Below are 57671 nucleotides of genomic sequence, written 5' to 3' on the forward strand. Positions count from 1 at the left end.
TGCGCTCAGTATAGAGGAAGAAGCCGCCGCGGGTTTTCTCGCCAGCGCGACGATTGCAGCCGAAGAACAACGCAGGACCAGCATGGTAAGGCGCGTGGCGGCCGCGATCAGCGACGCGGTGGAAGCCGTTAACGATGCAGAGAAGGCCCGGCTCGTCGAAGAAGAGCGCGCTGCCAGCGAAGAGTCGGCCGAGGGCGAATCTGCCGGTAGCGAAGCCGCCGGTAGCGAAGCCGCCGCGAAAGAGAAAACGAGCAATGACGAGCCTGACAAGGGAGCAGCCTCCTAGTGAGCAGGCTGAGTCATACACCGCAGCGTACCTGCGTAGGTTGCGGCCAGCGCGATGCCCCGGGGCAGATGCTGCGCTTTGGACAAGACGGCGCAGGCGGGCTGGCAATAGTGGTGGAACCGATCAGCGGTCGAACTGCGTACCTGCACCGCACGCTCGAGTGCCGGGCAGGGCTGGTCAAGCGTCGCACGGTGAATCGATCGTTGCGCACTGGTATTGCCGCGGATCAGAAATCCCGTTTCGTACGGGATCTTGAGGCGATGCCGGAAAGCGGCGCGCAAGGGGAGGAGCTTAGCTGATGGCCAAGCAACGCATCAGTCAGTACGCAAAAGAATGGGGCGTAAAGTCGAAAGCCGTGATCGAGCGGCTTGAGAAAATGGGCGTGAAGGGCAAGCGCGCCCAGAGTGGCATCGAAGACTCGGAAGCCGAGCGGGTTCGACATGAAATGGGGCTCGACGCGCAAGATGTCGCCGACGTTACGGGGGAGACCACGGAGCAGGTTGTCGAGGTAAAGGAAGACGGTGGCGGTGGCCGGGTGACCGCGCTCGATACCGTGACCCGCAAGCGCCTCAGGGGTGGGTCGCTACTCAGACGCACACGTCGCAAGCGCCTGGCGGAAGGGGATGCCGAAGCTGCGGCGCCTGCCTTTTCGGTGGCTTCCAATGCTCGCGCTGTGACAGCATCTCTCGACACCGATGCGGGCGCATTGGCGGTTGCTTTCGCGAGTGGACCCTTTGCTGAAGCCCATTCCTCGCTTTCTGTCGTTCCCTCGTTGGAGCAGGAACCCGAAGTAGTGGCCCCGATTGGGTTGCCCTTGCTTGATTCTGAAACAACTCCCGAGTCATCGGAAGACGGCCCAGGGCTGGCTGCGACTGCCGAGTTCGACATCGAGGATGACGGTGGGCTTGTCAGCAAGGACCTGTCCGATGACGGCACCGCCGCTGAAACCGGTAGCGAGACAGCTGCAGTAGAAGCCGAGGAGCACGCAGGCAGGGCCAAGCAGGAAGTAAGTGATGACGATCGTGAAGCGATCGCGGAAGAGCTTCTCAAGGCTGCCGAAAGTAAAGACAAACCCGCCGAAGAATCTCCAGAAGACAGCAAGCGAAAAAGCTCGATAAGCGGTCCCCGGATACTGGGACGTATCGATCTTTCTGCTCTCAAGAAACCGAAGGTCTCCCCGGTCTCGGAAAAAGAGACCACGACCGACAAACCGGCCGACGCGGACGGTAAGACACGCAAACGTAAGAGGCGGGTCGTAAAGAAAGAAGAGCTCTTTGACGCATTCGAGCGGTCATACCAGGCGCGGCCTCGTAAAAAACGGGCTATGCCGGGTCAAAAACTTCAGAAAACAGAGCTGACGATACCCAAGGCGGCCAAGCGTGTTGTGCGGATTCACGACGTAATCAGTCCCGCTGAGCTCGCGAAGGCGATTGGCGTCAAGTCTGGCGAGGTTCTTGGCAAGCTCATGGGCCAGGGAGTGATGACCAGCCTGAACGATTCGCTGGATTTCGACACGGTCAGCCTGATAGCCGAAGAATTTGGCTATACAGTCGAGAATACCTCCCTCGATGTCGCACAGCTGCTCGAGCACGACAGCGCCGAGGAAGGCTCCGAAGAGGAGGGCCTCGCACGACCGCCGGTTGTGACAGTCATGGGCCACGTCGATCACGGAAAGACCTCACTGCTGGACGTAATCCGCGATTCGAGGGTCGTCGAAGGAGAGGCCGGGGGTATTACCCAGCATATCGGAGCGTACACAGTGGGCAGTGGAGCCCAGGCTATCTGTTTTCTCGATACCCCGGGCCACGCGGCATTCACTTCCATGCGGGCGAGGGGGGCGAGTGTTACAGACATCGTGGTCCTGGTCGTAGCCGCCGACGACGGCGTTATGCCCCAGACGATCGAAGCAGTGAACCACGCAAAGGCAGCCGGGATACCGGTGGTCGTAGCGGTCAACAAGATGGACAAGCCTGACGCTAACCCCGACAGGGTAAAGCAGCAGTTGTCCGACCACGGGCTGCAGCCCGAAGACTGGGGCGGCGATACTCTTTTCGTTCCGGTGTCGGCGATCAAGCGCACAGGCATCGACGACCTGCTCGGTGTCCTGCGTCTTCAGGCCGAAATCCTGGAGCTCAAGGCCATCCCAGATGGTCGGGCCCGGGGCGTGGTCATCGAGGCTCGGTTGGACAAAGGCCGTGGTCCGGTGGCAACGGTGCTCGTGCAGCGCGGCGTGCTCAAGCACGGGGACAACTTCGTGAGTGGTGACGTCACCGGTCGCGTGCGAGCTATGACCGACTACGCTGGCGTTAAGTCCAAGAGTGCGGGGCCTTCTACGCCGGTCGAAATTATCGGCCTGGACGGCGTTCCCGAAGCCGGCGACAGCTTTGCCGTGGTGGACGACTCTTCGCGCGCAGACCAGGTAGCCGAACACAGGAAAGACGTCGCGAGAAAGGCTCAACTGGCTTCTTCTACCCGGCTCTCGCTGGAAGATTTCCAGAAGCACGTAGCATCCGGTGAAGTGGCTGAATTCAAGGTAGTGGTTAAGGCCGACGTGAAAGGTTCGGCCGAAGCCCTGTCCGCGGCTCTCGAACAGATCGGAACCGACGAGGTCACCTTGTCAGTCATCCACAACGGGGTTGGAGCCATCAACGAATCAGACGTTCAGTTGGCCCTTGCTTCTGGTGCCGTTGTCATCGGTTTTCATGTGAGACCCGAGGGTAAGGCCCGCACCCTTGCAGAGCGTGAAGGCGTTGACCTGAGACTCCACGAGGTGATTTATGAGGCTCTCGACGAGGTGAAGCTCGCGATGGAAGGCCTCCTTGCGCCCGACGTCAAGGAAATATCGCAGGGCCGCGCCGAGGTGCGAGACACCTTCGGAGTGCCAGGCGGTACGACCATCGCCGGCAGTTATATCAATGAGGGCAAGGTCAAGAGGGGAGCCCATTGCAGGCTCGTCAGGGACGGGGTCGTGACCTACAATGGCACCATCTCAAGCTTGAGGCGGTTCAAGGAGGATGTGCGCGAAGTGCAGTCCAGTTACGAGTGCGGTATCGGGCTCGACAAGTTCAATGACATCAAGGTCGGCGATGTTGTCGAAACCTTCGAACTCGAAGAAGTCCGTCGTACCCTGGAATCGCCTTACGCGGGCAAACCGGCTGGCTCGGCAGGCGCCTGAGCCAGAATGAGCGGATCGCTGGGGTGGTCGTGGGCGTTCTCAGCCTGGTGATGTACCTGCCCGGCAATCGCTCCCTGAAAGGTAAACGTTCGGTGGTTAAAGCAATCAAGGCAAAGGTCTCGAATCGCTACAACGTATCGGTCGCCGAGATCGACCGATTGGACGATGTTGCTTCAATAGGACTCGGGGTCGTGCAAGCCGGTAATGAAAAAGACCACGTGGATCGCTGCCTGAGGACGGTGGCGCGCTTTGTTGAAGGATTACGGTTGGCCCAGTCCGGCGAAGAAGAATACATCTTCGACAATTACTGAATTGAAATTCGATGCCTTCTGTTAGAACACGAAGAATAGCCCGAGAAGTGATATCGGCGCTCGCCGGCATAGTTGACCAGGAACTGCGCGATCCGCGCGTTCAGGGTGTTACGTTTACCGCCGTGGACATGAGCCCGGACCTCAAGCACGCAAGGGTGTTTTATTCGACCCGGGGAAATGAACAGCAGCAGCGGGAGTGCAGTCGCGGCCTCGTCGCGGCCTCTGGCTACTTGCGGCGAGAGCTCGGCCGCAAACTGGCGCTGAGATTTACGCCCGACCTGGCATTCACGCTCGACGGTTCGCTCGAAAGAGCCGAACGAATCCAAAGACTTTTGTCCGGAGCGGACACGGGGGAAGCAAAGCGATGAAAAACCGCAAGGGCATTGACGGCATACTACTCGTAGATAAGCCTGTCGATATGAGTTCCGCTTCTGCGGTCGCTCGGGTCAAGCGGGTACTGGGCGGGGTGAAGGTTGGCCACCTCGGAACTCTCGATCCCCTGGCCTCGGGTTTGTTGCCCCTGTGCCTGGGCCTGGGCACCAAGGCAGCTCCCTGGCTCAACAGCGCCACAAAAACCTACACCGGGGTAATCCGACTTGGTGTTCTCACTGATACTCTGGATCGCGGAGGCGAGGTCGTTGCTACCAGCCCGGTACCAGTACTGGCCGATATTGATCTCGATGAACTGGCCGACAGGTTCACGGGCTCGCTCAGTCAGGTCCCCCCGGTCTACTCGGCTATCAAGAAAGACGGCGTTCCTATGTACAAGCGGGCTCGGCGGGGTGAAGAAGTGGAACTCGAGCCGCGCGAAGTCACTATATTTGCGCTCAAACTCACGGTTCAGGACCCCTCGGCCCTCGAGTTCAGCGTTCACTGCTCAAAGGGCACCTATGTTCGTGCCCTCGCGAGAGACCTGGGCGAGGCCATCGGCTGTGGCGCGCATATGGAATCCCTCGTCAGGACAACTTTCGGGCGTTTTCGCATTGAAGATGCAGCGTCCATGGATAATCTCGAAGATAGCGACGGTAGCGAGCTCGAGGCAGCAGTTTTGCCCTTATCCAAGGCCCTTGCCCACCTTGAATCGTTGGAGGTGGACGACCGGGGAGCCAGCGGCCTGAGGCAGGGACGGCAGGACGTTCTCGGAGTTCTACGGCGCCCTCAGGACGGCGAATCCGCCATGGTAACCCGGGCTGGCTGCCTGGTGGCGGTAATCAGCGAGCAGAGCGGCCTGTGGAAACTCGAGCGGGTTTTTGCGGGCTGACGCTGGTTTGCGCGGGCGAAGGGTAGCTGATAACGATTGGTGGTTGAATCGAACTAAGGAACGTTAAGGAAGAGTTGAATACCCAGTGACGACCACGTTACAAAGCACGCAGAAAGTTATCGGAGATTTCAGGACCCACGAATCGGATACCGGTTCGCCCGAAATCCAGGTCGCTTTGCTGACCAACCGCATCAATTACCTGACCGGCCATTTTAAGACCCACCCCAAGGACAATCACTCCCGGCGTGGCCTTCTTAAAATGGTAAGCCAGAGACGCAAGATGCTCGACTACCTCAAGCGAACGGCTTACGATCGCTACCTGGCACTGATTGAGCGCTTGGGCCTGCGCAAATAACAAAACCGCGCAGCGCTGTGAGCGGCGAGACCAGCGGGTTTGGCAGTATAACGGGGCGGGGGCGCCTCATTTCAACGAAAATCTTTGACTATTGTAATTCCCGGGAGGGGAAAGGAGAGCTCTGTAATGATTAAAAAAGTAGAATTGGAATTGGGTGGCAAGACACTCACACTTGAAACCGGCCGCATAGCCAGACAGGCCGATGGCGCCGTCTTCGTAACCTACGGGGATACCGTGGTCCTCGTGACAGCGGTGTCTGCACACCGGGTTCGAGAGGGAATTGATTTTTTTCCACTGACAGTTGAGTACCAGGAGAAGACCGCTGCCGCCGGCAAGATCCCGGGTGGCTTCTTTAAAAGGGAAGGGCGCCCCAGTCCTGCCGAGATCCTGACCTGTCGCATTATCGACCGTCCCATACGTCCGCTTTTCCCCAAGGGCTATGGTTTTGAAACACAGATCATCGCCACCGTGCTGTCGTACGACCGCACCGCGGGTCCTGATGTGGCCAGTCTCATCGGTGCCTCGGCGGCGTTGACGATATCTGATATTCCATTCGCCGGCCCCCTGGGTGCTGTCAGGCTTGGCCGTATCGACGGTAAAGTCGTGATCAACCCCGGTGTTGACGAAATGGAGAACAGCGACATCGACATCCTGATGGCCGCGAGCCGCGACGCCATAGTGATGGTTGAGGGCGGAGCTGGCGAAGTTGCCGAAGACGAGATTCTCGATGCCCTCTACCAGGGACACGAGGCCATACAGCCGATAATCGATGCCCAGGATAAGTTGGCTTCAGAAGCCGGGCGCGAAAAACGCAGCTACGTTCCGCCGCAGCGCGATGATGAACTCATCGAGAAGGTGCGCAAACTCGCGACCACGGGGCTTGAGAAAGCTTATTCCGTCAAGGAGAAGCTTGAGCGTTACGCCGCCCTCGACGCCTTCAAGGCGGAGTTCATGGAAGGGCTTCCCGAGGACCTGGCCGAGCGCGGTGGCGATGTCAGCGCTGCCCTGGGAGTCGTCAAGCAGGAAATGGTTCGCGGCGCGATCACCAAGGACCACAAGCGCCTCGATGGCCGTGGGCTAGCGGACGTACGTTCCATTTCCGTAGAGACCGGAGTGCTCCCGCGCACGCACGGTAGCTCCCTGTTTACGCGCGGTGAAACCCAGGCCCTCGTCACGGCGACGCTTGGTACAGGCGCCGATGAACAGCGAATCGATTCGCTGGCCGGCGATCACTTCAAGCGTTTCATGATGCACTACAATTTTCCTCCTTACTGTGTTGGCGAAGCCAAGATGCTGCGCAGTGCCGGGCGCAGGGAAATTGGCCACGGTATGTTGGCCGAGCGTGCCCTCACCCCGGTATTGCCCGACGTTGAGGACTTTCCGTACACCTTTCGTGTCGTGTCTGAGATCACCGAGTCGAACGGTTCGTCTTCGATGGCTTCGGTCTGCGGTGGAGCTCTCGCTTTGATGGACTGCGGCGTGCCGATCAAGGCACCTGTAGCTGGCATAGCGATGGGGCTCATTCGCGAGGATGGCGAGCACACTGTGCTTTCCGACATCCTCGGTGACGAAGATCACCTGGGTGACATGGACTTCAAGGTTGCGGGTACCGAGAAGGGTATCACCGCGGTGCAGATGGACATCAAGATCGACGGTATCCCCCGCGACGTAATGCGTGACGCGCTCTACCAGGCGCGGGACGGTCGCCTGCACATCCTTGGCGAGATGGCCAAGGCTCTTGCGGCACCTCGCGAAGAAGTGTCGGAGTACGCGCCGCGAATCGAGACGATGAAAATCGATCCTGATAAGATCCGTAATGTCATCGGCGCCGGCGGCAAGGTGATACGCGGTATCGTCGAGCAGACCGGTTGCAAGATCGACGTGCAGGATGACGGCACGGTGCTGGTAGCTTCGTCGGACAGGGACTCCCTGCTCAAGGCGATGGACATCATCGAGGGGCTGACAGCTTCACCGAAGATCGGCCGCATCTACGATGGTACCGTACGCAAGATCATGGCATTCGGCGCTTTTGTCGAAATCCTGCCGGGCACCGACGGTTTGGTTCACATCTCGCAGCTTGCCGAAGAGCGAGTCGAGAACGTGACCGACATCGTCAAGGAAGGCCAGCAGGTTCGGGTCAAGGTGCTGGAGGTCGACCGCCAGGGCAAGATTCGCCTGAGCCTCAAGGACGCAGTAAGGGATCAAGACGGGGAGGCCGAAGCCAGCGTTGGCGCCTGAAGTTCGCTCTACCCGGCTCGAGAACGGCCTGCGGGTCGTTACCGAGTCGGTGCGCGATGTCCCCTCTGTATCCCTCGGCGTGTGGCTTGAGACTGGTTCGCGCCACGAGGGCCAGTCGACCAACGGCGTATGCCATTTTCTCGAGCACTTGTTTTTCAAGGGCACCGAGAAGAGAACCCCGCGGCAGATAGCCGAAGAGATCGAAGGTGTCGGCGGCACGATCGATGCCTTCACCGACAAGGAGCAGACCTGTTTTTTGACCCGCACTCTTGCGGAACATCTCGAACTATCGGTCGATGTCCTTGCCGACCTCCTGCTCAACTCTACTTTTCTCTCGGAGGATATCGAACTCGAGCGGGAAGTGATCATACATGAGATCCAGGACGCGGAAGCGATCCCCGAGGACTACATCTACGATTTCTACCTCCACTCCTGGTGGCCCGGTCATCCGCTGGGCTTACCGGTGGCGGGTACGGTTGCCAGCGTCGCGGCTATCAACCGCGATGAAATACTTGAGCAGGCACGAAAGGCGGTTCGCTCGGACCACATCGTGGTGTCGGCCGCGGGCGCGGTTGACCACGAGCAACTGGTGGACTGGTGCCGCGAGAAATTTGCAGGGCTCGTTCCCTCCGTCACAGAAAGTGAAACCGACAGACCGGATTACAACCCGGGGGTGTTTGTCTGCGAGCGCGAACTGGACCAGGCCCATCTGCTTCTCGGCTTGCCCGGCATCTCGGTAACCGACCCTCGTTACGCCGCAGCAGAGGTGCTAGTAGCTGCGCTGGGGGGAGGAATGAGTTCGCGGCTCTTCCAGTCAGTGAGGGAGGAACGGGGCAAGGCTTACTCGGTGTACGCGTTTCTCTCGCCTTACCGGGACATAGGCTACACGGGCATCTACGCGGCCACCGGCGGATCCGACGTCGAGGAAGTGCTGGACCTCGTTTTCCAGGAGCTCACGGCGATTAAGCAGCGAGGCCTGGACCCCGGCGAACTCGCCCGCACGCGCGAGCAAATCGCAGGGGCTTGCCTGCTGTCCCTCGAGTCGATGGAGAGTCGGATGGGCCGAATTGCCCGTAACCAGCTCTACTTCGGGCGCGAGATTGCAGTAGACGAGGTCGTGGCCGAAGTCCGTGCGGTGAGCAACCAACAAGTAATGGAGATAGCGTTCGATATACTCAGTACCGACCGGGCCGGGCTGGCCCTGGTGGGCGATGCCGGCGTGGGTACCGTCTCCCTGCCCCTACCCTGAGTGGGACCCTGTATGGGGTTGAAAATTGCTATAACGCGGGTTGGAGACGTGAGCGTCGATTTACCGCAACGCATGACCGAGGGCTCTGTGGGAATGGACCTTCGCGCGGCCCTCAAAGTGGCGCTGGAACTTGTGCCCAGCGAACGCGCAGCAATCCCCTGTGGGTTTGCGATTGCCATACCCCGGGGGTACGAGGGCCAAGTAAGGCCGAGAAGCGGCCTCGCTCTCAAGCAGGGATTATGTGTCCCTAATTCGCCGGGAACGATAGACCCGGATTACAGGGGCGAGGTGGCGGTTATTGTCGCTAACTTCGGCAACGATACGGTCCGTATAGAGCCAGGACAGCGTGTTGCGCAGCTGGTGATTTGTCCGGTTGCGGTGGCGGATTTCGACGAGGTCGAAGAGCTCGAACCCTCGAACAGGGGTTCTGGTGGTTTCGGCCATACCGGGAGCGCCTGACAGCACCTGGCCTGTTTGCACTGGGAGCTAGCCGGCTGATCCGGCCTTACTTGAAATATGATACCTCGTTACACCAGGGATCGAATGGGTTCGACTTGGTCGGACCAGCACCGCTACGACCTCATGCTCGAAGTCGAGATCCGCGTGTGCGAGGCCCTCGCCAAGCGCTCGGTAATACCGGGTGACGCGGCCCGCCGCATCCGAGCGAAAGCCAGTGTAGACGGCTCACGAGTGGCTGAAATCGAGGCCGAGGTACATCACGACGTTATAGCTTTCGTTAGCGCCGCAGCCGAAAGCGTGGGTGAAGACGGCCGCTACCTGCACTATGGAATGACGTCCTCCGATGTTCTTGACACCGCTTTTGCCCTGCAGCTGGTCGAAGCCGCAGACCAACTGCTGGAAGGCGTCTCGACGCTCATGGAGGCCGTGCGATCAAGAGCGAGGGAGCATAGAGACACCCCCACAGCCGGGCGCTCTCACGGTATACACGCGCAACCCACTACCTTCGGTCTCAAGTTGGCCGGTTGGTACGCCGAGCTACAACGGGACCGGTTCCGGCTGCTGACCGCGCGAGAGACCATAGCGAGCGGTAAACTTTCGGGTGCCGTCGGCACTTACGGTGTAAATGGGCCTGACATCGAGGCCGAAGTTCTCGAGGGGCTTGCCCTGGCGGTCGAGCCGGTGGCCACGCAGGTAGTCCCCCGGGACCGGCACGCTGAATTCTTCTGCACGCTGGCTGTATTGGCCGGTGGGCTGGAGCGTTTCGCGACCGAAATACGTCACCTGCAGAGAACCGAGGTGGGCGAAGTCCTCGAATCCTTCAGTAAGGGGCAGAAGGGCTCGTCTGCCATGCCGCACAAGCGCAATCCCATTCTGACCGAGAACATAAGCGGACTGGCGCGCCTCGTCCGTGCCAATTCACTGGCCGCACTTGAGAACATAGCCCTGTGGCACGAACGCGATATTTCGCATTCCTCGGTGGAACGGGTGATAGCACCCGATTCGACGATTGCGCTTGATTTCATGCTCGCGCGCATGACCTCTGTGGTTAGCGGCATGGAGGTTCGGCCCGAAGCAATGGCGGCTAACCTGGAGCGTACCGGCGGCAGGATGTTCTCGGAGAAAATTCTCCTCGCCCTGGTCGAGAACGGGATCTCCCGCGACGAAGCCTACCGCTGGGTTCAGCGTTGCGCACTGGCGGAGGGCGATTTCCGCACCAACGCGGAGAAAGATGCCGATATCAGCCGCGTGCTCGATGCCAGCAGGCTCGAGAAGGCATTCGATATACAGGCCGCGCTGGGCCATGCGCACGAAGTATTTGACCGCGTGATAGAGGAGGGGACATAAACATGGCGACAAGCGGAAAGATGATCGCGGAGGGTAAGGCCAAGCGTATTTACGAGACCGACGATCCCGAGCTCCTGATGTTTTATTTCAAGGACGACGCGACCGCGTTTAACGCGCAGAAGAAAGGCACCATCGAGTCCAAGGGAATTCTCAACAACAGGATTTCCCGCCGCTTCTTTGAATTGCTGCGGGAAAACGGAGTTGAAAATCACTTTGTTGATTGTCCGTCCGAGCGCGAAATGCTGGTGCGTAAGGTCGAGATCATTCCGGTCGAAACCGTAGTGCGTAACATCATCACCGGCAGCCTGCAGAAACGCTGTGGGCGGCCGGAAGGTGAAACACTGCCGCGACCCATCGTAGAGTATTTCTACAAGGACGATGACCTCGGCGATCCGATGATCAACGATGAACACATCCTGATCTTCTCGTGGGCCACGCGCGAGGAGCTCGACGAAATTCATCGGCAGGCCTTGGCCGTGAACGCCATTCTGGAGCCGTTCATGCGTGAAAGGGGAGTGCTCCTGGTGGACTTCAAGCTGGAGTTCGGGCGGGACTCTACGGGCAAGGTGTTGCTGGCAGACGAGATCTGTCCTGATACCTGCCGCTTCTGGGATATTGAAACCCGCAAGAAGCTGGATAAAGACAGGTTCAGGCAGGACATGGGTGGAGTTGAAGACGCCTACCAGGAAATTGCACGGCGGGTAGCCGGCTGAAGGGGGAAAAATGGATTTCGTTGCCAGGGTTTACGTGACTCCCAAGAAAGCGATTCTCGACCCGCAGGGTAAGGCCGTGGCTTCGTCTCTGCAGGCGCTGGGCTACGACGGAGTCGATGATGTTCGTCTAGGCCGATATATCGAGCTGCGATTGAGCGGCGTTACCGGAAACGAAGCCGCGGGAAGTAGAGTTGACGAGATGTGCCGTCGCCTGCTGGCCAACGACGTCATCGAGGACTACCGCTTTGACATCGAGGAGAAGCTCGAGGAGCAGGGAGCCTGATCGTGACCTGGGGTGTAATCGTTTTTCCTGGTTCCAACGATGACCGAGATACGCGGCACGTGCTCGCGGATGTGATGGGCGCCGATGTGCGGATGCTCTGGCACAAGGATACCGACCTCAAGGGCGTAGACGCGGTCGTTTTGCCGGGTGGATTTTCCTACGGCGACTACCTCAGGGCTGGAGCCATCGCCAGAATATCGCCCGTGATGGAAGAAGTAGCTCGTTTTGCGAACGCAGGCGGCCCGGTGCTCGGAATCTGCAACGGCTTCCAAGTGCTATGCGAAGCAGGATTGCTGCCCGGTGCGCTCATACGCAACAGTGGCTTGCGCTTCGTTTGCCGCGATGAAGCGATCGAGGTGGCGAACACCGCGACGGCGTTCACTGCTTCTTGCTCGGGCGGCGAGGTTCTGCGTATCCCGGTAAAACACGGGTGCGGTTGTTATGTACTCGAGAGAAACAAGCTCGAAGAACTCGAGGGGCGAGGCGGGGTTGTATTTCGTTACGCGGACACAGCGCCAAACGGCTCGGTGAACAACATAGCCGGCGTGTGCAATGAGCGCGGTAACGTTGTTGGTCTGATGCCGCACCCGGAGCACGCTGTCGATCCCGCGCTTGGCATGGTTGATGGGCGGGTCTTGTTTGAGTCGGTCACGGCCTGGGCAGTAAATGGTGTAGCCGCATGATTCACGGCAGCGACAGGACGATAGATGAAGCCCTGGCTACGGAGCACGGCCTCAGTGCTGAAGAATACGCGGCCATTCTCCAGCATCTCGGGCGCACGCCAACAATAGAAGAACTGGGCGTGTTTTCGGTGATGTGGTCGGAGCACTGCAGCTACAAGAGCTCGCGGGTGCATCTCAAAAGATTCCCGGTCACTGGACCGGCGGTGCTGCAGGGTCCGGGCGAGAACGCTGGAGCCGTGGATATCGGTGGTGGAATGGCCGCGATATTCAAGATCGAGAGTCACAACCACCCCTCTTACGTCGAGCCGTACCAGGGGGCGGCTACTGGTGTGGGCGGAATACTGCGGGATATTTTCACCATGGGCGCGAGACCTGTGGCTAACATGAACGCCCTGTTTTTCGGTGAGCCCGAAGACGAACGCACCCCGTACCTGCTCTCTGGGGTCGTTTCCGGGGTAGGCGACTACGGCAACAGCGTTGGTGTGCCAACCGTAGGTGGCCAGGTTAACTTTGACGCCGCTTATAACGGCAACATACTTGTCAACGCTTTTTCGCTCGGTATTGCCAAGGCCGACAACATCTTCAGCGCGGTGGCGAGTGGCGAAGGAAACCCGGTGCTCTACGTTGGCTCGCGCACTGGTCGTGACGGCGTTCACGGCGCCAGCCTGCTTGCGTCCTCCGAGTTCAAAGAAGAATCAGAACAGATGAAACCAACCGTGCAGGTCGGCGACCCCTTCGCGGAGAACCTCCTGATCGAGGCCTGCCTCGAAGTTCTCGAGGGCGACGATGTCGTGGCCATACAAGACATGGGCGCCGCTGGTTTGACTAGTAGTTCGGCGGAGATGGCAGGGCGGGGCGGCGTGGGCATCTCTCTAGACCTCGACAAGGTCCCTCTACGGGATTCTTCGGTGAGTGCTTACGAGATCCTGCTGTCGGAATCCCAGGAACGAATGCTGTTGGTGGTCAAGCAGGGGCGGCAGGGAGCTGTCGCCGAGCTTTTTGCTCGCTGGGACCTGGAGTGCGTCGAAGTAGGAGTGGTCACCGGTGACGGAAGGTTGCGCGCGAGCTGGCGTGGCGAGGAGATACTGTCTATCCCCGTCGGCGCGCTCACTGACGACGCTCCCGCTTACAAGCGGCCGATCAAAGAACCAGCCGCCAGGTCGATCAGTAGTGGTGGTGTACCCGGTGATGGGGAACTCACCGACCCTGCTTCCGCGTTGCTGGAGATGTTGGCTTGCCCGGAACTTTGCAGTCGACGTTGGGTTTTTGAGCAATACGACTCCTGGGTAGGTGCGAACACCGTTCTGCACCCGGGTGGCGACGCCGCCGTAATACGGGTAGCCGAAACCGGTGCTGGGTTGGCCATGACAGTGGACTGCAATCCGAACTACGTGGCCAGCGATCCTTACCGGGGTGCCCAACACGCGATAGCCGAGGCGGTGCGAAATATATCTGTAACCGGCGCGACACCGCTAGCGGTTAGCGATTGCCTGAATTTTGGGAGCCCCGAAAAACCCGAGGTGATGTGGCAGTTCAGCGAGGCGGTAGACGGGATGGCCGCAGCTTGCCGACACTTCGGCACGCCGGTTATCTCGGGCAACGTGAGCTTTTATAATGACACCCGGGGCGAATCGATCCCCCCGACGCCGGTGGTCGCCATGGTCGGCCTGATGGCCGATTCAGCTACGGCGGTGGGCTGTGCGGTCGGCGGCCCAGGCCGCAGGATCTATCTCCTCGGTGCCGGTGTGGCTGAACTTGAAGGCAGTGTTTTTGAGCGCCTTTACGGCAAGAACCCAGTAGGTGGGGTGCCCGCTCTCGACCTCGATGCCGAAAAAAAATGCTCGGCCTTGTGCGTGGACCTCGTGCAGCAGGGGCTCGTCACCGCCGCCCACGATCTATCCGAGGGGGGCCTGGCGGTTGCCCTTGCCGAGATGGCGGTGCAGGAGGGCTCATGTGGCATTGTCGCCCGGGTGCCCGATCATGGCCGCTTGGATAATTCCATGTTCGGCGAGAGCGCTACGCGAATACTGGTTGTCGTTGAAGCTGGGGACACAGACGCTGTAGAAGCTGCGGCAGCGGCCAGCGGGGTGTCCTGTCTATTGCTCGGCGAAACCGGCGGCGACCGTTTTCGGCTGCAACGCGATGGAGACACGACTCACCCGCTGCTGGATCTCGAACTGGCCCAGCTACGGGCTGCCCGCGAGCACACTCTGCCGGCCATCGCAGCAGGTCTTAAGGATTTTGAAGCGGCATGATAACGAACAAAACAGAGGCGGTGGGCGAGTGATTTACGACAGTCGTGAAGATCGTTTCAACGAAGAGTGCGGGGTCGTAGGGGTATACGGCCGTCCGGAAGCCGCGAATCTCGCGTACCTGGGCCTGTATTCACTGCAGCACAGGGGGCAGGAAGGCGCTGGCATTGCCTCGAGCGACGGGAGCTCGCTGGTGCAGCACAGGGGACTTGGCCTGGTAGCCGATGTGTTTGACGAGGACGTCATACGGGCACTGGGCGGTGATATGGCCATTGGTCACAACCGTTATTCGACCAGCGGACAGACGCTGCTGCGTAATACCCAGCCCTTCGTAGTGGAATACGCCCTTGGTCCCCTGGCTGTTGCCCACAACGGCAATTTCGTCAACACCGAGCTGCTCAGGGCCAATCTCGAGGCCCACGGGTCTATTTTTCAATCCACGGTGGATACCGAGGTCCTCATACACCTCATCGCCAGCTACAATCGTTCTACGCTGCTCGAGCGCACTATAGACGCGCTGCGGGTCGTTGAGGGGGCGTACTCGGTCTTGTTTATGTCTGACCGGGAAATGATCGCCGCCAGGGATCCCAACGGCTTCAGGCCCATGGTCATCGGCCGTTTCGAAGGTGGGGGCTACGTAGTGGCGTCGGAAACTTGTGCCCTGGATCTCATGGAAGCCGAGTACGTGAGAGAGGTGGAGCCTGGAGAGCTGATTCACTTCAGGGATGGCAGCATGAAGAGCATACATCCCTTCGAAAAACGTGAGCGCCACGCCTGTATTTTTGAACATATTTACTTTGCCCGCCCTGACAGCATGGTTTTTGGTACCCACGTCTACGGCAACCGCAAGGAGTTCGGAAGGCAACTGGCGCGCGAAGCACCAGTGGAAGCGGACATCGTGATACCAGTACCCGACTCGGGTGTACCGGCAGCCCTGGGTTACGCCGAGGAATCAGGCATTCCCTTCGAGATGGGCCTCATCCGCAACCACTACGTGGGCAGGACCTTCATCGAACCGCAGGATTCGATCCGCCACTTCGGTGTAAAGGTCAAGCTCAATCCTCAGCGCGAAATCCTGGCGGGAAAGCGGGTTGTCATCGTCGACGATTCGATAGTGCGTGGCACCACGAGTCGCAAGATAATCCGTACTATACGCGCCGCAGGTGCGCGCGAGGTGCATTTCAGGGTGAGTTCTCCGCCGACCACCGGGCCCTGCTATTACGGGGTGGACACACCTACTCACGGTGAGCTCGTGGCCAATAATCATAGCCTGGAAGAAATCCGCCAATACATCCTCGCCGACTCGCTGGCCTACCTGAGCGAGGCCGGCATGTACTCCTTTCTTGGCGGCAAGGATCCCGGTTTCTGTGACGCGTGTTTTACTGGTCGCTATCCGCTGGGCGCGGCCGAGACCGCGGCCGGGGGGCAGATGCACTTGTTCCAGTCCGGCGATAAGAAACGCGGGCCACGCCTGCGTGTCGTGAAAGAGTAAGAGCTCCGACTGCAGCTGCGTTTTTTAAATTACGGTCGGCCGGCGCCAGGTAATGTCGTCCAGGTCAGGACAGTCAACATTATAATGGAGGCCGCGGCTTTCCCTCCTTCCCCTGGCACATTGAACCAGCAGGTCGGCTACCAGCGCTAGATTGCGCAGCTCAAGCAGGTCGCCCGTTATCCTGAAATCCCAATAGTACTGTTGGATCTCGTCGCGCAGCATGCTGATACGCTTGGCTGCTCGCTCGAGCCTCCTGTCACTGCGCTCGATGCCCACGTAGTTCCACATGAGCTGACGAATTTCGTCCCAGTTGTGCTTGATGACCACCGATTCGCCTTCGTCACTGGCGTCACCGGTCACCCAGCTCGGAAACACGGGTGGTGCGACGTCGTCTTCGCTCGTCCTTTTCCTGGCGTGTTCAGCCGCACGGTGGGCAAACACGAGTGCTTCGAGAAGGGAGTTAGAGGCGAGCCGGTTTGCTCCGTGCAGACCCGTCATGGCGACCTCGCCGATCGCGTATAGTCGGTCGAGATTGGTCGCACCCACCGAGTCAGTCACCACGCCTCCACAGAGATAGTGGGCGGCAGGAACCACGGGCACTCGCTCGGAGGGTACGTTTATTCCGAGAGAACGACATTTTTCGAGAATTCGCGGAAAACGCGCGCTCATGAAATCGTCGGTGAAGCCCGTGAGGTCAAGGTGCACGTATTCCAGGCCTTCTTTCTTCATCTGGTGGTCAATAGCCCTCGCAACTATGTCTCGCGGAGCCAGTTCGGCGCGGTGATCGTAGGCCTCGAGGAAATAATTTCCTGACGGTGTACACAGTCTTGCTCCTTCGCCGCGCAAGGCTTCGGTTACGAGAAAAGACTTGGCGCTGGGGTGGTACAGGCAGGTAGGATGAAACTGCATAAACTCCAGGTTCGCTACGCGACAGCCGGCGCGCCGGGCCATAGCGAGGCCGTCTCCGCTGGCCACGTCGGGGTTGGATGTATACAGGTAGACCTTGCCGGTTCCGCCGCTTGCAAGGACGGTGTGGCTGGCGACTATCGTTCGTACTTCACCGCTGTCGGCATCAAGAACGTAGGCTCCCCAGCAGGAGGCTGCACCCTTGGAGAGGCCGAATTTTTCATCTACCAGCAGATCGACGGCATGATGACCTTCGAAGACATCGATTGAAGCGTGATTACGTACCTTTGCCACCAAGGCGCGTACAAGCTCGGCGCCCGTCTGGTCGGCAGCGTGCAACACACGGCGATGCTCGTGGCCACCCTCGAGCCCAAGATCAAGCTCGCCAGAATTGCCCGCCACCGTTGAAAACCGTACTCCCGACTCCAGCAATTCTGCGATCCTCGCTGGCCCCTCCGCCACGACGTCGCGCACTATATCCTCGGAGCACAAGCCCGCTCCCGCAGAAATGGTGTCCGCGGCATGGCTTTCCAGCGAATCGTCGCTGCCCCATACCGCCGAGACACCGCCCTGGGCCATGGCCGTGTTTGAGTCCAGCAGGGAGCGCTTGGTCACCAGCGCAACCCTGCCCGCATCTGCAGTTTTGATCGCAAAACTCAGCCCGGCGAGTCCGCTGCCGATCACGAGATAGTCGTAGCTTGTCTGTTTCACGGAAGGTTATGATAAACATTGGAAGCGAAGGAACAAGCTGCGCGTTGGGCGCCTTTTTTCGTGCGTGCGGCGGCGGGGCTATTTGCAATAGTGGAGGTCCGGGAGATGGGACGATGACTGGTAATTGGCGTCAGAGATCGGACAGCGGAGGGTGGGTTCCCCACGCTCAATTACCAAACGTGCTGAGCGTGGCGCGTATCTGCGCGGTTCCCTTGTTGGTATGGTTGCTGGACCGCCCGTCCCAGGGCTACGCGCTCACGGCCTTTTTCCTTTTTTTCATCGCGTCCATGACCGACATTCTCGACGGCTACCTCGCCCGTAAGTACAATCTCGAAAGCCCGCTCGGCAAACTGCTTGACCCCCTCGCTGATAAGTTACTGGTGGTCTCCGCTCTTTTGATGTTGGCCTTGATCAACCGGGAACCGGGAATACCCGGCTGGTTCATGGTCATCGTAGTTGGCCGGGAAATCGCAGTGACCGGGCTAAGAAGTATCGCCGCCAGCGAGGGCCTGGTGCTCGCAGCCGAAGCCAGCGGCAAAATGAAAATGATCCTGCAGACGGTAGGCATCCACGCCCTCATACTCCACTACACTTACTTCGGGGTTAATTTTTACCTCCTGGGCATGGTGATGTTGTCCATAGGCACGGTTGTCGGCCTGTGGTCGGCTGCTGCGTATCACTTGTCAGTATTTCGTCAGCTTGGTGGCCGACGACGCCCGGGGTAGGCCACCAAAGCTCAGCAGCACTTGCAAAGTGCAGCAGGCGTGGTCAACATATGGATTCGCGTCTTACGCGGGTGTAGCTCAGCTGGCTAGAGCATCTGCTTGCCATGCAGAAGGTCGTGGGTTCGAATCCCATCACCCGCTCCATTGAATACACCGTAATTCCAGTTAGTTAGGTGCGCTTCGGGCCTACGCCGCTTTTTCGTTTCAGTATCATTCTGGCACTGGACAATGCTCTCACCGCTGGTGTAGCCTCATCGCAGGTAACGCTGCTGGCCTACCCAGGGGGGGGCTGACGGTGACCGGGGAGAAAACACGTGGAATCTACAGCAGGAAGGATACTCGATGTCGCTACCGACCTGTTCTCCCGGATCGGTTACGATGGTGTAGGCATAAGGGACATTGCGCGCGATGCAGAGGTTACGCCAGGTGCGATCAACTACTATTTTGGTCGCAAGGAATTGCTCTTCCGAGAGTGCGTAAGCGAACTGGTCAGGAGATACGTGAGGGACGCGCAAGGTTATATTGATCGCGACGATCTCTGCGGACTCTATATGAATTTTCAAACCTGGGCTGCGCGCAATCCGCAGTTACTCCGTCTTTGGGTCAGCGCTGAAATTTCCGACAGCGAAGATCGCCGCGAGTTTATTCACGAACACGTGGCTATGCCGATCTGGAAGATCCTTGCCCATGAAATTCCAGTCGGTGCCCAGCCCGAGGACAGAATGATGTTACTCACTTTCATTGGCAGCGTGCTGATGGCCGAGGTAGTGGACGACAATCTTTTGCGCACGATGATCGGGGGCGCTGGCGTCAGAACAGATGAGGTCTGGAGCAGGATGCGGCTCGACATGCTGAGTCTCTGGGCTATGCGCAAGGTTGAGCAGCAAACCACCGACATCGCCGTTTGATCGGCACCCAACCCGGCACTACAGAAAGTTCTTTTCTCGAAGCCCTAGTCAACGACCAACAAGACTGACATACGCTGGCCCTACGGCTGTGCGATGCCATGTGATCGGCTGTAGCTGGCGCCTCAGTGCCGGGCAGGCTCGAAAAAAAATTATTTAATCCACCTGGGGGGGATTGTTACCCGCTTGGGGATAGGTCAGTTTTGGAGTCAACGCGGCCCCCCGTCCGGGGCCACGGGGGTCATATGCTTCACAAAAAGACTAGATTTTTTTCCTCGAAGTTACTCTTTACTGGCCGCTACATTGCGGTTGTTGCGATACTGCTCTTCGCTGCCGGGACAGCAAGTGCGCAAAAGGATGGCGATCTTCCATTCGATTGCGCTCCAGGCGACGGTTACGGGCGTACCGTCGTTTACGGTGGTGATTTCAACGGCGACGGCGTAGCCGATTTCGCCATCGGCGCGCCTTGCGCTTTTGTCAACGGCAAACTTGAAGCCGGTTACGTAGAAGTGCGGTCGGGAGCCGATGGGCGCAGGTTGCTCAAGCGCAAGGGCAAGCAGGAACGCCAGTTTTTTGGCAAATCAGTGGCGTTCACCCACGACATCAACGGCGACGGCAAAGCCGAGCTTATTGTTGGATCGCCGGGCTGGGACCGTCGCCCCTTGCTCGATCCCCTTACGGGTGAACTGGTCCAACGACTCAACTACGGCGCGTTCCACGTATTCGCATCACAGCGAGGTATAGCGTTGAGAGTATTCGGCACTGGCAGGCAGGGCTACTACGGCGAGACAGTGGCCGGCCTCGAAGACATCAACGGTGATGGAGTTGCTGACCTGGTTATCGGCGCGCCTGGTGAAAGAAATGCCGAGGGCAAGCGCTCTGGCGTGGTCTATGTACAGTCGGGCAAACGCAGAGAAATTTTAAACAAGATAGAGGGCGAGCGGCTCGGCGATCGATTCGGACGTACTCTCATTGCCGGCGGCGATCACGACGGCGACGGGGTAGTCGATTTTGTCGCCGGGTCGCCAGTTCTCAGGGGATTAGCCGGGGAGGAAAGCGGAGTACTTCGCGTATACTCCGGTATTTCCCCCCAGGAATTTATCCTCGACCTGCAAGGTGCCAGGCGTGACCACCTGGGTATATCAGCCGCATCAGTTGGAGATATAAATGGCGACGGGCTTGACGACATCGCTTACGGTTCCGAACTTGCCGATGATGTTGCAGTAAAGAAGGCGGGTACGGCTTCGGTGGCCAGTGCTTCAGATGGCGCAAGAATCCTTGGGGTAGTAGGCAGCAAACCGCAGAAGAACGCCCGTTTCGGAAGCTCAATAGCCGGTACTGGCGACGTTAATGGCGACGGAGTGCCCGATATTGTAGCGGGTGCACCGCAGGCCGACGCGGTCGATGGCTCCACCCTGATCCCGGATGCTGGACGTTTCCTGCTGTTTTCCGGCAGTGACGGTTCGCCGCTCCTGGAAGTCGACGGCTGGCGGCATTCGCTGCTTCTCGGCCAGGCCGTAAGCGCGGGTCCGGATCTTGATGGAGATGGCGTGAGTGAAATTCTGGTGGCGGCGCCGGGCGATGCCCCCCGACAACGCAGGGGCGCGGGCTCAGTTACAGCCTGGTCGCCGGTCAGCGGAGAACCAGTCAAGGTATTCAAAGGACGCCGCGGTCTCGAAACACGGGTGATAACCGTTGGCGTGGAGCCCAGAGAGGGACGTTCGGGTTTCGCGGTTTTCGGCTTTCTGCCCGATCGCCGGCAGCGAGGACTCCGTGCCAATATCTTTGCGGGAACCCGTCCGGGAGTCATGTCTATTGATCTCATCAATGACCAGCCGAAGGCGGCGCCAGGCACACTGAAGGTGGTGGTAGGGTCCGGTGCTGGAGCCAAGCATGGCTTGGTTGCGGTAATCGATTCGGCAAGGCGTAATTCAGTCACAGCGGTATTTGACGGTATGCAGGGCGTGGTGGGCCTCGTGGGCTCCAACGCAGCCGGTGGGTACTTCCAGGATGAAGATACCTTGCAGATAATTGCAGTACAGGCCGGTTCCCGTAACGGCGACGTCGTGGCCCAGGTTTTCGAGAGGTTCCAAGGTCCAGAGGGTACGTGGAGCCCGATTCGCCGGTTCGGTGTGTTTTCCGGCCCGGAAGCAGTTCTGAATAACGTGAGGATAGACGCGGGGGGCGCGACTGCTGCTGCCGGTGACTTGATTTCAAGCAGCGCAAAGCGCGATGAATTGTTAGTGGGTACGCAAAGTGGAGTCTCCGTTATCAGGATTTTTTCAGGGACGGGCTCGTTGTTGGACGAGTGGATCGCGTACTCACCTAGCGACGGTCACCGAGGAGCCAGCGTAGCCATTGGAGATGTCGATGGAGACGGCAATAACGACGTCGTGACTGTCCCGCGCTACGGCGGTGCCCAGGTCAAGGCTTTTTCAGCCAATGGCGAGCCATTGATCATGCCCGGTCAGATCGAGCCGGTGCGCTTCGAGGCTTTCGGACCGGATTTTACCGGTGGGGCGACCCTGGCATTGGCCGACGTTGACGACGATGGCGTACTGGAGGTTCTCTTGACCCCTTACCAGGTTAAGGGGGGCGCTGTGTCAGCCTATGAGTTTGACGGCAGCCTCGTAGAAGGTTGGGTCGATCTCAAGCCATACACGACCGGCTACACTTCGGTCGGCGGCACCGACGCTTTTCAACGACTCTAAGCGGAACTGACAACGGGAAAGGCCGCCCACGGCTCCGCCCTGTTGTCCTTTGTGGCGGCAAACGGGCGAGTCTATCCTGCGCTCATGAGCGAGCGCGAACGGCGGCCCCTTGACGGTATCAAGGTCCTGGATTTCAGCCACGTCCTGGCCGGTCCTTACTGCGGCCGTATTCTGTGCGACCTCGGTGCCGAAGTCGTCAAGGTCGAAGCCCCGGCCGGAGATGTTTCGCGGCGGCTGGGTGCGCGAAGGGCGGGTATCAGCGGTTACTTCATGCAGCAGAACTGCGGCAAGCTGAATATTTCCATTGATCTCAAGACCGAAGAAGGCGGCTCCCTCGCTGGACGACTGGTCAAGACAGCCGACGTGCTCATTGAAAACTTCAGGCCCGGGGTGATGCTGCGAGCCGGTTTGGGCCCGGAGGCGTCCCTGGCTGCTAACCCGGCGCTGGTCTATTGCTCAATAAGCGGCTTCGGCCATCAGAGCAGCTTGCGTGACAGGCCTGCTTTTGCCGGTATTGCCCACGCCACGACCGGAACACTGTACCGTCAAGGGAACTTTCACAGCCATGACCCCGAAGACTCGGTACTGGCGATAGGCGATACGGTCAGCGGCCTGCATTCTGTCATAGCCATACTCGCGGCCCTTAGGCTTCGCGAAAGCAGCGGCGAGGGTCAGTTCATCGACATGGCCATGCACGACGCGCTGCTTTCCATACAGGAGTGCGCGCACTCTTATCTCTTTGGAGAGGAGGGAACAGACGCAGACGTTTTCTGCTCCTGGGTCTACCGCTGCGGGGATGAGTTCGTGGCCATGCCTTCTGATCCGCGCGCTAACTGGGACCAACTCACGGCTGTTATGCAACGACCCGGACTCCTGGCCGATGAACGCTACTTGACTATAGAGCAGCGCAACGCCTGTCTTGATGAACTCGAAGCCCACGTGCAGGCCTGGATTGCCGACGAGGGCAGCGCCGACACCGTGGTTGAAAAACTCGCAGCGGCGGGATTACCGGGTGCTCGCGTGCTGAGCCTGGCCGAGGCCCTCGACTCCGACCAGGTGGCTGAACGCTCGATGGCGCCGGAGATGGACGATCGTAGTGGCTCGACTTGCCGCGTACTCAACACCCCGTATCGTTTTTCTAACGCGCGGGCCGGGGTAAGGGGACGGCCCGCCTACAGGGGTGAGAACAACCGCGAGGTGCTTGAGCGTTGGCTCGCTGCCGAGGCCGACGAGATAGATGCTTTGCAGGGGGCAGGAGTCCTGTCTGACCGCCTGCCGAGCGATTAGCCGCGTCAGGCCGGCTTTATCGCCGTCCCCCTGTAAACGGGCAGCAGTGTCCAGTCCTCGCTGCCACAGGCTTTGACCTGCAGTTCTTCGTAGCCGCTGTCACGAATCAGGTCTACCGAGTTCCGATTCAGGTTGCAGCCACCCGCGATACGGTTCCATAAGGGATTCAAACTGTCCTGCATCCGTTGTGCCCTCGGGCCGCGGCTACGGGTGTGTTCCACGTACAGCAAGCGACCCCCGGGTTTAGTGACGCGACACATTTCTTCGAGCGCACGCGCGGGCTCCGGTATCGTGCATAGCACCCAGGTAGCCACCACGGTGTCGAAATAGTTGTCTGGCCAGGGCAGGTCTTCTGCACCCGCGTCTACGAGTTCAATCGGCAGGTTTACTTCCTGGGCGCGTTGCTGCGCCCGCTTGAGCATGAAGGGGTCCGGCTCTACGCCGTGGAGAATCTCGATGTCCCCGTAACGCGAAAAGTTCATACCGGTGCCGACACCGATCTCGAGCACCTTGCCGCTCGCTTCTCCCACTACCTTGCCGCGCAGGCGGCGTAGCGGAAACATCATGAGGTCAAGGCTCGCGGCGACCCACGGGTGCCCTTTACACGCGGTAGTCATGCAGCCAGCCTATACCAGCCGGGGATCTAAGGGTAGGTCGTCAGTACGGCAGGGCGGCGACCCCTTAGAGGAATCGCCGCCCGCAGTACTGAAGGCTAGTGCAACTGGGAAGTGTTCAGGCTCCTTCGACCTTGGCCGATCGAGCGTAGAGCTGGAACACCAGGTGCCAGCCTACGAGGATGATGACCAGCAAGCCGACAACGCCGGCCCCCGCGAATGCCCCGGTGTGGGTGTTGATCATGGTCCAGAGCAAGGGCACAGACATGTAGGTGTTGTGGCGCGACCGACTACCGGCCAGTGCCGGCAGTGCCGCGTCCGGGGCCTCGCCAGCCTTCACGGCCGCAATGATCTGTTGCTGGGCCGGCCAGATGCGGAACCACACGTTGAAAGCCATCGCTGTGCCGAACATCGAACCGATGTGAATAGACATGCCACGATAACCGTAGCCTGCCCATTCGGTCATCAGGTAAGCCACGACAGCGGTAAAAACGAAGCCCACCGAGTAGGCCACCCTGAGGTTGCCAGCGGCCGGACTCTTGAACCACGCGTCGTAGATAAATACGCCGAGAAAAGTAACACCCAGCATCACCAGGTTGGCGGTGGTGAGAAGCTCGCCTTCGCCATCGAGCAAGGCGCCGCCGTGATAGAAAACCAGCAGCAACAGGAGGACGCCGGTCACCCAGGTCCAGGCCGCTCCCCAACGAAACCAGAACAGCGCCCTCGGCATTAACTCGGGCACCACGGTGCCGGCCGCGCCCGCTTCTTTCATCTTCGCCGCGAAGGGAATGTTGACGAAGTTAAAAAACCAGAGCAGGCCGATCCAGAGGACGCCTGCGATCACGTGTATCCAACGAAACAGCGGCTCAAGATATTCCATCGTTTTCTCCTTTTGTGCGGGCCATAAAGGCCCAGCCCCGATTGTAGTTGCGCAGCGGGCCGGAATCCAGACCCAGAAGGTCGATAATCAGCGGGGCGAGCGGCTTGTCGGGTAGAAAAGACAGGTTATCAGCGGCCTGTCGAGATGATGTAAGAAAGGGAAAAGACGTTCTCACTGGTGCCCTGGGCGTCTCCGAAGTTAAAATACCAGCCTTCTTCGCCTGGGTACTCGCGCGAGGGCAGAGTGCAGTAAGTGGCGTGGTCCAACAGCATGTCGAACATGGTTACGGCCGGCAGGAACTGCTGCTCATAGTCGTATACTGCTGTTTTTGCGCCGGGAAACGGCCGCGGACCGATCTTCCACTGGTTGAACCAGGCCTTCCACAGTTGCTCTTCGTGGTCGTACATCTCGGCATAGGGGATGACAAAACTCTCTTGGTCGAGGTACACGATGCGCCGGGAATAAGCATAACCCGGAAGCCGCGAGCGTCCTTCTATAATCCAAAGGTCGCGAAGCTCCCAGGTGTCATCAAAAATGAAATCAGCGGTGCCGGTGGCCCTGCGCCCTGGAAAGTGCCGCGTGTGCATGGGGGCTAGTAATTGTTTTCGACCCAATAATTTCCAATCCATCCAAGCGGCGCTACCAGCCCAACCGGCGTAACTGTCGAGGTCGGTGTCCTGGCCAAAAAGGGCTTCCGATCTTTGCGCCGTAGAAAGCCTGCGCACTCGCTTGAGCAACGGGTAGTACAACCAACTGTCGTCCTGCCTTCCCGGATCGAGGTAGCGGTTGTAGCTCAGTCCTACGCCCTTGAGGTCGAAAGGTTCTATTATTGGATGCAGGGACTCTCGGTAACGGATACCGTCGGGGGTGGGCCATGCGGGCTTCGGCTCATTGTAAAGCCGACCGACGTGGTACAAACGCCTGAAGTGGCCGAGCACGAAATGTCGTTCGACCAGCATGCCGCGGTCGCTGCGTAAGCTGCCCGTGTCGCAGTCAAAATTACGGATGTCCAGGTCGTCCACCAGAATACGGTTTTCGTAGTTGAACATCAGCTTGACCGCGAGGTCGGGGTCGTCGTCAGAAAGGGAAGGGAAGGGTAGCCCCGCAACGTAGTTTTCAAGCTCCAGTCCGTCCCCGGAAAGCTGCACCTGCGCAGAGTACTTTTCAGTAGCCGCCAGGCGCGCAGGTTCCAGTGGTATGAGACGGCTTTCCACCACCTCGATGGGAAGACCTCGGCCCAGGGCCCAGTTTGCCGACGGGGGCAACCAGCGTCCGTATACTTTCGTATCTGTCGCTGAAAGAACCTGGCCCGGCACTGGCAGCCCCGTGTCTACCATCGAAGGCAGTTCCGCCGTAGCCGGGCTGCTCAAGAGCGACCAGAAAGCCAGGGCTGAAACCGTGGTAAGCAGTTTCAGCCTGAAGATGGGCGGGCTATACTTATCGACTAACAAAGGACTTTCTTCACGCATGATAACAGACCGCCAAAAACAACTTAAAGCCCTGCTTGAGCAGAGGATCCTGGTACTCGACGGCGCCACCGGCACGAGCCTGCAGGAAATGGATCTCACGGCAGAAGACTTCGGCGGGCCGGCGCTAGAGGGTTGTAACGAGAACCTGGTCATCACCCGCCCCGACGTCGTAGAGGCAGTCCACCGCGGCTTTCTCGAGGCTGGAGCCGATATCATCGAAACCAATACTTTCGGCTCAAGTTCGGTTGTACTCGAGGAGTATGAGCTCGCCGACCGCGCCCGCGAGGTGAGCCGCCTGGGTTCCGAAATTGCCCGCAAGGCAGCCGACCAAGCTTCCACCAGCGGACAAACGCGCTTCGTCGCGGGTTCTATGGGGCCCACCACCCGGGCCCTGTCTGTCACCGGGGGCATAAGCTGGGAAGAACTCGCGGTATCTTACCATGAACAAGCCGCCGGCCTGCTCGAGGGCGGATCCGATTTTCTACTTGTCGAAACCTGCCAGGACACCCTCAACATCAAGGCAGCACTGGAAGGTATAGACCGGGCCGAAAAAGAACTGGGCGTCGAAGCGCTCGTGGCCGTGCAGGGAACCGTTGAAACCATGGGTACTCTCCTGGCCGGCCAGGACGTTGAAGCCTTGTACGTTTCGCTCGAACACAGGGAGCTTCTATGGATCGGGCTCAACTGCGCCACCGGTCCTGACTTTATGACCGACCACCTGCGAACGCTGGCCGAGATCTCGCGCTTTCCGGTTGCGTGTATTCCCAACGCGGGGCTTCCCGACGAAGAGGGCAACTACAACGAAGACCCCGAACGCCTCGCAACCAAGTTGCGACAGTTTGCCGAGCAGGGCTGGCTCAACGTTGTAGGCGGGTGCTGTGGCACCGAGCCCGAACACGTGCGCGCAATTGTCGAGGCTGTGAAGGACTGCAGCCCGCGTAGAGCCGCTCCTCGACTACGCAGTGTCGTGTCGGGTATCGAGGCCTGCGAAATAAGCGATGAGAAGCGACCGGTGCTCGTCGGCGAGCGAACCAACGTGCTGGGTAGCCGCCGTTTCAAGCGGTTGATAGCAGAGCGTAAGTTCGAAGAGGCAGCCGAGGTTGGCCGCGCGCAGGTGCGCCGCGGAGCCGCGATCATGGACGTCTGCCTGCAGGACCCCGACGGCGACGAGTTGCATGATCTTCCGCTGTTCCTCGAGCTCCTGGTCAAGAAGGTCAAGGTTCCCATAATGGTCGACACCACCGAAGTGGAGGTGCTCGAAGCGGTCCTGCCCGTTCTCCAGGGAAAATGCGTCGTAAATTCTATCAACCTGGAAGACGGAGAAGAGAAATTTGAGCAGGTCGTGCCCCTTCTGCGCCGCTTCGGCGGTGCCGCGGTGGTGGGTTGCATAGACGAGGATCCCGAACAGGCCCAGGCTGTTACCCGCGAGCGCAAGCTCGACGTGGCTCGGAACTCCTGTGCACTGCTGACCGAAAAGTACGGACTCCCCATCGAGGACATCTTTATTGACCCCCTGGTGTTTCCGGTAGGAACTGGCGACCGCAACTACGTAGGCTCGGGTATAGAAACCATCGAAGGCATACGCCTGATCAAGCGTGAGCTTCCTGGATGCAAGACCATACTGGGCATTTCCAATGTTTCCTTCGGGCTGCCGGTCGCCGGTCGCGAGGTGCTCAACAGTGTATTTCTACACCACTGTGTGGAGGCGGGCCTTGATCTGGCCATAGTCAGTACCGAGTCACTGGCCCCTTACAGCCGCATACCTACCGAGGAACGACGACTGTGCGACGATCTCCTCGAAAACCGCGGCGAGGATCCGGTCGCGGCTTTTGCAGCTCACTTCAAGGATGTGCAGCCGGTCGTTACCGAGGATGAACGGGCGGCCCTGTCTGCCGAGGAGCGCATCCGCTTGTGCGTTCTCGAGGGCAGCAAGCAGGGGCTTGAAGGGGCACTTGAAGAATTCAGGCAGGGCAAGGAAACCCTCGAGGTCATAAACGGGCCCCTGATGGCCGGCATGGACGAGGTCGGCAAGCGTTTTTCTGCAAACGAAATGATCGTCGCCGAGGTTCTGCAGTCCGCCGAAGCCATGAAGGCTGGCGTCAGCTACCTCGAACAGTTCATGGACAAGAACACTAGCGCGAGCCGTGGTCGCATTTTACTGGCGACGGTGAAGGGCGACGTACACGACATCGGCAAAAACCTGGTAGACATTATTCTCTCCAACAACGGCTACGAGATCATCAACCTGGGAATTCGAGTTCCGCCCGAGGACCTTCTCGCCGCCTACCGGGAACACTCGCCCGACCTGATCGGCTTGTCGGGGCTGTTGGTCAAAAGTGCCAAGCAGATGGTTATCACCGCCTCCGATCTCGCGGCTGCGGGCGTAGACATCCCCTTGCTCGTAGGCGGCGCGGCATTATCCAATCGCTTTACTCGGCTCAAAATCGCGCCGGAATATCCCGGTCCGGTTGTTTACGCCCGCGACGCCATGCTCGGTCTCGAACTGGCAGGACGATTGCGTAACGAAGACGAACTGCCCAGGTTGGTTTCCGAGTTGGATGCTGAGAGGCAACAGCTCGAAGAATCGGAGCAACGCAGCGCTGCGCGCCGGCGCAGCGATAGCGACCGCGAATTTGCGCCGCCGAAGCTTAAACCTCCGCGTGAACTTCCGCGAGCGCCAGACTACAGGCTGCACGTTGAACGAGACCGCGATCCAGCCGAGTTGTTTGACTGGATAAACCCGGCGATGTTGTACGGTCGGCACCTGGGGTTCAAGGGCAATTTTGCAAATGCCCTTGCCTCTGGAGATACGAAGGCGATCGAGCTGCGCGGCGAGGTTGAAAAGGTGCAGGACTGGACCTGTTCGCTCGAGGATGTCGCTGCGTCTGCTGTGTATCGCTTCTTTTCGGCCCGCGGCGATGGCGAGAGTCTCGTAGTATACCCTTCCGGGCCGCAATCTGAGAGCTCGGCTTTCGTTTTCGGCCGACAGCAGCGCGACGGCGGATTGTGCTTGTCTGACTACGTTTCGCCCGGCGGAGACGACAATATCGCGATGTTCGTCACCAGTTTCGGTCCTGGTGTGCGCGGCCATGCCGAGAAACTCATCAAGGATGGCGAATTCCTCAAGGCTCATATTTTCCAGGCCCTGGCGCTGGAGGCAGCCGAGGCTTACGCGGAGTTTCTTCACGCTCGCTTGAGAGCGGCCTGGGGTTATGCCGACCCCGCTGATCTCAGCCGAGCCGACCTGTTCAAGGCCCGTTACCACGGCAAGCGATATTCCTTTGGTTACCCGGCCTGTCCGCGACTCGAAGACCAGTCTCTGCTTTTCGAGTTACTTGATGTCGATGCAAACCTGGGCGTGGAGCTCACCGAAGGTTTTATGATGGAACCCGAATCCTCGGTAAGCGCGGTGGTATTTCACCACCCGGAGGCGAGTTACTTCAGCCTGAACGAGGCAGATTCCGAGTTGCTGGACCGAACCCTTGGGGAGTCTCCTCCCGGCGCCTGAAAATGATTCCGGCTACCACGCCCGCCAACAGGCCGCCGAGGTGCGCGGTATTATCGCGGCCCGGACCGAAACCTATAGCCATACCGTAAATAGCGGCCATAGCGCCGAGTACCTGCCATGATGGCCTCGAGCCTCGCGTGCGCCCGGGCAAGGACAGGCCCGCCAGTGCCCCGAGAATACCGGCCACGCCCCCCGAGGCTCCTGCCTTGACTGCCATAGACGGGGTCAGGGTATGGCTTGCGATGTTACCCGCGATACCTGCGACCATGAAAGTGAGCAGGAAAGGCCATGCTTTCATTTCACGGGCCAGGTGGGGTCCGAGTATCCACAGCATGACCATGTTTGACATGATGTGGCCAAGGTCGAAGTGCAGAAAAACAGCGCTGAGCAGACGCCAGTACTCGCCCGCCTCGACCAGGCTCCAGGTGATGGCGCCCATTTCGACCATGCGCGCTCTTCCCACGGGGTCGAGGCCACCGTGGGTGAAGAAAAACGCGGCCAGGCAGGCAGCGGTGATGGCAATCACTACGCCCAGTTGCTCAGGGTGTGAATCCGACAGGGCTTGGCCTTCTTCCGAGTCGTCGGACCGCAGGACTTCGGGGTACTCCTCGGCCAGCAGCGCGTTGGCCCGCTCGAGCTGCTCGGCCGGGACGAGGACTGTGAACGAATCCGTGGAATGGGCTTGCAGCCGGGAAGCGAGGCCCATCGATGCAAAAAGTAACGCCATAGCGTCGCCTTCCGCTTTTGGGAGACCGGTTCGTACGGCAACCCAGGCCTTGGTTTCGCCGCTGGCCGAGGAGCCTGCCTTGCGCATGGCATAAGACTGCCACAAGCTGGCCCTCGGGGATACCGACCGGCTGGCTGACTGCAGAGCCCATCCCGTAACGAGGCCCAAGCAAAGAGTGGACAACACGCAAGCGAACGAGGCAACGGGCTCCAGTGATACCGAGATTTTCATGACCGCGGTAGCCGGGCTTTGCATGGTATTCGTTTTCGGTGGGGTGATCTTCTGGGGATTGAAGGCCGGCGGTGACGCGGCGGGCTACGTTACCTTGCTGGCCCTCATTGCTCCCGTTGAGTCGGTGCGGCCACTCTACTTTGCCTTCGTGATGTTCCCCGCCCTCGTGGCCTTTCTCGCCGTCGGCGTACCCGTGTTGGTGAGGGTCCTGCTCAGGATGAGGCAGGCCCAAGGCCGTGACCGGGCATTTCTTCTCGCGCTGGCGCTCTGTTGCCTGTTGCTCTACGTCGACAGGGCCGCTGGTCTCGCGTCGATTCTGGGCCTGCTGTTGGCGCTGGGCATCGGCCTGCGCGGGGGCTTAAGGACGGTAAGGAGGCTTGCTACAAAACTCGCGGGAGGCCTGTGCCTGCTAACGGCTTCCAGCCTCGTACTGTTGACCTGGATGGGAGCCGGGGTGCAAGCCGGGGCCCCCCCTGGAGTAGCGGTGCTTCCAACGCTGGTCATGCTCACTTGTTTTCTATTGCTGTTGAGCATGGTCTCGACGGTACTGGCCAAGCTCGGGCCGCTGGCAATCGTGGCGGCCATCCTGCTGTGGTGTGCAGCCCTGGCATGGTACCCACTGGCCGTGACCGGCACAGAACTACTGGTAGCGGCAGTTGATATGCAGGCGCCGGCCGGGCTCGTCATGATCTTCGTACTGGTGGCCGACGGGGCCCTGCTCGTTTTTGCAAGGCGTTCCATGGGCCAGGCCTGACCTCCCGGTTGCAGTCGGGTGAGCGCTTCCCTTTGACGTCTCCGTCGTTCATTTTACGGCGGTGTCCGAGCACGTACTCAAAAACAGTGAAGCTCTCTACGACCGGGCTCGTCGGGTTATCCCTGGTGGACTTTATGGCCACCAGGCCCGTGGCTTGCTCACCCGCGGCAGTCACCCGGTCTTTCTTGAGTCCGCTTCGGGCTGCCGCCTCAAGGACGTAGACGGGAACGAGTACATCGATTTTCTCTGCGCCTACGGGCCGATGGTCGTCGGATACGGAAACGAAGCTGTAGAGCGAGCAGCGGCCTTGCAGAGAGAGGCCTGCGACACCATGAACGTGCCTGCGCCTGCGATGGTGGAACTCGCCGAGAAACTCGTCGGGCTGACTCCTGGCGCCGACTGGGCGCTTTTTGCCAAGAATGGTTCAGACGTTACGACCTGGGCGCTGGCCGTCGCGCGCGCGGCTACCGGGCGTGACAACGTGGCCATGGTGGCGGGCACCTACCACGGAGTGCACGGCTGGTGCAACCAATTCGAGAAAGGTTTTCCCGGCAGCGAGCGATCGGCTGTCGTCAATTTTGATTGGAACGACCTCGATTCTCTAGACCGTTGCCTGGCCGTAAAGGGTGGGTTGGCCGCGGTCATGGTAACGCCGTTTCGCCACGAGGCATTTAGTGATTCACAGTTACCCGCCGACGGCTTTCTCGAGGGCGTCAGGCAGCGCTGCAGCAAACACGGGGCCGTGATGATAGTGGACGACGTTCGAGCTGGATTCCGCCTGCACCTGGGGGGCTCAAGCCAGTTGTGGGGTGTGACGCCCGACCTGTTGTTGTACTCCAAGGCGCTGGCCAACGGCTACCCCCTGTCGGCCATGTTGGGTATGGACAGCCTGCGCTCGGCCGCCCGTGAAGTCTTCTACACCGGTACTTTCGGCACGCAGGCTGTGCCCCTGGCAGCCGCAGTGGCTACACTGGACTTCCTCGAGGACCGGGACGGGCCATCGGTCATGCGAGAACAAGGGGAGAGCCTGTGCTCGGGCTTGCGCGAGCAGGCGGAGACCGCAGGCTTCGGGGTAACGATCAGCGGCCCGGCCGCGATACCTTTCATGACTTTCATTGACGACAGTGAATTCGACCTTTCTCGTCGCTTCGCGGGGCTGTGCGCTGAAGGGGGTGTATTCATTCACCCACTTCATAACTGGTTCCTGTCTACGGCCCATAGCGCCGAGGATATTGAACAGGCTCTGTCCATAACAACAGATGCCTTCTCAAGACTCGCGCAGGAAAGGGAAGGGTGAGCACCGTTACCCTGCGTCACCGGGGGCGCAAGAGCGGGGAAATCTACGAGGTGCAGGTGTGGGCGGCCACGCTCGATGGAGCGCTGTACGTTGCCAGTCTCGATGATTCCCGCAACTGGGTTCGTAACCTTCGGGCCGCGGGTTCCGTCGGGCTGTTGGAGGCCGAACAGGAGCGCTCTTATACCGTGACCGAAGACGATGACGAGGCGTTGATGTTAAGGTTCAGAAGGCAGACGCGCAGGGATCATCCATTGGTGGCTCGGTTGTTGCCGTTATTTAATCGCGGGACCCGACCTGTTTTATTCAAGCTTACATAGACCAGGGAGATAGACTGTGCCGATACCTGAGAAACACTTTTTTGTATGTACCAACCGTCGGCCACCGGGTGTAGAAGTTCCATCCTGTGGAGCCCAGGATGGTTTCGAAATACTTGCTGCCTTGCGCGAAGAGCGAGACCGGCGTGGTCTGGCGGCCAGCGTTTTTATCACGGCCACCGGCTGCCTCGGCCCCTGCCCGGCCAACGGGGGTACTGTCGTCGTCTACCCCGACGGCTCCTGGTACACGGGTCTGAGCACGGCCGATGTCGCCGAAATAGGAGAACAGCACATGGCTGGTGGCAAGCCGGTGTCGCGGCTTCTCGATAAAGAGTTTTCCCGCGTAGAATAGCTGTCGGCCGTAGCCCGGTATCTCAGGTGACGAGCTTGGCCACCATGTCTCCGGCTTCTGACGTGCTGCAGCCCATCGCGCCGGCCGACATGGATTTCAAGCGTTTGGAAAGCACCTCGGTGATGGCTTTTTCCACGCGGACGGAGGCGTCTTTCTCGCCGAGGTGACTGAGCATCATCTGGCAGGCCGAGATCGCCGCCATGGGATTGATCACCCCCTGGCCGGTGTACTTGGGCGCCGAACCTCCGATGGGCTCGAACATGGAAACACCCTCGGGGTTGATGTTGCCCCCGGCGGCTATGCCCATGCCCCCCTGAATCATGGCGCCCAGGTCAGTGATGATGTCGCCGAACATGTTGTCGGTCACGATGACGTCAAACCAATCCGGGTTCTTGACCATCCACATGCAGGTAGCGTCCACGTGGGCGTAGTCCCGCTTGATGTCGGGGTACTCGCTCTCGCCCAACTCGTTGAAAGCCCGCTCCCACAGATCAAACGCGTAGGTCAGCACGTTGGTCTTCCCGCAAAGCGTCAAGGTGTTTTTCTTCCCACGTTTCCGGGTTGCCTCAAAAGCGTAGCGCAGGCATCGCTCGACGCCCTTGCGGGTGTTTATGGATTCCTGCACGGCGACTTCGTCTGGAGTACCTTTTTTCAAGATGCCGCCGGCACCGGCGTATAGCCCCTCGGTGTTTTCACGCACCACCAGGAAGTCTATGTCTTCGGGACCCTTGTCTTTCAGCGGGGTCTCGACGCCGGCGTAGAGCTTGACGGGTCGCAGATTGATGTACTGGTCGAGCTCAAAGCGAAGGCGCAGCAGGATGCCTTTTTCGAGGATGCCGGGTTTTACATCAGGATGACCGATGGCGCCCAACAGGATGGCGTCCAGGCCACGAAACTCTTCAATTACCGAGTCGGGAAGGATCTCGCCGCTGGCCAGGTAGCGGTCACCGCCGAGGTCGTAGTGCTCGGTTTCGTAAGAAAAACCGGTTGTTTCAGAGGCTGCGGCCAGCACTTTCAGTGCCTCTGCCGTGACTTCCGGTCCGGTTCCGTCACCGGGAATTACTCCAATCCTGTACAAAATCCGGCCTCCGTTGAGTTTCTGGTCGAGCAACCGCTGCGACTGCCCGGACGAGGCGCTGCCTTGCGGTAGAAGAAAAACGAACTATTGCAGCAAACAGTGACCCGAACAAGCTAGAATAAGACCGTGGCCCTTGTTGGTTAATCAACGCCAGGGGGTTGAGAAGCTGCTATCGCGCTGCAATAATTCTTTTGCGCGGGTGCTTACTCGCCACACGCTTTCAGGCGGCGTGCCCAAGTGGTTAAGGGAGAGGTCTGCAAAACCTCCATTCAGCGGTTCGAATCCGCTCGCCGCCTCCATCCTTATTCTGACGAGCCGCAGGGGCGGCTACGTCTCTGTCGTGACGGGCGGGACTCAGGCTCGAACAGCAACCGCGTCGTCACTCCATACCGGCCTGTATTCGGGAGCGACTTCGACCCCGAGCTGTTGACGAACTTCGGTCAGTGGCTGCGTGAGCAAGGCTTCCCAGTCCTGGGCCGGCAGCAGGCCGGCCTCGAGGCCGCTGCGGCGACCGCGGCGCACGACCGCCGGTACCCAGAAGTGTCTCATCTGAAGACTTTTCAAGGTGGCAAGAAAAACTATAAGGCGAATGCCCCGGTTTCGCGTCTGTGCCCAGGTGAAGGCCAGCAGCGCATCTTCCCCGACGAGATCGCGGCCGTAGCCGGTGACCACGTGCCAGAGATCGTGCATGTCACGAAGCCGAGTACTGAGTGTTTCGGCCCGTGGGTCGATAAAGTTGATTACCTGCGCTCTTTGCTCGCTGGCTTGCGAGAGGCCGTCGGCCGAAAGCTGTTCGGTCTTTACGAAGTCAAGGTAGGCTCTTCCCAGGCTGCCTTCTGGCAGGCCGGCAAGCATTTGCCTGTCGCGTAGGACCTCGAGCAGGGCTTCCGGGTGGCGGGTTATGACTCGGCCGCCCACCTCGTCGGATTCCACCCGTCGAAACAGCCGCTCGAAGCCGGAGCCGGAAAGGGCACTGATGATGATAAACACCTGGCCGGTGTCGTCCGGGTCAGCGAAGAGCTTCCTGATGGCTCTCCACGCCACTAATGGCTTGAGTTTTACGTCGTTGGTTATGCGCTTTCTGGCCACCGGGAGCTCCAACCGCTATTGTCATTGGCTGTGGCCAGTGAGTCAACGCTGGCTGACAAAATAGTCACCCCGAGCCGGGATGGCGGAACTGGTAGACGCAGGGGACTTAAAATCCCCTGGGCGTAAGCCCGTCCGGGTTCAAGTCCCGGTCCCGGCACCATTATTTCAATCACTTACGTCGGTGGATCGCGGCAGCAAGCCTGGCTGACTTCGTCTTTCCCCAACGTGTCCCCAACCCGCGCGACTTTTTGCACGGCATCGCAAAGATAGGTGTCGTCGACGATGGCATAGCGTTTGAAGATGGAGTTGTTCTTTCAGCCTGCGAGCTCCATTGCGACGGTCTCGGCGACTCCCTGCCTTCGGTAGAAGCCGACCAGTAGGCGGTAGCCGGCAACATTCCAAGCCTCCGCGCCCCCCCCGTATGGGGGGCGATGCCATAAAAAAGGGATGTTTTAATCTTAGGCCCAGGCCGAAAGCATTGACAGGTGTTGTCTATCTATAGAAGGTGGCCTGAGACCAATGCCGAAGGGGAAAAGGCACAACAAAAACATGGGGTGAATCATGCGAGAACTTAAGCAACTTATCCTGGGCGTCACGCTTCTGGCGGCCATCGCCGGTGCGGCTGTCGATGCGAGCGCTGCGAAGATCTGTGTAAGCCCGAGCAAGCCTACTTGCGAGAGCACGCTTCAAGCAGGCGTGGATGCCGCAGTCGCTGGCGACACCATCATCGTGGCCAAAGGGCGCTACGACGAGAACGTTGCCGTTCCGGCTGGAAAGGACGGGCTCACGATCAAGGGAGGCGGTAGTTCCGTTCTAGATGCGGGCTTGCCCAATACCGGGGACGCGCTGACGATCGCTTCGGCCGCCGTCACGGTCGATGGCTTGACGGTCCAAAACGGCGCAGCCAAAGGCATCGTATTCGAAGCTGGCGCCGATGGTGGGACGCTCTCCAACGTGACGATTCAGGGATTTGTGGACGACTGCGTTCACGCCACTGGCAACGACTACACGGTCACTGGTAGCACGTTCCAAGTTTGCAACGGAGTTCGCGTCTATGGTGGCAACACGACCGTAACCAAGTGTAGCTTTGCCCACTTCAATTCAGCATGCCTATCGATAGAAGGTCTCGATGCGGTCGTGTCCAAAAACAACTTCTTCATATTCGACCTTGCTGCAATCCAGATTGAGGCCTTTGAGGGAGCGGCCACCGTCACAGACAATCGCTTTCAGGACGGTGACCAAGGCATCTTGTTCGACGGGTGGACGCTGACAGCCACGGATAATCGCGGCCGCCGCTTGAACGACGATATTGTGTTTTTCCGAGCCGCTCCGGACTGTGCCGGCGACTCGGTCATCTCGGGCAATCGGATCGACACTGTAACCAACGATACCGCTTTTACCGTCAATTGTGAGTCCCAGCTCCCCGGCTCGACGATTACCCTGGAGAACAACCTCGTGAAGCAGGCGATGAACGGCGGCTTCAACATTGACGCTGACAACGTGACGCTGCGCGGCAACAGTGTCGTACGCTCGGGCGCGCGTGACGACGACCCTTGCTACGACCTGGAGGGAAACAATATCCTCGCCGAGGACAATACCGGGGCGGACTGCTCAGGCGGTGGATTCCTCGTCAATGGCGATTCTGTGGAGCTTCGAGCGAACACCGTAGAGAACACGGGCCGCGACGGTTTCGCCGTCGCTAGCGGTACCGATGCATTGCTCGAGGGGAACCGGTCCACCGGCAATCTGCGCTTCGGGTTCTCGATAGGTATCGACGCCGCCAACACTACTCTCACGCAGAACGTGGCCCAGTCCAATCGCGAAGATATCTGCGACTCGGGCACCGGCACGACTCAGAGCTCCAATACCTTCGCGACCAGCCTGGATCCGTTGGCAGCAAACTGTATTACGGGGTTCGCCCGATAGGGCTGGAGGAATATTGAAGATGGTACATCCGAACAAGAGTCTTCTCCGGGGTGTTCTCGGGTTTCGTGTGCAGCGCCAACTGCTGTGGGCGCTTTTGTGTGCAGCATCATTGGCGCTGGTCGTGTCGAGCCCCGCTGTGGTTCTGGGCGCTGCGATCTGCGTGAGCGGCTCGACGCCTGGCTGTGAGACTACAATTCAAGCGGCAATCGATATCGCGGTGGGCGGCGACACGGTTACGGTCCTCGACGGGCGCTATGACGAAAACGTCGTGATTCCGTCCGGTAAGGACGGGCTTCGTCTCGTCGGTGATGGAGGCGTACTCGATGGCGATCTTCCCAACACTGGCGTTGCTCTGACCGTGGAGTCCAACGACGTGACCGTCGAGGGCTTGGTGATCCGCAACGCCGAGGACCACCTGATCGCTGCAGGCACGGAGATCGCGCCGGTCTCGGGCTTCACCATCGACGGAGCTACCCTCGAAGGAAGCCGCACGGCTTGCGTCCGGGTGTACGGGGACGGGTTCACGGCCCGACGCACGACAACGCGGTACTGCGGCCTTCATGGCATTCTAGTTACAGGCAACGACGCTACGATCACCAAATCCAGGGCCTCTTACACGGGTAGTGACGCCTATTCAGTGATCGGCGACGATGCCGATTTGCAGCGTAACCAGGTCATACTGATCGACGGTGATGGCTACGAGGTGTTTGGGGATCGGGCGAGGATCGTCCGCAACAAGGTGAGGATCATCGACAATGGCGGCGTGGATGTGCGGGGGTATGACGTCTTCGTCTCGAAGAACAAGATTTCGCACATCGACGGCACGGGCGTCGACGTAGACCCGCCCGACGATGCTTCTCCGGGACCGGCCGGCAATGGGGGTGAGATCTCGAACAACTCGGTCTTCAGCAGCACCAACGACGGCTGCGTCGAAGTCAGTGATTTCGCTGAGCCCGAGTTCGACCCCGTCTTCGCTTCGGTATTGGTTTCTGGGAATCGATGTCGCCGCGCCGTCGATGAGGGCATAGCTATCGTTGCCGACGGCGCTATCGTCACCGACAACCGGGTTTCCCAGGCCGGCGCAGGACCCTTGGAGCCTTGCGTCAGCGTAAAGGGAGATGGCGCCGTGGTGACGGGAAACAGCGGGTCTAGCTGTGCTGGTGGCGGACTACTATTGGTCGGCAGCTCCGGAGTCGTGAGCGACAATACGATGAAGAAGACCTTCGGCTATGGGTTCGAGGTGGGCAACGCTACCGACACGTCTGACTCGGTGGTGGTTTCCGACAACTTGGCGCAGGCCAACCTGGGGTTCGGCTTCGCCGTGCGCCAGTCTGCCACCGCCGCGGCGCTCTCAGGCAACGAGGCGAGCAAGAACCGCGAGGATCTCTGCGATGCAGGAACCGCAACGACATCCGTGGGGAACGACTTCGATACCGAGCTCGATCCCTTGGGAGCCGATTGTATGCTGCGCGGCGAGGCTCCGTGAGCTACTACGACGGTGGTGGCGCCGATAACGAGCCCGTTACGTTGACTACCTGATCGCACACGGATTCGTGCACGAGGCCTGGGCCGCGCATAGGGCCCACACCAAACGGATTTTCGTGTCCAACCGCAACACCTGGGTCGCTGCCTGCACCTCGTCTGCACTCCCCGCGACCGCCGTGGACCTGAAGTCACTCAGCCCGGTCTGGTCAACATCGAGTCTGATCCGTCAGGCAGCCAGTTGCCGTGAAAACCAAATGGAACGCGCCGCGGCATGTGCACGCGGGCGGTCTCGGTCATTTCGTGGGCGTCGAGGATGACCAGGTCCGTGTGGGCCCCGTCCGTATCGCTTACCATCGAGACGATCCACCCGTCGTTTTCGGCCGTGCCCGACTGGTCAGGCGCGAACACGGGTTCGCCGGTGACCTCGCCGTCCCGGTACTGGTGGGTTCGCTCAGTACCGGCAACAAAGTCGTATAGGGTAACCGAGTCGAAACGCGGCCCCAGTGGTACCGTCGTCCTGGCAAACGTCGCCGCGACGCCGTAGCGGTGTTTTTCACCTTCGACTTCAGCTCGAACCCGGGGAAACTCGCCAGGCAGATCGCCCAGCCTCTGCTCGCTGACGGTCCCAGCGTCCAGGTCGATCGTGAACCTGGTCAGGAAAGATTCAGGGTCAGGAATCGACGCGTCGCCGGCGCCGAAGTCCATCCGCTCGAAACGGCAGCCATCCACCATGATCCGGTTGTCTTCCTCCCACGCGTTCATGAAATGCACGACGTAGCAGTTGGGGATCTCGAACCACCTGGTGTCGCTGCCAGATCCTTCCCTGGGCAGTACGCCGATGCGGGTGCCGTTGTCGGGGTCCCACTTCACCATGGGTCCGCCCGCGAGAAACGCCTCCAGGTCCAGGACGGCGGGGGAGTCGAAAAACACCGCGTGCTTACTGCTGACCGCAAAGTCGTGCATCATCGTGGGCTTGGGAACCTCGATGTCTTCGACCTGCACCAGTTCGCCGGCAGCGCTAACGCGCATGTACTTCAGCGTGGGCATGTATCCAAACACGATCATTTCGCCGTTGCGCGGGTCGATGTGGGGATGGGCTGTAAAAGATCCCTGCAGGCGGCCGGCAAAGTCGTGTTCGCCCAGGGTACGAAGTTCATCATCAATTTCGGTGGGTGCGCAGCCCTCCATCAGGCAGAAGATACGTCCCGCGTGGCGGATGACATTTGTGTTGGCCGTGTTCTTGACAGGCCCGCCTTCGCCGAGCAGCCGCGGGTCGGTCAGTCCGGGCGCGGCCAGCCCCCCATATATAGCGCTTCCGTGACGCTGTTCCGCATCCAGGCCACGGCTACGGATCCAGCGGTTACGATAGGATGCCCTGCCGTTTTCCAGCCTGATCGCGTGGATCATTCCGTCGCCGTCAAACCAGTGGTAACTGCCCAGGGGTTCGAACATCGGGTTGGGGCCGTTACGAAGGTACAGGCCCGACAGGGCAGGGGGGATAGATCCCTCGACCTCGAGGTCATCGACTTCTATCTCGTCGGCTACCGGGGCGAAGTTGCCTTCTAGAAACTCGCTACCGCGTTTGTTTGTAACCAGGCTCATTGTTTTCCTCGCGTCTTGCTCATCCCTGAATTGCAGCCGGCCAGGTCATGCCCGGTCTTCGAGCCTGTAGTCTCCATCATCGTCAATTACAGCCCGCCATCCCGGGTTGACGACAATGGTCGTGAAATCCGCTTCGATTATGGCCGGTCCTTCAATGGCGTGCCCGGGCAACAAATCGGCATCGCGATATACAGCTGTCTCCGCGAAGCCTTCGCCTAGGTTGGCCCGCCTGCGTTCGTGAACAGGTGCTGGGCCCTCAACTGTTTCTGCCTTGCTGCCGAACTCAAGCTTCGGAACATCGGTAGAGGTCTGCAGCCTGACGCCCGTGATCTCTGGAGTCTCGCGTTCCCTGTGGTGACCGTATTCCTTCTCGTGGACCGCGTGAAACGCCGAGCAGCATCTTTCGGGTAACTCAGCGTCTACGAAAGCCGCGCCGCTGTTGCCCATGTCCTCATGTACGACCACCGAGAGGCTCCAGTTCTGACCGGGGTAGCGAAGGTTGAGAAGATACTTGCTGTGCACCTGTCCAGGGGCAAAACCGGCAGCTGCAAAATAAGCAAAAGACTTACCGAGCAACTCCCGCCACAAGCCGCTGAGTCTGGCCAGATCAACAGCGGGCAGCGAGCTGAGCAGCGCTCGTTCTTCGTCGATGGCCGGACGGGCCACCAGCGCTCCGAGAGCCGAAAAGGCGGGCGAGAAGCGGGGGATGAGTACGCGTTTGATTCCAAGGGCGCGGGCCTGCACGGCGGCAAAGACCGGGCCGTTGCCGCCGTAAGCGAGCATCGTGAGCTCACGGGGATCCACGCCCCGGCCCGCGGTCGCCCGGCGGACAGCCTGGGTCATGGTAGCGTTAACAAGGCGCCAGCAGTCGTGGGCCGCTTGCTCCACGTCCAGGCCCAGGGGGCCAGCTACGTGGGTTTGCATGGCTTCTTCGACGCCTTCGCGACTGAGCTGGAAGCCGCCCCCCGCGAAGGTAGCCGTCTCGGACAACAGACCCAGTAGAAGATTGGCGTCGGTGACAGTGGGCTCGCTGCCACCACGGCCGTAACACACTGGACCGGGGTCTGCCCCCGCGCTGCCCGGGCCAACACTGAGCGCGCCGCTATGCGCGCTGCACAATGATCCGCCACCCGCGCCCAGGGTTTCTACTTTCACCATAGGTGTGGCCACAAGGTAGCGATGGTGCCAGTTCCAACCGGCCTCTGCCGGCGCCGTGCCACCCCGCACCAGTGCCACATCGTAGCTGGTACCGCCCATGTCGACACAGAGCAGGTCGGGCTCATCTTTTCTGGCGGCAATGGCGGCGGCGCCAACCACTCCGCCTGCAGGCCCGGAGGCCAATGCGCGTACCGGGCTGCCGCGAAGGTAGTCCCTTGTCATCACTCCGCCACTGGACTGCATTACCATGAGGTCGTTCTGGTAGCCGCCCTCACGCAATTTTTGTTCAAGCCGATCAAGATAGCCGCTCACCCGTGGTCCGATGTAAGCGTTTACCACGGTGGTGCTGGTTCGCTCGAATTCCGGAGCTCTCGGCAGGACCTGGTGAGAGAGTGATTGTTCGGCTCCCGGCATCTCTTCGGAAATGATCTCGGAAAGGCGCAGCTCGTGGGCAGGGTTTACAAACGAAAACAGCAGGCTCACGGCCACCGACTCAACGCCCTGGGCTGCCAGGCGTTTTATGGCAACTCGGGCGGCATCTTCATCGAGCTCCTGGTACACCGAGCCGTCGAACAGCACCCGCTCCTTGATTACCAGTCTTCGACGCCTGGGTACCAGGGGTGTAGGCGGGGCTAGACGAACATCCCAGATGTCTTCTTTGAAGCCTCGTCTCAGCTCGATCTCGTCCCGAAAACCGCTGGTCGTAAGCAGGCCGGTGAGGGCACCGCTGCCTTCAATAAGCGTGTTGTCGCCAACCGTAGTGCCATGAATCACCGCATCGAGGCGACCCAGCAGCGCAGCCGTGTCGAGATCGAGGCGCCGGGCGAGTTTTTCCAGGCCGTTGATAACCGCATCAGAGCGGTCGTCTGGCGTACTGAGCACCTTGTCGAGAATCAGTCCCCGGTCAGTCTGCAGGGCGAAATCGGTAAAGGTTCCGCCAATGTCGATTCCGACGCGCCAACCCATCAGTTCGAAGATTCCAGTCCGGGATCCCCAGACCGCTCGGCTGTGAGAAGTTGCCGAAGGTCGCTGGTGGCGGGCAAGTCGATTTTGAGGTCCTGTTGTTCCAGTGTTCCGGCCAGTACGACGCCGTACCGGGTGCGTGCGCCTTCCGGACTCACGTACTCGTCGAGAACGTCTTCAAGCACCGCGGCGGGATCGCGTAGAAGTGGGTTTTCGAATCCACCGCCACCACCGTACTGGTACGCGATTACCGCGCCCGCAGGCAACTGGGCTCGAAGCGAATTTTCTACCTCGTATTCCTCGGGCGTGCCCACGCAGAAACGGTTGCCGTAGGGGCTGCCGGGGTCTCCACCCCTGAGGCCGTTGAGCGGGTGTTTCTGCGAAACCATCCAGGCGATCGCCATTGTCGGCTCGAGAATCTTTTTGCTGTTGAGCGAGCCAGGCTGCCCACGCCAGCGCCCGGCACCGCCCGTGTCAGTAGTCATTTCACGCGACAGGTTGATAACGGGAAAACGGCTCTCTGCGTCTTCGGCTTGCGCGAGTACGAGATTGCCGAGACCGCTGCACATCGACCCCCAGCCGTCGACACCCTGGGTTGCCGATGCGTCGGAAGCCCTGACGTCAACGCCTTGGTCCATCCACATATTGCCCTGTTCGTCAGCACCAACCACGGCGTTGGGCATGCCGAGCTTGTACACCTGCGGAGAGGAGCGTTCCGGAAGAATCTCGGACAAGGCCACGCAGATAGCTTCGGCGATCTCGCAGGCCGGGTGAAAAGCTCCCAGCGCTGCTGGCTTGTTGGGCGGAGGCTGCAGGATGGTTCCGTACGGAATGACCAGGTTGACCGCATTGAACAAGCCCTCGTTCTTGGCGATGGTCGGGTCAACCATTGATGCCAACTGGGCCATGGCGTAACCACGGCTGTTGGAAAAGGTATTCCATACGTTGGAGAGCTCGGGCCTGTCGTCGCTGCCCGTCATGTCGACGGTCAGTTGGTCGTTGGCAACCGTACAATTAACGTGAACGTGCACGTCCGGGTTGCCCGCCGTGTCCTGGTCTATGAAGACATCGGCTTCGTAGGATCCATCCGGCCAGCTCTCCACTTCGGCCCTGAAACGTCGCTCAGTCTCGTCGATGTTGTAGTTGATCGCTGCTTTTATGCGATCGTCACCTTCGCGGTCGACCAACTCTCCCAGCAGGCTGGCACCAAGTTGCGCGGCTGCGATCATCGCCGAGATATCGCCCTCAAAAGAGGGCAGGCGGTTGTTGCGCACCAACATGTCCACCGCGTCGCCACGCTTGCGGCCACGGTGAACCAGCTTGAGGCGCGGGATGGCCATACCTTCCTGGAAAATATCGACCGCGTCGGGCGAAAAACCACCGGGGTCCTTGCCCCCGGTGTCGCCCTGGTGGGCTTGCAGCGCAGCGATGAGCAATACCTTGCCGTCACGGTCATAGACCGGCGCGTAAACCGTGTAGTCGGGTAGGTGGCCTCCGCCATAGTCGGGGTCGTTGCCGACGAAGACATCGCCCGCTCCCCAGTCATCTGTTTTCTGGTTCTCGAGTCCCCACCTCACAGCCATGGGTGAAATGAAGAGCAACTGGGGAATTCCCACCGAAAGCCCGGCGAGCCTTCCGTTACCGTCCATGATGCTACCGTTTCGCTCGTTCGACTGGTTGATAATTGCCGACGATGCCGAACGTCCCAGCAGGGTGGCCGTCTCGAAACATACGGTTTCGAACGCACCGCGGATGATGTCGGCGCTGACCGGGTCGATCTGGCCCGCACCGTCCAGGGCCGCCCGTCTCGCCGCCAACCTGAGGTTTAACTCTTCGCTCAATGTTATCCCCGCGCTGCAGAGCAACGAACTCGTGAAAGGAAGTACAATCTTAGCGGCAATCCCGCAAGAGCCCCCGCGACCGTCAGAACTGCAACAGGTGAAATGTAACATATTGACGGAGTGTGTCTAATTTGTTAGCTTCTCCGGGTGGAGGAAGCTCAAGGATGTTGAAGCAGGGTCGAGGCGCTGCCGGAACTCGATTGGTACCCAGGTGGGCTTACGATGAGGGCGGGCCTTTCGCGCGCGGTACCATCCGCGAGGCGACCCGGGAGCGAATTCTTGATGGAGCCATGAAGTCGGTGTCCAGCCACGGCCTTCGCAATCTCGAAATGACCGACGTGAGCGTCAGTGCCGGCGTGTCCCGCGGCACCCTGTACCGTTACTTCTCGAACCGCGACGAATTGCTGCACAGCCTGACGATTCGCGAGGCTCACAATTTCTGGACACGTTGCGTAGGGGCCCTCGAAGATTGCGAACGGGACGAAGAACGACTCAAGTTGTTGATGCTTCACGCTACCCGCTACGTCAAAGAACACGCCGCCCTGCAGCGCCTGCTCGAGACCGACCCCGCCTTCGTTCTTTCCTCGCTCAGGCAGAGTTTCCCCTCTGTGCGCGACGAACTTGGCAGGCTGCTTGCCCCGGCCCTTGCAAGCAGTGAGCCCGTGAAAGCGGGCGTTGTTTCGGTCGATCAGCTGGTCGATTGGCTGACACGCATACTCGTTACGACTTATCTCTTTCCGCCAGAAGACAACACTGCCATGGAAAACGCCATGGAGTCGATGCACGGCCTGTTGCAGGAGAGTGGCGCAAGCAGTGAATCATGACCCTTCATTTCTTTTACCGCAGGACTGGCACCAGGGAGCATGGGCCCAGCAATTCGTTTGCGCGACACTCGGGAGAATAGCACGTTGAGAGATTACCAGATCATTGATTGCGATCAGCACGTCATCGAACCCCCGGAGTTGTGGGAAAAGTGGTTGCCTAGCAAGTATGCTGATGTCGCCCCGAAACTGGTAAAAGACGAGGATGGTGGCGACGCCTGGCTACTGGGTGAACACAAAGAAGCCATCGGGCTGGTCGCGGCAAAGGGGGTTTCACCGAAAGACCTCAAATGGACTGGCACCTGCTATTCCGACTTGCATCCCGGCATCTTTCGCTCGGCCGAACGCCTTGAACTCATGGACGAAGACGGCATCGACGCGGCGGTTTTCTTTCCGCCGCAGCGCACAATGATCTACTTCATGACACTCAAGGACAACGAGTTTCATCTCGCTGGTATGCGAGCCTACAACGATTTTATAGACGACTGGGTGTCCGTGGACAGGAGCAGGCTGGGGGCGATATGGCAGATGCCGGCCACGGGGGCCGACGACGCGGCCGCCGAGCTACGCAGGGCGGCCGAGGCCGGAGCCGTGGGTGTAGGGCTCGCTTCGTGGCCCAGTGGGGGAATGGTTCTCTCTGCTGCCGATGATCCGTTCTGGGCTGTCGCCGACGAACTAAACATGCCCGTGCACGTCCACATCGGTCTCACACCGGCGAGGCAACCGGTGCAGCGCGTTGCCGCACGCAAAGGTGGGGCCGCGCAGCTCGTCCTGTTGGCAGGCACAATGTCGCGTATGCCCTTGATAATCGCCGAGATGATATTTAACGAAGTGTTCGACCGCTTCCCGGGCCTGGTCATGGTCGGTGGTGAAGTCGGAGCGGGCTGGGTTCCTTACCTTCTCAGTGAAATGGACGATCGTTACCGGCGTAACCGTTACTGGTGTGACGTAAACCTGGAGCTGGAACCTAGCGAATACTTCCGGCGTAACTGGAAGGTGGGTTTTCTGAGGGATCCCTACGGCGTGCGCAACTGCCGTGACGTGGGAGTTGAGAACATGATGTGGTGCAGCGATTTTCCGCACCACATCAACGATTGGCCTAATTCGCGCCAACTTATCTCCGAGATGAGCGAGGGCGTAGACGCGAGCGACGCGCGCAAACTTTTTTGCGAGAATGCGGGCCAGCTCTACGGCTTCACCTCGCGACCCTGAAGACCACGGAATCACTGCCAATGGCCAACGTGGATGCTTGGGCTCGGTTCTGCAATAGACTCGAAGATGCCGGCGAGGTGATCAACCGAGCGGGCACTCCCGGGGACGAACTGACCCGCGCCGAAGGCTATCGCTACCTGTCGCGGCTGACCCGGCTTGCTCTTGAGAAACATCTTGAGCACGCCGATCCCGGCGCCCCGACTTTTTACTGCCTCAGCCACGAGACGGCCAAGATCGGCTGTGACAACCCGGATAGTTTTTACCAGAATGCCGTACTCGATGGGCGTTATGAATACCGGGTAAGCGGCACTCGGGGTACGGCCGCGTACCTGGGCATCGGCGCTTATTATGGCCACTATGGTAGCGACGCGCCGTCGGGTTGCAGCGGTTATCTCGAGGGATCGCAGCTGGATTTGGATGAGCAGGACGGATTCGAGCTTCTACTGGGTGGCAAGAAAAAGCCGGGCAACTGGATCGCCTTGCGTCCTGACAGCTCAATGCTCATCGTCCGACAGGTGTTCCTCGACCGGGCCAGAGAGACCGCCGGCGAGCTGGCCATAGAACGCACAGGCGGCGATTCGCCACGCGTGCTGGACGCAACAGCGCTTGAAGATGGATTGGAGGCCGCGGCGGCTTTCGTTGTAGGTACCGCGGTGCTTTTCGCCGAATGGGCAGAGGAATTCGAGCGCAGCCCCGGACAGCTCATCGCCATGGACAGTGCCCGTACCGCGGGCGCCCACGGGGATCCCAACATCTCGTTTCACATGGGGGCGTGGCAACTGGACGAGGGCGAATCGCTGCTGGTCGAGTTGCTGCCACCGCCTTGCCTGTATTGGAACTTCCAGCTGAACAACCACTGGATGGAGTCACTCGATTACCGTTGGCAGCGCATTCACGTCAATTCACATGACGCCGTAACCGACTCGGACGGGGTTGTCCGTATCGTGATCAGCGAGAGTGACCCCGGACTCCCTAACTACCTGCACACCAGCGGTCACGGTCACGGAACCATGGGCCTGAGATGCATCAAAGGGGAAGCTCCGTTCTCGATCGAGACGAAGCGTTGCCGTCTTCCGGAGCTCAAGGCAAACTGATAAAGCCAAGTACTTACCGTAGGTTATAGCACACTGCGCGATAAGCAGCCTGACTTGTTAGGAAGGGATACAGGCCCTGGAGTTTTCAACTCTCTTGCGAAAAACCCGTCCGCGTCTCACCGGGAGGAGCGAGGTCGAGAAGCCCGGCCAGCAGGTTAGTGCAGGTGTTATCCATCTCGAAAGCGTAACCAGCGGCTTCATCCATCAGCTCGTAGCGCACCAGTTGTTGAGAAATCCGCATCATGATCACCGAGAATCGAAAACCCGCAAACACCTCCCAGTAGTGGAGGTCTCCGAGTTCTCTGTCCGCGCAGCGCTGGTAGTGCTCGAGGGATGCTTCGTAGGAGCAGAAACCCTCAAGCCGCGGGGTGGAGATTCCCTCGCTGTGATGGCGATCCAGGAAGATGCCCCAGGCTACGTCTTGCTCCGCGGTGCCCATGCAGGCCATTTCCCAGTCGAGTACAGCGGCGGGGCGACAGTTGTCATCGAAAATCACGTTACCGATACGGGCGTCTCCCCAGGAGACAACGGGGTGATCAACCGCGGGCGCATTCTTTCGTAACCATTCACGGGCCACCCCCGCTACCGGTTGCTCCCGGCCCCGCGAGGCCCAGGCAAAAAAATCGTCGTAGTTGTCCAACTGGGCCTGCAGCACGTCGGGTGAATCGGCGCCTGCGAGAAAATCAAATCCCATGTTTTTCCAGTCGAGACTGTGGATCCCGGCCATGCACTCAAATCCCCCGAGCCAGACTTGATTGCGTTCTGTCGGCGAGAGTTCATGCAGCCAGCCCTCGCTATGATAGGGCGGGTTATCACCCGGGACACGCCCCTTTACGTGACGCATCACGTAAAACGGTGCGCCGAACACCGACTGATCGTCGTTTTCCGTCCACAAAACCAATGGTACAGGCACTGCGCTGTCGGCGAGCTTTTGCATACAGAGATACTGCAACGAAAGGTCGTAGTCCGGGAACACGGTGAAGCCTTGTGGCTGAATGCGGACAACGCAGCTTTCACACTGCCTGCCACCATCCCACGAAACATCGCAGAGCAACGTGTCGTTCGAAAATCCAGAAGAAGAGGGTGAAACGAGCTCGCCAACCACCAGCTTATCAGGATGATCCAGCTTGCGGTCCAGCCAGTCGTAAAATTGTGTCCGGTCTCGGTCGAGATCGCGTTCCCACATGGTTGGCATCGTATCGGGTTCCCTCAGATTCCAGATCTAACCAGCTCCTTCTCGAGCCGGGATTCGTTCAACTGGCCAGTGCCTGTTCTCGAGTATAAGTGGAGATGGCCTCTTCCCATTCGGCCGGTAGGAAGAACATAGGACCGGGGCCGCTCTTGTAAACGATGTTGCCGTCCAGCCCGACCAGCGCCAGGCGTTCGGGAACCGCGTTCCACAAGCTGGAGACAGCATCGTCCATGCCATCAACGAGGGCAGGCAGCTCAAGAGCGGTTCGCAACATGCAAGCCTGCCCGGCGTCTATCCTTTGGTCGATGTTGGCAGGTTGGGCAAATACTACGCCGTCGGTAAGGTTCTCGTCCACCTGCCAGCCATCGCTCGGGTGAATTTCCTTGATGTAAACGACGTAAAAATCGACCTGGTCTTTCCAGCGACGGTAGATATCGTTAACGGCACCAGCCTGGTACCGAAAGGGCGGTCAAGTGTAGCTACCAAAAACGAGCGCGACCGGCCGTTTGCCGAAATGATCTGAGAGAGTAACCGGGGGGCCGTCCTTGTCGTTGAGCCGGGCGAGAGTGAAATCACTTGCAGCCTGTCCGGCCTGCAGCGATCCAGGCTCGGCCGCCATGGAGTCGGTTAAGTGCTGGGCCGACAGCGGGTTCTCCATCGCCACGGCCAGGCGACCCCAGCCTTCTTCGCCCAGCTCTGCATCTACCGCCTTGAAATCCAGCCCCTGCTGTTCAGCCACGGCTTGGACCATTATTCGGATTTCTTCTCCTTTCATGCGCCCAATGTGGGACAAGGTTTGGCCTCTTGCAAGTAGAATTCCGGGGGTGACGCCCGCGCGTCAGGCTGTTTCAGCCTGGATGTTGATGCTCGCTGCAGTCAGGCCCGCTTGTTCGAGCAGGCGACGGTCAGCGTCGGTGTCGGGATTGCCGGTCGTCAGCAGCTTCTCGCCAAAAAAGATCGAATTCGCACCCGCCATGAAGCACAACAACTGGGCTTCCTCCGATAGGCGGCTGCGGCCCGCTGACAGCCGGACCACTGAGGCCGGCATCATAACCCTGGCACAGGCCACCATGCGCACCAACTCCAGTGCTTCAACAGGTTCGCGGTCGCCCAGAGGAGTGCCCTCTACTGGCACCAGGGCGTTGACAGGAACGCTCTCGGGATGTCTGGGCAAGTTGGCCAGTTCGACCAGCATGGCACAGCGATCGTTAATACTTTCGCCCATTCCGATTATACCGCCGCAACACACGGTGATGCCGGCTTCGCGAACGTGGGCGAGTGTTTCGAGTCGTTCATCAAAGTTGCGGGTCGTAATTATCTTGTCGTAGTACTCTCGGGAAGTATCGATGTTGTGGTTGTAGGCCGTAAGTCCGGCATCCTTGAGCTTGCCCGCCTGCTCGGCGTTGAGCATGCCCAGGGTCACGCAGCTCTCCATGCCCAGGGAGTTGACCCCACGCACCATGTCGAGAACCGAATCGAACTGGCTGCCCGAACGGACGTCGCGCCATGCCGCCCCCATGCAGAAACGGGTTGCGCCGGCGTCCCTGGCTTCCGATGCCGAGGCCAGGACGGCCTCTACGTCGATCAGCGCCTCGTTCTCAACGTCGGCTTCGTAGTGAGCGCTTTGGGGACAGTAGGAACAGTCCTCGGGGCAACCGCCCGTCTTGATTGAGAGCAACGAACAGAGCTGGACCTGCTTCGGGTCGTGGTGCTCGCGGTGTACACCCTGGGCCAGGTAGAGCAGCTCGCCCAGGGAAGTGTCGTGGATCTCGCGGGCTTCGGCTACCGTCCAGTTGTGTCTGAATCCTTCGGTCATCCTCCTTTTTTAGGCCGAGTCCCCCGCTGCTTCAAACCCACGAAGTGGGGGCGGTCTCAGCTCCGTGGGTGACCGGACAGCGTGATCACCGTGATTTCCCTTGGGGTCGCGATGCGGACCGGCTGCCCGGTCATCCCGAGGCCCCGGTTCACATGCAGGCAGGACCCGCCGCTGTAATAAGTACCGCGTGGGTACCTGGTCATAAAACGCGCCAGGGATAGCCGCACCCGCCCGGGCAGAGGCAGTGACAATTGCCCGCCATGGGTGTGGCCAGCCAGGACGAGATTCAGGCCCAGCTCGGCCGCCTGGGGAAACAAGTCGGGGCGATGCGCGAGAAGAACACTGGGCTCCCCGGCAGGCACGGCGGTTGCGAGTTCGTCAAGGAATGGGTCTTTCGCTAAGCCCCTGGCCCAATCCTTACCTCGATCATCGAGGCCAATAAGGTGCAGGCTCGCGCCTCCAACATCCACCACTGTCCCGCTGTCGCGCAAGACTTCAAAGTCGGTCCAGGAGTGAAGGGCTGCCGTCACGGCATCGGCGCCGGTCGCCCGATCATGATTCCCCATTATGGCGTAAACGCCATGGCGGGCGCGGAGACCACCCAGCGCGGGAAAAGTCTGAGGGGCATGGGCGAGGCCATCGGTGATGTCACCTGTAATACACAGAAGATCAGGCTCAAGACCGTTTACGATCGAAACGTAACGGCTGATGCGTTCAGCCGACATGAACCGGCCGAGGTGAATATCGCTCAGCTGCACCAGGCGCAGCCCCTCAAGAGCAGCGGCCAGTTCGGGAATCGCCACTGAGATCTCGTTGATGTGCAATTCGGCCTGCCCACGAGTGTAACCCCAGGCCATGGATGTGAATACTGCCAGCAGCCCCGCTGTGGTGAGTTGTCGAGCGAGTTCGAGTGCGCCTGCTGAAAGCGACAACGTGGCCGATGCTCCGAGCGCATAGAGGACAGCACCGGTAAGCGAGCCTACGACCCACGCGAAAACGAGGAACAAGGAAGCGAAGATCGAGCTGAACGCCAGCCCTGTCCATGCTCGCTGTATCCACGCAGTGACATTACTGCGCGGCTCGAACGGCAGGAGCGAGCGGTTAACGCTGTAGAAAACCAGTGGTGCGGCCACGTGCAACAACCAGCTGCCCGTGAATTGTGGACCCAGCGCCCACGAGATCATCCACCACGCGCAGGCCCACTGGGAAAAGGCTACGAAACCCAGCAGTAGTGAAAAAAAATGTCTCCAGAAATAAGAGACCAATTTCAGGCGGGCATACGCTGAACCAACTTGTCTCGCATGCGCTCGCAGTGCCGGTCAACGGTGGCCCGCAGCGCACTGAGACTCTCGTCTTCAGAGTCGCCGTGGATGCTCTCGATCCTGTTGACCAGGGAGTCCAGCCTCATGCGCACCTCGTTGAGTTCGCACACCATGCTGGAGAGCTGTTCGGATTTCTTTTTACGCTCGCGCGTACTGCTTGTTTCTATCGTCGATTCCACTGCGACTGTTCCCCCCGCTGCCGGTTGTGTACCCACGCTTCATTAGAGGCCAAAGGCCAGCAGAAGTCTACGTTCGATAGTGCGTAAGTCAGCAGAGAACATCGGCGACCCTGCCGCGTTCAGGTGAACAGGTCATCCTCGGGTGGCCGAAGCAGCTCTACGGCACTGCCGTTACCCAGTTCGGCGCCACTACCTCGTACCAGTACGGCCGGTACTCCCGCGTCTTTTTTCATGGCAATACCGGCTGCGGCAGCCAGCTGATCGGCAACCGCGAGAGATGTGTGCTCGAGGGGTTTTCCCGCCCAGTCACGGCCACCCTGCCTGTCGTCGATGGGCAACAACCCCGCGCAGCCTATGGCCAGGTCCATCTGTCCCAATCTCCAGGCGCGGCCGAAGGTGTCGGAAATGATCACCCCGACCTGCGCTTCGTAGTGGGCAGCGAGTCGCAACATCAGCCCGAGCGCCGACTTGTCCGAATCTTCGGGCAGCAGGGTAGCGTAACCCTCTGCTGCCTGGTTCGAGCAGTCTACGCCCGAGTTGGCGGCAACAAAGCCGGGACCGGTGCGCGTGATAAGGTGGCCGTCCTTCTTTCGCAGGATTTCGCTCGCCTCAAGCAGTGCCAGCTCTACGACGGCCGGGTCTTTGTCGTGCGCACTGGCAAACTCAAGGGCCTCGGTCGAGGGCTCGACTTCGGCCAGCTTGCGCACTCTTCCTTCGGCCCGTGACACGACCTTCTGGCATACGACCAGGATGTCGCCGGATTTGACGCCGACCTTCTGCTTGTCGATAGCCTCGATGAGCAAGGCGGCGAGATCGTTCCCAGGCAGAACCATGGGGACGCCTTCGATGGGTATCAACATGGTTACCATTTCAGCTGTCCGTCCCGCCGAGTGGTATCTTCAAGAGAAAGCGCGCAAGCGCCAGCGAACGCCGCTTACTATCCAGCAGGGTGTTGCGCTCAACAAGGCGGGGCCAGGTGGCTTTACGTCGCGGTGGCGCGTCCCCAGGCGAAACGACCAGCGAGGCCGCGAGCCCCTCGTAGAAGTCGGCTATGCCGGCGCTTCCTCGACCTGCACCCAGGCTTTTCATCATAGCGACCAGGGGGCCCTTCACGGCCCTACCCTCAACCAGGGGACTAACGGCGATGGTCTTGCGGCACACGGCGGCCAACGCCGACCGCAGGCCCGGAATCGAAAGCATGGGCGCAATGCTCACGTAGGGGTTACTGGGAGCGATTATCACCCTGTCGGCCGACGCCAGGGCCTCGCTCACCCCGGGTGCCATACTGGCCCCGGACGCGCCCTGGTAAGTGATGCCGTCCACCCTCGGACGCGCTCCTTGCTTGACGAACCACTCCTGGAAGGCAATGCGGCGTCTACCCGACCTGAGTATGGTACGCACCGGGTCATTGCTCATGGGCAATACCGAGGTCCTGATATCCAGTTGTTTGCAGATTCGCCGGGTGGCCTGGGCAAGAGTCGAGCCTTCTCTCAACAAGTGGCTACGGTAAATGTGAAGGGCGAGGTCCCGATCGCCAAGCGAGAACCATTGGTCGCCGAAATAACGCCCCAGCCAGGGCAGGGCGTTCTGCGTATCGCCGCGTATACCCCAGCCTCTCTTGATCGGGGCAAGCCCGGCCAGTGTGTAAGCCACCGTGTCGAGGTCGGGAGAGACCTGCAGGCCATAGAAACCCTCGTCGTCTCCCGTGTTGACGATCACGCTCAACCTACGGGGATCAACGACTTCGGCGAGACCCCTAAGGAGTCGGCAGGCGCCCACTCCACCCGCCAGCAGGGTGATCCGTGGGTTGGCCGGCAAGGTGTCCATCATCGCTCTCATCCAACAGGTCGTACAGGGTATTGCGTTGTCGGGGTTTTCTTCCCCTCGACATGATCATGCTCCTGAGTTCTTCGGCCGAAGTGTACTCTCCCGAATCCGCGCCCGCTTCGCGCGAGATGCTCTCTTCCATCAACGTGCCACCAACATCATTACAACCGGCGTCGAGACTCAAGGTGGCCAACTCGCGACCGAGTTTGACCCAGGAACTCTGCAGGTTATCGATCAGTCCGTCCAGCATCAATCGGCTGGTTGCGTACACCGCTATATCGAGACGCCCCTGTGGCACCGGGGATACCAGCCCCTCGGCGTAAAGCTGGGTGTTCTGCCAGATAAAGCGCAAGGGCACGAACTCGCTGAGTCCACCGGTGTTGCGCTGGATGCTACGCAGCACCTCAATGTGTTCGGCCATGTGCCGTGGTGTTTCCAGGTGACCGTAGAGCATGGTGGAGGTCGTAGGCAAACCCACCTCGTGGGCTGTGGTCACGATTTCTATCCAGCTGGCGGTGTCGAGCTTGTCGTGGGTAAGTACCTTGCGGATCTCCGGGTCAAAAATTTCAGCCGCGGTACCGGGCATGGTGTTCAGACCCGCGTCGAGCAGTAGCTCGAGATACGGGCGATAGGCCATTTTCATTCGATGAGCGCCGTACTGGATCTCCATCGGTGAAAACGCGTGAATGTGAAGGTCGGGGTAGGCCTCGCGCACTGTTCGGAGGAGTTGCAGGTAGCCGTCGTCGGGCATAGCCGGGTTGAGCCCACCCTGCATGCACACCTCGGTAGCCCCCAGCGCTACGCCCTCGCCGATACGATCGAGAACGTCAGAGACATCGCGATCGTAAGCGCGGGGACTGTTCTTGAGGTGGGCGAAAGAGCAGAACTTGCATCCCACGAAACAAACGTTGGTCCAGTTCACGTTGCGGTTGATGACGTAGGTCACCGTATCGCCTACCGCGCGTCGTCTCAGCTCATCGGCGACTCCCACGAGGGCGGCCAGCGAATCGCCTTGCAAAGCGAACAGCTCAGTGGCCTCTTCGACATTTGGTGCCCGTCCGGCCAGCGAACGCTCGAGGATGGCCGCCAGGCCGGGCGGGGTGGCCTCCAGGCGGGTTTCGAGATCCCGTTGGTCAGCGAACAGGTACTCGACTCTCTCAGGTGACTGTTCGGTCTGGTAACTCACTGGGCTGCCCCTCCCTGGGCCGTGACCGCCGCGGGCAGGTCCGCAAAGCGTTCAACCGCCCGTCGCATGTCGGGGTCCAGGAATTCGTCGTTCGCGTACTCGGGATAAACCGGCAAGCGGGGCTCGAGTTCGAAGCCCAGCCCCGAGCAGGTTTGCGACAGGTCTTCGAGATGAGGCCAGGGGTCGCCCGGATTAACGTAGTCGGCTGTCACCGGTGAGATGCCACCCCAATCGTTGATGCCGGCATTAACCAGGCGTGCGTGCCCTTGCGGGCTGAGGTTGGGCGGAGCCTGTATGTTCATCGCGGGTCCCAGCAGCAGGCGGGCGATAGCCACACAGCGTATGAACTCGTCTTCTGTCGGTTCCGGAAAACCGCTCATCGGGGTGGAGTCCTTGTGCCTGAAATTCTGTATGATGACTTCCTGCAGGTGACCGTACTCCTCGTGCAAGCGACGCAGTTCGAGCAGGCTCGCGATTCTTTCAGCTTCGGTTTCGCCTATGCCCACGAGTATGCCGCTGGTAAAAGGTATTCGCAGCTTGCCCGCGTCGGCGATCATACTGACCCTTGCCGCCGGGTCCTTATCGGGCGCGTACTGGTGGGGCATTCCTCGTGCACGCAAACGGGGGCTGACATTCTCGAGCATCAACCCGAAGCTCACGTTCACCGGTCGCAAGTTGCGCATCTCATCGATCGACAACAGCCCCGCGTTGGTGTGCGGCAACAGGTCGGCTTCGAGCGCCAGCGAGCATGCAAGGCCCACGTACTCAGCCGTGCTCGTGGCACCCCATCGTTCGAGCTCGGCACTGAACCCGCGGAACGCGATCTCGGGTTTGTCGCCAAGGCACATGAGGGCTTCTATGCAGCCGGCTTCTTTCCCCCGTTGAGACCACTGGCGGATCTCGTCAGGGGTCATGGTCCATTCGCCTGCCTCGCCGGGATCCCGGCGAAAAGTGCAGTACGTACACCTGTCCCGACAAAGATTGGTCACAGGGAGAAAGACCTTTGGAGACCAGGTGAGCACGCGGTCGCGATCACGGTCACGCTGCCGGCAGGCCAGCTCACAGATCTCTTCGGTCAGAGACCATTCGCGATCGCCGTCAGCACCTCCGCGGGGACTGCCAGCTTGCAGAAGGGCATAAGCATCATCGGCGCCCAGCCGCTCAAAAGCCCGGGCCCTGGCAAGGGCTCTGTCTAAAGGATTACGGACCATCTTGATCGCTGATAGTAGAGCAATCAGCTGCTCTTGCCCAACCCAGAAAGCCCTACCCGGGGGTAGGGGTCGGCAACTACTATGCGTCGGGTTGCTCTATGCCGAGCTTGTCCATGCGGTATTTCAGAATCCGCCTGGTCGTGCCCAGGGTTCGCGCGGCCCGGGTTTGGTTATGTCGGGCCCTGCTGAGGGCCTCTTCGATGATGTCCTTCTCAAACTCGTCCACCGCAAGGTCGAGGCTCTTGCGTCCATCGAGCACCATCTGCCGCGTGCCCGGTCCCGCCGTAGACGGCCCCGCCGTCATGTCAGGAGGCAGGCTGTTGACCCCGATCTCATCGCAGTCCGGTGCCAGTACGAGGGTTCTCTCGATCACGTTCTCGAGTTCGCGCACGTTGCCGGGCCAGGGATAGCCGAGCAGTTGTTCTACTGTATCCTGGCCCAGGGTCCGCGGGGGAAGCCCGTGCTCCCGGGTTTTCTTTTCAACGAAGTGGCGAATCAGGAGCGGAATATCATCTGGCCTATCGCGCAGGGGAGGAAGGGTGACCGTGACCACGTTCAACCGGTAGTAGAGGTCAGCCCTGAAAGCGCCTTCTTCTATGAGCTTGCGCAGGTCCCTGTGGGTGGCCGCAACCACCCGCACATCGACTTGCAAGGGGCCCGCGCCGCCCACCCGCATGATCTCGCCTTCTTCGAGAACCCTCAGTAACTTGGCTTGCAAGGACGGGCTCATCTCGCCGATTTCGTCAAGGAACAGCGTGCCCTTGTCAGCGATTTCGAACTGGCCGGTCTTTTTTGCCGACGCGTCGGTGAACGAACCTTTCTCGTGACCGAACAGTTCGCTCTCGAGCAGGTTGTCGGGAATGGCCGCGCAATTTATGGTGACCAAGGTCTCACTGGCCCGCGGGCTGTTGTAGTGAATGGCCTTGGCAATGAGTTCCTTACCAGTGCCCGATTCGCCGCTGATGAGCACCGTGGTCTTCAGCGGGGCCACTCGCCCCACGGTATTGAAGACATCCTGCATCAGGGAGGATTCGCCGATCATGTTGTCCACGGAGTATTGAGAGCCAACTTCACTGCGAAGCTGGTCAACCTCACGAAGCAGATTGGCGTTTTTGATTGCACGGGAGGCAACCATGCGCAGCTCGTCCACATCAAAAGGTTTGGTGATGTAGTC

General features: G+C 59.8%; 51 protein-coding genes and 3 tRNA genes (2 of these 54 cut by a window edge). 33 read left to right on the forward strand and 21 right to left on the reverse strand.

What is annotated here, in order from left to right; translation table 11 throughout:
• The 16 genes from nusA to EYQ35_12420 all read left to right on the forward strand — a co-directional run.
• A protein-coding gene (nusA, locus tag EYQ35_12345; protein HIF64924.1) for a transcription termination factor NusA crosses the window boundary here: on the forward strand, positions 1 to 286 show its 3' portion. It extends 1172 nt beyond the left edge of the window; 286 of the gene's 1458 nt are visible here — the last part of the coding sequence; its start codon lies beyond the left edge, outside the window; its stop codon occupies positions 284 to 286.
• Positions 286 to 585 (forward strand): YlxR family protein, encoded by a 300-nt coding sequence (locus tag EYQ35_12350; protein HIF64925.1) that lies wholly within the window; start codon positions 286 to 288, stop codon positions 583 to 585. Before nusA ends, EYQ35_12350 begins: the two co-directional genes overlap by 1 nt.
• Entirely contained in the window at positions 585 to 3461 is a 2877-nt protein-coding gene (gene infB / locus EYQ35_12355; protein HIF64926.1) for a translation initiation factor IF-2, read from the forward strand. Before EYQ35_12350 ends, infB begins: the two co-directional genes overlap by 1 nt.
• Positions 3462 to 3511: 50 nt before the next feature.
• Positions 3512 to 3772, forward strand: a complete 261-nt coding sequence (locus EYQ35_12360) for a DUF503 domain-containing protein (protein ID HIF64927.1) — start codon at positions 3512 to 3514, stop codon at positions 3770 to 3772.
• A gap of 11 nt (positions 3773 to 3783) precedes the next feature.
• On the forward strand, positions 3784 to 4140 hold the full coding sequence (gene rbfA, locus EYQ35_12365) for a 30S ribosome-binding factor RbfA (GenBank protein HIF64928.1): 357 nt from the start codon (positions 3784 to 3786) through the stop codon (positions 4138 to 4140).
• Positions 4137 to 5033, forward strand: coding sequence for a tRNA pseudouridine(55) synthase TruB (truB, locus tag EYQ35_12370; protein HIF64929.1), 897 nt, complete (start codon positions 4137 to 4139; stop codon positions 5031 to 5033). The genes rbfA and truB overlap by 4 nt, the downstream gene beginning before the upstream one ends.
• A gap of 85 nt (positions 5034 to 5118) precedes the next feature.
• Positions 5119 to 5388, forward strand: a complete 270-nt coding sequence (rpsO, locus tag EYQ35_12375; GenBank protein HIF64930.1) for a 30S ribosomal protein S15 — start codon at positions 5119 to 5121, stop codon at positions 5386 to 5388.
• 126 nt (positions 5389 to 5514) lie between these two features.
• Complete coding sequence (gene pnp / locus EYQ35_12380; protein ID HIF64931.1) at positions 5515 to 7626, forward strand: polyribonucleotide nucleotidyltransferase; 2112 nt, start codon at positions 5515 to 5517, stop codon at positions 7624 to 7626.
• The gene (locus EYQ35_12385; GenBank protein HIF64932.1) at positions 7616 to 8875 is read left to right on the forward strand and encodes an insulinase family protein; all 1260 of its coding nucleotides are present in this window, start codon (positions 7616 to 7618) and stop codon (positions 8873 to 8875) included. The genes pnp and EYQ35_12385 overlap by 11 nt, the downstream gene beginning before the upstream one ends.
• A 12-nt stretch (positions 8876 to 8887) precedes the next feature.
• Complete coding sequence (locus EYQ35_12390) at positions 8888 to 9334, forward strand: dUTP diphosphatase (GenBank protein ID HIF64933.1); 447 nt, start codon at positions 8888 to 8890, stop codon at positions 9332 to 9334.
• A gap of 57 nt (positions 9335 to 9391) precedes the next feature.
• Positions 9392 to 10681, forward strand: coding sequence for an adenylosuccinate lyase (locus EYQ35_12395; protein HIF64934.1), 1290 nt, complete (start codon positions 9392 to 9394; stop codon positions 10679 to 10681).
• Between the two features lie 2 nt (positions 10682 to 10683).
• The gene (locus EYQ35_12400; protein ID HIF64935.1) at positions 10684 to 11394 is read left to right on the forward strand and encodes a phosphoribosylaminoimidazolesuccinocarboxamide synthase; all 711 of its coding nucleotides are present in this window, start codon (positions 10684 to 10686) and stop codon (positions 11392 to 11394) included.
• 10 nt (positions 11395 to 11404) lie between these two features.
• Positions 11405 to 11677 carry a phosphoribosylformylglycinamidine synthase subunit PurS gene (gene purS / locus EYQ35_12405; protein HIF64936.1) on the forward strand — a complete coding sequence of 91 codons (273 nt, stop codon included), beginning with the start codon at positions 11405 to 11407 and terminating at the stop codon, positions 11675 to 11677.
• A 2-nt stretch (positions 11678 to 11679) separates the two neighbouring features.
• A complete protein-coding gene (gene purQ / locus EYQ35_12410; protein HIF64937.1) occupies positions 11680 to 12360 on the forward strand; it encodes a phosphoribosylformylglycinamidine synthase subunit PurQ in 681 nt (226 codons plus the stop codon).
• Entirely contained in the window at positions 12357 to 14615 is a 2259-nt protein-coding gene (gene purL / locus EYQ35_12415; GenBank protein ID HIF64938.1) for a phosphoribosylformylglycinamidine synthase subunit PurL, read from the forward strand. The genes purQ and purL overlap by 4 nt, the downstream gene beginning before the upstream one ends.
• Complete coding sequence (locus EYQ35_12420; protein ID HIF64939.1) at positions 14503 to 16104, forward strand: amidophosphoribosyltransferase; 1602 nt, start codon at positions 14503 to 14505, stop codon at positions 16102 to 16104. The genes purL and EYQ35_12420 overlap by 113 nt, the downstream gene beginning before the upstream one ends.
• 24 nt (positions 16105 to 16128) lie before the next feature.
• Here the strand turns inward: EYQ35_12420 and nadB are convergent, their stop codons facing one another.
• Positions 16129 to 17721: an L-aspartate oxidase gene (gene nadB / locus EYQ35_12425; protein HIF64940.1), complete on the reverse strand. Its 1593-nt coding sequence runs from the start codon at positions 17719 to 17721 to the stop codon at positions 16129 to 16131.
• Between the two features lie 113 nt (positions 17722 to 17834).
• On the opposite strand from nadB, the gene pgsA reads away from it, so the two are divergent.
• The 5 genes from pgsA (at position 17835) to EYQ35_12450 (ending at position 23349) form a co-directional block, all read left to right on the forward strand.
• Entirely contained in the window at positions 17835 to 18446 is a 612-nt protein-coding gene (gene pgsA / locus EYQ35_12430) for a CDP-diacylglycerol--glycerol-3-phosphate 3-phosphatidyltransferase (protein HIF64941.1), read from the forward strand.
• A 67-nt stretch (positions 18447 to 18513) separates the two neighbouring features.
• A tRNA-Gly gene (locus EYQ35_12435) sits at positions 18514 to 18590 on the forward strand.
• Positions 18591 to 18760: 170 nt separating this feature from the next.
• The gene (locus tag EYQ35_12440; protein HIF64942.1) at positions 18761 to 19354 is read left to right on the forward strand and encodes a TetR/AcrR family transcriptional regulator; all 594 of its coding nucleotides are present in this window, start codon (positions 18761 to 18763) and stop codon (positions 19352 to 19354) included.
• Positions 19355 to 19596: 242 nt separating this feature from the next.
• Positions 19597 to 22062: a hypothetical protein gene (locus EYQ35_12445; GenBank protein ID HIF64943.1), complete on the forward strand. Its 2466-nt coding sequence runs from the start codon at positions 19597 to 19599 to the stop codon at positions 22060 to 22062.
• Positions 22063 to 22146: 84 nt separating this feature from the next.
• Positions 22147 to 23349, forward strand: coding sequence for a CoA transferase (locus tag EYQ35_12450; GenBank protein ID HIF64944.1), 1203 nt, complete (start codon positions 22147 to 22149; stop codon positions 23347 to 23349).
• A gap of 5 nt (positions 23350 to 23354) precedes the next feature.
• Here EYQ35_12450 and EYQ35_12455 read toward each other — a convergent pair whose 3' ends face one another.
• The 3 genes from EYQ35_12455 to EYQ35_12465 all read right to left on the reverse strand — a co-directional run bounded on the left by EYQ35_12455 (position 23355) and on the right by EYQ35_12465 (position 26312).
• Positions 23355 to 23966, reverse strand: a complete 612-nt coding sequence (locus tag EYQ35_12455; GenBank protein HIF64945.1) for a class I SAM-dependent methyltransferase — start codon at positions 23964 to 23966, stop codon at positions 23355 to 23357.
• Positions 23967 to 24081: 115 nt separating this feature from the next.
• Complete coding sequence (locus EYQ35_12460; GenBank protein ID HIF64946.1) at positions 24082 to 24843, reverse strand: hypothetical protein; 762 nt, start codon at positions 24841 to 24843, stop codon at positions 24082 to 24084.
• A 128-nt stretch (positions 24844 to 24971) separates the two neighbouring features.
• Positions 24972 to 26312 carry a DUF1329 domain-containing protein gene (locus tag EYQ35_12465; protein ID HIF64947.1) on the reverse strand — a complete coding sequence of 447 codons (1341 nt, stop codon included), beginning with the start codon at positions 26310 to 26312 and terminating at the stop codon, positions 24972 to 24974.
• Here EYQ35_12465 and metH point away from each other — a divergent pair.
• Positions 26311 to 29820, forward strand: coding sequence for a methionine synthase (metH, locus tag EYQ35_12470; protein HIF64948.1), 3510 nt, complete (start codon positions 26311 to 26313; stop codon positions 29818 to 29820). The genes EYQ35_12465 and metH overlap by 2 nt on opposite strands.
• Here metH and EYQ35_12475 read toward each other — a convergent pair.
• Positions 29753 to 30802, reverse strand: a complete 1050-nt coding sequence (locus EYQ35_12475) for a rhomboid family intramembrane serine protease (GenBank protein ID HIF64949.1) — start codon at positions 30800 to 30802, stop codon at positions 29753 to 29755. The genes metH and EYQ35_12475 overlap by 68 nt on opposite strands.
• On the opposite strand from EYQ35_12475, the gene EYQ35_12480 reads away from it, so the two are divergent.
• The 4 genes from EYQ35_12480 (at position 30777) to EYQ35_12495 (ending at position 33495) form a co-directional block, all read left to right on the forward strand.
• Positions 30777 to 31532 carry a hypothetical protein gene (locus EYQ35_12480; GenBank protein HIF64950.1) on the forward strand — a complete coding sequence of 252 codons (756 nt, stop codon included), beginning with the start codon at positions 30777 to 30779 and terminating at the stop codon, positions 31530 to 31532. The two genes, EYQ35_12475 and EYQ35_12480, sit on opposite strands and share 26 nt — an antisense overlap.
• A 61-nt stretch (positions 31533 to 31593) precedes the next feature.
• The gene (locus EYQ35_12485) at positions 31594 to 32829 is read left to right on the forward strand and encodes an aminotransferase class III-fold pyridoxal phosphate-dependent enzyme (GenBank protein HIF64951.1); all 1236 of its coding nucleotides are present in this window, start codon (positions 31594 to 31596) and stop codon (positions 32827 to 32829) included.
• A complete protein-coding gene (locus EYQ35_12490; protein HIF64952.1) occupies positions 32826 to 33146 on the forward strand; it encodes a hypothetical protein in 321 nt (106 codons plus the stop codon). The genes EYQ35_12485 and EYQ35_12490 overlap by 4 nt, the downstream gene beginning before the upstream one ends.
• Before the next feature lie 16 nt (positions 33147 to 33162).
• Positions 33163 to 33495: a (2Fe-2S) ferredoxin domain-containing protein gene (locus EYQ35_12495; protein HIF64953.1), complete on the forward strand. Its 333-nt coding sequence runs from the start codon at positions 33163 to 33165 to the stop codon at positions 33493 to 33495.
• Between the two features lie 22 nt (positions 33496 to 33517).
• Here EYQ35_12495 and EYQ35_12500 read toward each other — a convergent pair whose 3' ends face one another.
• A complete protein-coding gene (locus tag EYQ35_12500; protein HIF64954.1) occupies positions 33518 to 34576 on the reverse strand; it encodes a 3-isopropylmalate dehydrogenase in 1059 nt (352 codons plus the stop codon).
• A gap of 220 nt (positions 34577 to 34796) precedes the next feature.
• On the opposite strand from EYQ35_12500, the gene EYQ35_12505 reads away from it, so the two are divergent.
• Positions 34797 to 34872, forward strand: a tRNA-Cys gene (locus EYQ35_12505).
• Between the two features lie 55 nt (positions 34873 to 34927).
• Here EYQ35_12505 and EYQ35_12510 read toward each other — a convergent pair.
• Positions 34928 to 35674: a hypothetical protein gene (locus EYQ35_12510; GenBank protein ID HIF64955.1), complete on the reverse strand. Its 747-nt coding sequence runs from the start codon at positions 35672 to 35674 to the stop codon at positions 34928 to 34930.
• A 61-nt stretch (positions 35675 to 35735) separates the two neighbouring features.
• Between EYQ35_12510 and EYQ35_12515 the strand changes: the two genes are divergently transcribed.
• The 3 genes from EYQ35_12515 to EYQ35_12525 all read left to right on the forward strand — a co-directional run bounded on the left by EYQ35_12515 (position 35736) and on the right by EYQ35_12525 (position 39074).
• Positions 35736 to 35822: transfer RNA gene (locus EYQ35_12515), tRNA-Leu, on the forward strand.
• A gap of 401 nt (positions 35823 to 36223) precedes the next feature.
• On the forward strand, positions 36224 to 37588 hold the full coding sequence (locus tag EYQ35_12520; protein HIF64956.1) for a hypothetical protein: 1365 nt from the start codon (positions 36224 to 36226) through the stop codon (positions 37586 to 37588).
• A gap of 19 nt (positions 37589 to 37607) precedes the next feature.
• Positions 37608 to 39074 (forward strand): hypothetical protein, encoded by a 1467-nt coding sequence (locus EYQ35_12525; protein HIF64957.1) that lies wholly within the window; start codon positions 37608 to 37610, stop codon positions 39072 to 39074.
• Positions 39075 to 39265: 191 nt separating this feature from the next.
• On the opposite strand, the gene EYQ35_12530 is transcribed toward EYQ35_12525, so the two are convergent.
• Genes EYQ35_12530 through EYQ35_12540 form a run of 3 tightly spaced genes read right to left on the reverse strand, consistent with a single transcriptional unit; the run spans position 39266 to position 44637 of the window.
• Positions 39266 to 40675: a carotenoid oxygenase family protein gene (locus EYQ35_12530; protein HIF64958.1), complete on the reverse strand. Its 1410-nt coding sequence runs from the start codon at positions 40673 to 40675 to the stop codon at positions 39266 to 39268.
• A 45-nt stretch (positions 40676 to 40720) separates the two neighbouring features.
• Positions 40721 to 42799, reverse strand: coding sequence for a hydantoinase/oxoprolinase family protein (locus tag EYQ35_12535; GenBank protein ID HIF64959.1), 2079 nt, complete (start codon positions 42797 to 42799; stop codon positions 40721 to 40723).
• A complete protein-coding gene (locus EYQ35_12540; protein HIF64960.1) occupies positions 42799 to 44637 on the reverse strand; it encodes a hydantoinase B/oxoprolinase family protein in 1839 nt (612 codons plus the stop codon). Before EYQ35_12540 ends, EYQ35_12535 begins: the two co-directional genes overlap by 1 nt.
• 164 nt (positions 44638 to 44801) lie before the next feature.
• Here EYQ35_12540 and EYQ35_12545 point away from each other — a divergent pair, with 164 nt between their 5' ends.
• Genes EYQ35_12545 through EYQ35_12555 form a run of 3 tightly spaced genes read left to right on the forward strand, consistent with a single transcriptional unit; the run spans position 44802 to position 47764 of the window.
• Positions 44802 to 45461 carry a TetR/AcrR family transcriptional regulator gene (locus EYQ35_12545; GenBank protein HIF64961.1) on the forward strand — a complete coding sequence of 220 codons (660 nt, stop codon included), beginning with the start codon at positions 44802 to 44804 and terminating at the stop codon, positions 45459 to 45461.
• 39 nt (positions 45462 to 45500) lie between these two features.
• On the forward strand, positions 45501 to 46670 hold the full coding sequence (locus EYQ35_12550; GenBank protein ID HIF64962.1) for a hypothetical protein: 1170 nt from the start codon (positions 45501 to 45503) through the stop codon (positions 46668 to 46670).
• A 20-nt stretch (positions 46671 to 46690) separates the two neighbouring features.
• On the forward strand, positions 46691 to 47764 hold the full coding sequence (locus EYQ35_12555; protein HIF64963.1) for a hypothetical protein: 1074 nt from the start codon (positions 46691 to 46693) through the stop codon (positions 47762 to 47764).
• An 85-nt stretch (positions 47765 to 47849) separates the two neighbouring features.
• On the opposite strand, the gene EYQ35_12560 is transcribed toward EYQ35_12555, so the two are convergent.
• From EYQ35_12560 to EYQ35_12610, 11 genes are all read right to left on the reverse strand, one after another.
• The gene (locus tag EYQ35_12560) at positions 47850 to 48959 is read right to left on the reverse strand and encodes a phosphotransferase family protein (protein HIF64964.1); all 1110 of its coding nucleotides are present in this window, start codon (positions 48957 to 48959) and stop codon (positions 47850 to 47852) included.
• Between the two features lie 58 nt (positions 48960 to 49017).
• Positions 49018 to 49389 carry a hypothetical protein gene (locus EYQ35_12565; protein ID HIF64965.1) on the reverse strand — a complete coding sequence of 124 codons (372 nt, stop codon included), beginning with the start codon at positions 49387 to 49389 and terminating at the stop codon, positions 49018 to 49020.
• 36 nt (positions 49390 to 49425) lie between these two features.
• Positions 49426 to 49731 carry a hypothetical protein gene (locus EYQ35_12570; GenBank protein HIF64966.1) on the reverse strand — a complete coding sequence of 102 codons (306 nt, stop codon included), beginning with the start codon at positions 49729 to 49731 and terminating at the stop codon, positions 49426 to 49428.
• 63 nt (positions 49732 to 49794) lie between these two features.
• Positions 49795 to 50772 (reverse strand): biotin synthase BioB, encoded by a 978-nt coding sequence (gene bioB, locus EYQ35_12575; GenBank protein ID HIF64967.1) that lies wholly within the window; start codon positions 50770 to 50772, stop codon positions 49795 to 49797.
• Positions 50773 to 50828: 56 nt separating this feature from the next.
• Positions 50829 to 52037, reverse strand: coding sequence for a metallophosphoesterase (locus EYQ35_12580; protein ID HIF64968.1), 1209 nt, complete (start codon positions 52035 to 52037; stop codon positions 50829 to 50831).
• A 2-nt stretch (positions 52038 to 52039) separates the two neighbouring features.
• Positions 52040 to 52273: a hypothetical protein gene (locus EYQ35_12585; protein ID HIF64969.1), complete on the reverse strand. Its 234-nt coding sequence runs from the start codon at positions 52271 to 52273 to the stop codon at positions 52040 to 52042.
• A gap of 119 nt (positions 52274 to 52392) precedes the next feature.
• Positions 52393 to 53142: a coenzyme F420-0:L-glutamate ligase gene (gene cofE, locus EYQ35_12590; GenBank protein HIF64970.1), complete on the reverse strand. Its 750-nt coding sequence runs from the start codon at positions 53140 to 53142 to the stop codon at positions 52393 to 52395.
• Position 53143: 1 nt separating this feature from the next.
• Entirely contained in the window at positions 53144 to 54112 is a 969-nt protein-coding gene (locus EYQ35_12595; protein HIF64971.1) for a 2-phospho-L-lactate transferase, read from the reverse strand.
• Positions 54030 to 55286: a 7,8-didemethyl-8-hydroxy-5-deazariboflavin synthase subunit CofH gene (cofH, locus tag EYQ35_12600; GenBank protein ID HIF64972.1), complete on the reverse strand. Its 1257-nt coding sequence runs from the start codon at positions 55284 to 55286 to the stop codon at positions 54030 to 54032. The genes EYQ35_12595 and cofH overlap by 83 nt, the downstream gene beginning before the upstream one ends.
• Positions 55283 to 56497: a 7,8-didemethyl-8-hydroxy-5-deazariboflavin synthase subunit CofG gene (gene cofG / locus EYQ35_12605; protein ID HIF64973.1), complete on the reverse strand. Its 1215-nt coding sequence runs from the start codon at positions 56495 to 56497 to the stop codon at positions 55283 to 55285. The genes cofH and cofG overlap by 4 nt, the downstream gene beginning before the upstream one ends.
• 79 nt (positions 56498 to 56576) lie before the next feature.
• On the reverse strand, positions 56577 to 57671 hold the 3' portion of the coding sequence (locus EYQ35_12610; GenBank protein HIF64974.1) for a sigma-54-dependent Fis family transcriptional regulator. Its footprint extends 297 nt past the window's final position; 1095 of the gene's 1392 nt are visible here — the last part of the coding sequence; its start codon lies off the right edge, out of view; it ends in the stop codon at positions 56577 to 56579.

This window comes from Candidatus Binatota bacterium, assembly GCA_012960245.1.
In the GTDB taxonomy this organism is placed as follows: domain Bacteria; phylum Desulfobacterota; class Binatia; order UBA1149; family UBA1149; genus UBA1149.

Coding starts and splice junctions, on each gene's coding strand:
- EYQ35_12520 (HIF64956.1), top strand. CDS start 36,224: ATGCGAGAACTTAAGCAACTTATCCTGGGCGTCACGCTTCTGGCGGCC.
- rbfA (HIF64928.1), top strand. CDS start 3,784: ATGCCTTCTGTTAGAACACGAAGAATAGCCCGAGAAGTGATATCGGCG.
- EYQ35_12390 (HIF64933.1), top strand. CDS start 8,888: ATGGGGTTGAAAATTGCTATAACGCGGGTTGGAGACGTGAGCGTCGAT.
- EYQ35_12480 (HIF64950.1), top strand. CDS start 30,777: ATGACCGCGGTAGCCGGGCTTTGCATGGTATTCGTTTTCGGTGGGGTG.
- cofE (HIF64970.1), bottom strand. CDS start 53,142: ATGGTAACCATGTTGATACCCATCGAAGGCGTCCCCATGGTTCTGCCT.
- EYQ35_12445 (HIF64943.1), top strand. CDS start 19,597: ATGCTTCACAAAAAGACTAGATTTTTTTCCTCGAAGTTACTCTTTACT.
- EYQ35_12530 (HIF64958.1), bottom strand. CDS start 40,675: ATGAGCCTGGTTACAAACAAACGCGGTAGCGAGTTTCTAGAAGGCAAC.
- EYQ35_12525 (HIF64957.1), top strand. CDS start 37,608: ATGGTACATCCGAACAAGAGTCTTCTCCGGGGTGTTCTCGGGTTTCGT.
- purL (HIF64938.1), top strand. CDS start 12,357: ATGATTCACGGCAGCGACAGGACGATAGATGAAGCCCTGGCTACGGAG.
- EYQ35_12595 (HIF64971.1), bottom strand. CDS start 54,112: ATGAGAGCGATGATGGACACCTTGCCGGCCAACCCACGGATCACCCTG.
- EYQ35_12400 (HIF64935.1), top strand. CDS start 10,684: ATGGCGACAAGCGGAAAGATGATCGCGGAGGGTAAGGCCAAGCGTATT.
- EYQ35_12535 (HIF64959.1), bottom strand. CDS start 42,799: ATGGGTTGGCGCGTCGGAATCGACATTGGCGGAACCTTTACCGATTTC.
- EYQ35_12570 (HIF64966.1), bottom strand. CDS start 49,731: ATGAAAGGAGAAGAAATCCGAATAATGGTCCAAGCCGTGGCTGAACAG.
- EYQ35_12545 (HIF64961.1), top strand. CDS start 44,802: ATGTTGAAGCAGGGTCGAGGCGCTGCCGGAACTCGATTGGTACCCAGG.
- EYQ35_12555 (HIF64963.1), top strand. CDS start 46,691: ATGGCCAACGTGGATGCTTGGGCTCGGTTCTGCAATAGACTCGAAGAT.
- pgsA (HIF64941.1), top strand. CDS start 17,835: ATGACTGGTAATTGGCGTCAGAGATCGGACAGCGGAGGGTGGGTTCCC.
- EYQ35_12550 (HIF64962.1), top strand. CDS start 45,501: ATGGGCCCAGCAATTCGTTTGCGCGACACTCGGGAGAATAGCACGTTG.
- bioB (HIF64967.1), bottom strand. CDS start 50,772: ATGACCGAAGGATTCAGACACAACTGGACGGTAGCCGAAGCCCGCGAG.
- EYQ35_12420 (HIF64939.1), top strand. CDS start 14,503: ATGGAGACACGACTCACCCGCTGCTGGATCTCGAACTGGCCCAGCTAC.
- EYQ35_12460 (HIF64946.1), bottom strand. CDS start 24,843: ATGGAATATCTTGAGCCGCTGTTTCGTTGGATACACGTGATCGCAGGC.
- truB (HIF64929.1), top strand. CDS start 4,137: ATGAAAAACCGCAAGGGCATTGACGGCATACTACTCGTAGATAAGCCT.
- EYQ35_12395 (HIF64934.1), top strand. CDS start 9,392: ATGATACCTCGTTACACCAGGGATCGAATGGGTTCGACTTGGTCGGAC.
- purS (HIF64936.1), top strand. CDS start 11,405: ATGGATTTCGTTGCCAGGGTTTACGTGACTCCCAAGAAAGCGATTCTC.
- EYQ35_12455 (HIF64945.1), bottom strand. CDS start 23,966: ATGACTACCGCGTGTAAAGGGCACCCGTGGGTCGCCGCGAGCCTTGAC.
- cofG (HIF64973.1), bottom strand. CDS start 56,497: ATGGTCCGTAATCCTTTAGACAGAGCCCTTGCCAGGGCCCGGGCTTTT.
- EYQ35_12560 (HIF64964.1), bottom strand. CDS start 48,959: ATGCCAACCATGTGGGAACGCGATCTCGACCGAGACCGGACACAATTT.
- EYQ35_12360 (HIF64927.1), top strand. CDS start 3,512: ATGTACCTGCCCGGCAATCGCTCCCTGAAAGGTAAACGTTCGGTGGTT.
- EYQ35_12450 (HIF64944.1), top strand. CDS start 22,147: ATGAGCGAGCGCGAACGGCGGCCCCTTGACGGTATCAAGGTCCTGGAT.
- metH (HIF64948.1), top strand. CDS start 26,311: ATGATAACAGACCGCCAAAAACAACTTAAAGCCCTGCTTGAGCAGAGG.
- infB (HIF64926.1), top strand. CDS start 585: ATGGCCAAGCAACGCATCAGTCAGTACGCAAAAGAATGGGGCGTAAAG.
- EYQ35_12465 (HIF64947.1), bottom strand. CDS start 26,312: ATGCGTGAAGAAAGTCCTTTGTTAGTCGATAAGTATAGCCCGCCCATC.
- pnp (HIF64931.1), top strand. CDS start 5,515: ATGATTAAAAAAGTAGAATTGGAATTGGGTGGCAAGACACTCACACTT.
- EYQ35_12475 (HIF64949.1), bottom strand. CDS start 30,802: ATGCAAAGCCCGGCTACCGCGGTCATGAAAATCTCGGTATCACTGGAG.